At 44.2% G+C, this 57,671-nt stretch carries 56 protein-coding genes, 1 other RNA gene and 1 pseudogene (1 of these 58 running past the window's edge); 51 read left to right on the top strand and 7 right to left on the bottom strand.

Annotated features, from left to right (window positions below; genetic code table 11):
• Window positions 1-184 precede the first annotated feature (184 nt).
• On the top strand, window positions 185-901 hold the full coding sequence (locus ACHBGV_RS03700) for a YebC/PmpR family DNA-binding transcriptional regulator (RefSeq protein WP_004195244.1): 717 nt from the start codon (window positions 185-187) through the stop codon (window positions 899-901).
• A 358-nt stretch (window positions 902-1,259) separates the two neighbouring features.
• Here ACHBGV_RS03700 and ACHBGV_RS03705 read toward each other — a convergent pair whose 3' ends face one another.
• Window positions 1,260-1,799, bottom strand: a complete 540-nt coding sequence (locus ACHBGV_RS03705) for a Gx transporter family protein (protein WP_105160080.1) — start codon at window positions 1,797-1,799, stop codon at window positions 1,260-1,262.
• A 190-nt stretch (window positions 1,800-1,989) separates the two neighbouring features.
• Between ACHBGV_RS03705 and ACHBGV_RS03710 the strand changes: the two genes are divergently transcribed.
• From ACHBGV_RS03710 to ACHBGV_RS03760, 11 genes are all read left to right on the top strand, one after another.
• On the top strand, window positions 1,990-3,873 hold the full coding sequence (locus ACHBGV_RS03710; protein ID WP_394735660.1) for an NAD(P)/FAD-dependent oxidoreductase: 1,884 nt from the start codon (window positions 1,990-1,992) through the stop codon (window positions 3,871-3,873).
• A 17-nt stretch (window positions 3,874-3,890) separates the two neighbouring features.
• Window positions 3,891-4,880 (top strand): polyprenyl synthetase family protein, encoded by a 990-nt coding sequence (locus ACHBGV_RS03715; protein WP_172067989.1) that lies wholly within the window; start codon window positions 3,891-3,893, stop codon window positions 4,878-4,880.
• A gap of 73 nt (window positions 4,881-4,953) precedes the next feature.
• Window positions 4,954-5,454 (top strand): FMN-binding protein, encoded by a 501-nt coding sequence (locus ACHBGV_RS03720; protein WP_394735661.1) that lies wholly within the window; start codon window positions 4,954-4,956, stop codon window positions 5,452-5,454.
• A 73-nt stretch (window positions 5,455-5,527) separates the two neighbouring features.
• A complete protein-coding gene (locus ACHBGV_RS03725) occupies window positions 5,528-6,574 on the top strand; it encodes an FAD:protein FMN transferase (RefSeq protein ID WP_394735662.1) in 1,047 nt (348 codons plus the stop codon).
• Complete coding sequence (gene menA / locus ACHBGV_RS03730; RefSeq protein ID WP_394735663.1) at window positions 6,564-7,535, top strand: 1,4-dihydroxy-2-naphthoate polyprenyltransferase; 972 nt, start codon at window positions 6,564-6,566, stop codon at window positions 7,533-7,535. The genes ACHBGV_RS03725 and menA overlap by 11 nt, the downstream gene beginning before the upstream one ends.
• A gap of 78 nt (window positions 7,536-7,613) precedes the next feature.
• Window positions 7,614-8,375 (top strand): hypothetical protein, encoded by a 762-nt coding sequence (locus tag ACHBGV_RS03735; protein ID WP_105160107.1) that lies wholly within the window; start codon window positions 7,614-7,616, stop codon window positions 8,373-8,375.
• Window positions 8,365-8,634, top strand: coding sequence for a PspC domain-containing protein (locus tag ACHBGV_RS03740; protein WP_105111189.1), 270 nt, complete (start codon window positions 8,365-8,367; stop codon window positions 8,632-8,634). Before ACHBGV_RS03735 ends, ACHBGV_RS03740 begins: the two co-directional genes overlap by 11 nt.
• A 233-nt stretch (window positions 8,635-8,867) precedes the next feature.
• A complete protein-coding gene (gene hprK / locus ACHBGV_RS03745; RefSeq protein ID WP_105111190.1) occupies window positions 8,868-9,800 on the top strand; it encodes an HPr(Ser) kinase/phosphatase in 933 nt (310 codons plus the stop codon).
• A gap of 1 nt (window position 9,801) precedes the next feature.
• Complete coding sequence (gene lgt, locus ACHBGV_RS03750) at window positions 9,802-10,578, top strand: prolipoprotein diacylglyceryl transferase (RefSeq protein WP_105123424.1); 777 nt, start codon at window positions 9,802-9,804, stop codon at window positions 10,576-10,578.
• Window positions 10,579-10,590: 12 nt separating this feature from the next.
• Entirely contained in the window at window positions 10,591-11,004 is a 414-nt protein-coding gene (locus tag ACHBGV_RS03755; RefSeq protein WP_105111192.1) for a DUF948 domain-containing protein, read from the top strand.
• Window positions 10,988-11,449: a YtxH domain-containing protein gene (locus ACHBGV_RS03760; protein ID WP_105123425.1), complete on the top strand. Its 462-nt coding sequence runs from the start codon at window positions 10,988-10,990 to the stop codon at window positions 11,447-11,449. The genes ACHBGV_RS03755 and ACHBGV_RS03760 overlap by 17 nt, the downstream gene beginning before the upstream one ends.
• 106 nt (window positions 11,450-11,555) lie before the next feature.
• Here the strand turns inward: ACHBGV_RS03760 and ACHBGV_RS03765 are convergent, their stop codons facing one another.
• The gene (locus ACHBGV_RS03765) at window positions 11,556-12,266 is read right to left on the bottom strand and encodes a GntR family transcriptional regulator (protein ID WP_105111194.1); all 711 of its coding nucleotides are present in this window, start codon (window positions 12,264-12,266) and stop codon (window positions 11,556-11,558) included.
• 240 nt (window positions 12,267-12,506) lie between these two features.
• On the opposite strand from ACHBGV_RS03765, the gene ACHBGV_RS03770 reads away from it, so the two are divergent.
• The 22 genes and pseudogenes from ACHBGV_RS03770 (at window position 12,507) to ACHBGV_RS03875 (ending at window position 35,797) form a co-directional block, all read left to right on the top strand.
• The gene (locus ACHBGV_RS03770) at window positions 12,507-14,279 is read left to right on the top strand and encodes a beta-galactosidase (RefSeq protein WP_172059465.1); all 1,773 of its coding nucleotides are present in this window, start codon (window positions 12,507-12,509) and stop codon (window positions 14,277-14,279) included.
• 13 nt (window positions 14,280-14,292) lie between these two features.
• Window positions 14,293-14,778 (top strand): PTS sugar transporter subunit IIB, encoded by a 486-nt coding sequence (locus ACHBGV_RS03775; RefSeq protein ID WP_105123427.1) that lies wholly within the window; start codon window positions 14,293-14,295, stop codon window positions 14,776-14,778.
• A gap of 39 nt (window positions 14,779-14,817) precedes the next feature.
• On the top strand, window positions 14,818-15,714 hold the full coding sequence (locus ACHBGV_RS03780; RefSeq protein WP_172009500.1) for a PTS mannose/fructose/sorbose/N-acetylgalactosamine transporter subunit IIC: 897 nt from the start codon (window positions 14,818-14,820) through the stop codon (window positions 15,712-15,714).
• Window positions 15,701-16,522, top strand: coding sequence for a PTS system mannose/fructose/sorbose family transporter subunit IID (locus tag ACHBGV_RS03785; RefSeq protein WP_105111198.1), 822 nt, complete (start codon window positions 15,701-15,703; stop codon window positions 16,520-16,522). The genes ACHBGV_RS03780 and ACHBGV_RS03785 overlap by 14 nt, the downstream gene beginning before the upstream one ends.
• Before the next feature lies 1 nt (window position 16,523).
• Window positions 16,524-16,925: a PTS sugar transporter subunit IIA gene (locus ACHBGV_RS03790; protein WP_172009494.1), complete on the top strand. Its 402-nt coding sequence runs from the start codon at window positions 16,524-16,526 to the stop codon at window positions 16,923-16,925.
• Window positions 16,926-17,085: 160 nt separating this feature from the next.
• On the top strand, window positions 17,086-18,087 hold the full coding sequence (locus ACHBGV_RS03795) for an aldose epimerase family protein (protein WP_394735664.1): 1,002 nt from the start codon (window positions 17,086-17,088) through the stop codon (window positions 18,085-18,087).
• Window positions 18,088-18,194: 107 nt separating this feature from the next.
• On the top strand, window positions 18,195-18,449 hold the full coding sequence (locus ACHBGV_RS03800) for a DUF1912 family protein (RefSeq protein WP_105111201.1): 255 nt from the start codon (window positions 18,195-18,197) through the stop codon (window positions 18,447-18,449).
• Between the two features lie 16 nt (window positions 18,450-18,465).
• Window positions 18,466-18,873 carry a helix-hairpin-helix domain-containing protein gene (locus ACHBGV_RS03805; RefSeq protein WP_394735665.1) on the top strand — a complete coding sequence of 136 codons (408 nt, stop codon included), beginning with the start codon at window positions 18,466-18,468 and terminating at the stop codon, window positions 18,871-18,873.
• A gap of 58 nt (window positions 18,874-18,931) precedes the next feature.
• Window positions 18,932-19,984 carry a hypothetical protein gene (locus ACHBGV_RS03810; protein WP_394735666.1) on the top strand — a complete coding sequence of 351 codons (1,053 nt, stop codon included), beginning with the start codon at window positions 18,932-18,934 and terminating at the stop codon, window positions 19,982-19,984.
• 297 nt (window positions 19,985-20,281) lie between these two features.
• The gene (locus tag ACHBGV_RS03815; RefSeq protein ID WP_394735667.1) at window positions 20,282-20,770 is read left to right on the top strand and encodes a VOC family protein; all 489 of its coding nucleotides are present in this window, start codon (window positions 20,282-20,284) and stop codon (window positions 20,768-20,770) included.
• Window positions 20,770-21,678, top strand: a complete 909-nt coding sequence (locus tag ACHBGV_RS03820) for a DUF5655 domain-containing protein (protein ID WP_394732285.1) — start codon at window positions 20,770-20,772, stop codon at window positions 21,676-21,678. The genes ACHBGV_RS03815 and ACHBGV_RS03820 overlap by 1 nt, the downstream gene beginning before the upstream one ends.
• Before the next feature lie 18 nt (window positions 21,679-21,696).
• On the top strand, window positions 21,697-24,348 hold the full coding sequence (locus ACHBGV_RS03825; RefSeq protein WP_394735668.1) for a valine--tRNA ligase: 2,652 nt from the start codon (window positions 21,697-21,699) through the stop codon (window positions 24,346-24,348).
• 81 nt (window positions 24,349-24,429) lie between these two features.
• Entirely contained in the window at window positions 24,430-25,230 is an 801-nt protein-coding gene (locus tag ACHBGV_RS03830) for a Fic family protein (protein ID WP_394735669.1), read from the top strand.
• Window positions 25,231-25,313: 83 nt separating this feature from the next.
• A complete protein-coding gene (locus ACHBGV_RS03835; protein ID WP_172091516.1) occupies window positions 25,314-26,273 on the top strand; it encodes a hypothetical protein in 960 nt (319 codons plus the stop codon).
• A complete protein-coding gene (locus ACHBGV_RS03840; protein ID WP_172091517.1) occupies window positions 26,270-27,427 on the top strand; it encodes a hypothetical protein in 1,158 nt (385 codons plus the stop codon). Before ACHBGV_RS03835 ends, ACHBGV_RS03840 begins: the two co-directional genes overlap by 4 nt.
• A gap of 84 nt (window positions 27,428-27,511) precedes the next feature.
• The gene (locus tag ACHBGV_RS03845; RefSeq protein WP_105111207.1) at window positions 27,512-28,744 is read left to right on the top strand and encodes a DNA cytosine methyltransferase; all 1,233 of its coding nucleotides are present in this window, start codon (window positions 27,512-27,514) and stop codon (window positions 28,742-28,744) included.
• 67 nt (window positions 28,745-28,811) lie between these two features.
• Window positions 28,812-30,389 (top strand): hypothetical protein, encoded by a 1,578-nt coding sequence (locus ACHBGV_RS03850; RefSeq protein ID WP_172091518.1) that lies wholly within the window; start codon window positions 28,812-28,814, stop codon window positions 30,387-30,389.
• A gap of 12 nt (window positions 30,390-30,401) precedes the next feature.
• A complete protein-coding gene (locus ACHBGV_RS03855; RefSeq protein ID WP_394735670.1) occupies window positions 30,402-31,448 on the top strand; it encodes an MmcQ/YjbR family DNA-binding protein in 1,047 nt (348 codons plus the stop codon).
• A gap of 286 nt (window positions 31,449-31,734) precedes the next feature.
• Window positions 31,735-32,139: pseudogene (locus ACHBGV_RS03860) on the top strand (alpha-hydroxy-acid oxidizing protein); the annotation flags it as partial.
• Window positions 32,140-32,217: 78 nt separating this feature from the next.
• Window positions 32,218-32,826, top strand: coding sequence for a glutathione S-transferase family protein (locus tag ACHBGV_RS03865; RefSeq protein ID WP_105123437.1), 609 nt, complete (start codon window positions 32,218-32,220; stop codon window positions 32,824-32,826).
• 467 nt (window positions 32,827-33,293) lie between these two features.
• Window positions 33,294-34,967, top strand: coding sequence for an ABC transporter ATP-binding protein (locus ACHBGV_RS03870; protein ID WP_394735671.1), 1,674 nt, complete (start codon window positions 33,294-33,296; stop codon window positions 34,965-34,967).
• Window positions 34,964-35,797 (top strand): energy-coupling factor transporter transmembrane protein EcfT, encoded by an 834-nt coding sequence (locus ACHBGV_RS03875; RefSeq protein ID WP_105111212.1) that lies wholly within the window; start codon window positions 34,964-34,966, stop codon window positions 35,795-35,797. Before ACHBGV_RS03870 ends, ACHBGV_RS03875 begins: the two co-directional genes overlap by 4 nt.
• Window positions 35,798-35,903: 106 nt before the next feature.
• On the opposite strand, the gene rsmG is transcribed toward ACHBGV_RS03875, so the two are convergent.
• From rsmG to recU, 3 genes are all read right to left on the bottom strand, one after another.
• Window positions 35,904-36,617, bottom strand: coding sequence for a 16S rRNA (guanine(527)-N(7))-methyltransferase RsmG (rsmG, locus tag ACHBGV_RS03880; protein WP_172067951.1), 714 nt, complete (start codon window positions 36,615-36,617; stop codon window positions 35,904-35,906).
• Between the two features lie 72 nt (window positions 36,618-36,689).
• A complete protein-coding gene (gene pbp1a / locus ACHBGV_RS03885; protein ID WP_394735675.1) occupies window positions 36,690-38,807 on the bottom strand; it encodes a penicillin-binding protein PBP1A in 2,118 nt (705 codons plus the stop codon).
• A 31-nt stretch (window positions 38,808-38,838) separates the two neighbouring features.
• The gene (gene recU / locus ACHBGV_RS03890; protein ID WP_105111215.1) at window positions 38,839-39,459 is read right to left on the bottom strand and encodes a Holliday junction resolvase RecU; all 621 of its coding nucleotides are present in this window, start codon (window positions 39,457-39,459) and stop codon (window positions 38,839-38,841) included.
• Window positions 39,460-39,530: 71 nt separating this feature from the next.
• Here recU and ACHBGV_RS03895 point away from each other — a divergent pair, with 71 nt between their 5' ends.
• The 5 genes from ACHBGV_RS03895 (at window position 39,531) to ACHBGV_RS03915 (ending at window position 43,504) form a co-directional block, all read left to right on the top strand.
• On the top strand, window positions 39,531-40,067 hold the full coding sequence (locus ACHBGV_RS03895; RefSeq protein ID WP_172059504.1) for a DUF1273 domain-containing protein: 537 nt from the start codon (window positions 39,531-39,533) through the stop codon (window positions 40,065-40,067).
• Between the two features lie 71 nt (window positions 40,068-40,138).
• On the top strand, window positions 40,139-40,468 hold the full coding sequence (gpsB, locus tag ACHBGV_RS03900) for a cell division regulator GpsB (RefSeq protein ID WP_172022718.1): 330 nt from the start codon (window positions 40,139-40,141) through the stop codon (window positions 40,466-40,468).
• 16 nt (window positions 40,469-40,484) lie between these two features.
• Window positions 40,485-40,862: RNase P RNA component class B (gene rnpB / locus ACHBGV_RS03905), an RNA gene on the top strand.
• A gap of 51 nt (window positions 40,863-40,913) precedes the next feature.
• The gene (locus tag ACHBGV_RS03910; RefSeq protein ID WP_105123444.1) at window positions 40,914-42,062 is read left to right on the top strand and encodes a class I SAM-dependent RNA methyltransferase; all 1,149 of its coding nucleotides are present in this window, start codon (window positions 40,914-40,916) and stop codon (window positions 42,060-42,062) included.
• Window positions 42,063-42,079: 17 nt separating this feature from the next.
• Window positions 42,080-43,504 carry a cell division site-positioning protein MapZ family protein gene (locus ACHBGV_RS03915; protein ID WP_105111219.1) on the top strand — a complete coding sequence of 475 codons (1,425 nt, stop codon included), beginning with the start codon at window positions 42,080-42,082 and terminating at the stop codon, window positions 43,502-43,504.
• A gap of 37 nt (window positions 43,505-43,541) precedes the next feature.
• Here ACHBGV_RS03915 and ACHBGV_RS03920 read toward each other — a convergent pair whose 3' ends face one another.
• Both ACHBGV_RS03920 and ACHBGV_RS03925 read right to left on the bottom strand, forming a co-directional pair.
• Window positions 43,542-43,811: a hypothetical protein gene (locus ACHBGV_RS03920; RefSeq protein ID WP_125265384.1), complete on the bottom strand. Its 270-nt coding sequence runs from the start codon at window positions 43,809-43,811 to the stop codon at window positions 43,542-43,544.
• Between the two features lie 10 nt (window positions 43,812-43,821).
• Window positions 43,822-44,304, bottom strand: coding sequence for an S-ribosylhomocysteine lyase (locus tag ACHBGV_RS03925; protein WP_105111221.1), 483 nt, complete (start codon window positions 44,302-44,304; stop codon window positions 43,822-43,824).
• A 131-nt stretch (window positions 44,305-44,435) separates the two neighbouring features.
• Between ACHBGV_RS03925 and ACHBGV_RS03930 the strand changes: the two genes are divergently transcribed.
• The 12 genes from ACHBGV_RS03930 to ACHBGV_RS03985 all read left to right on the top strand — a co-directional run.
• On the top strand, window positions 44,436-46,049 hold the full coding sequence (locus ACHBGV_RS03930) for a ribonuclease Y (protein ID WP_105111222.1): 1,614 nt from the start codon (window positions 44,436-44,438) through the stop codon (window positions 46,047-46,049).
• Window positions 46,050-46,177: 128 nt separating this feature from the next.
• Window positions 46,178-46,792, top strand: a complete 615-nt coding sequence (gene gmk, locus ACHBGV_RS03935; protein WP_105137380.1) for a guanylate kinase — start codon at window positions 46,178-46,180, stop codon at window positions 46,790-46,792.
• Window positions 46,793-46,815: 23 nt separating this feature from the next.
• Window positions 46,816-47,130 (top strand): DNA-directed RNA polymerase subunit omega, encoded by a 315-nt coding sequence (gene rpoZ, locus ACHBGV_RS03940; RefSeq protein ID WP_105111224.1) that lies wholly within the window; start codon window positions 46,816-46,818, stop codon window positions 47,128-47,130.
• A 120-nt stretch (window positions 47,131-47,250) separates the two neighbouring features.
• Window positions 47,251-49,638 carry a primosomal protein N' gene (locus ACHBGV_RS03945; RefSeq protein WP_105161260.1) on the top strand — a complete coding sequence of 796 codons (2,388 nt, stop codon included), beginning with the start codon at window positions 47,251-47,253 and terminating at the stop codon, window positions 49,636-49,638.
• 162 nt (window positions 49,639-49,800) lie between these two features.
• Window positions 49,801-50,739 carry a methionyl-tRNA formyltransferase gene (gene fmt, locus ACHBGV_RS03950; RefSeq protein WP_394735672.1) on the top strand — a complete coding sequence of 313 codons (939 nt, stop codon included), beginning with the start codon at window positions 49,801-49,803 and terminating at the stop codon, window positions 50,737-50,739.
• The gene (gene rsmB, locus ACHBGV_RS03955) at window positions 50,720-52,036 is read left to right on the top strand and encodes a 16S rRNA (cytosine(967)-C(5))-methyltransferase RsmB (RefSeq protein ID WP_394735673.1); all 1,317 of its coding nucleotides are present in this window, start codon (window positions 50,720-50,722) and stop codon (window positions 52,034-52,036) included. Before fmt ends, rsmB begins: the two co-directional genes overlap by 20 nt.
• Window positions 52,037-52,069: 33 nt before the next feature.
• On the top strand, window positions 52,070-52,807 hold the full coding sequence (locus ACHBGV_RS03960; protein WP_105111228.1) for a Stp1/IreP family PP2C-type Ser/Thr phosphatase: 738 nt from the start codon (window positions 52,070-52,072) through the stop codon (window positions 52,805-52,807).
• Window positions 52,807-54,798 carry a Stk1 family PASTA domain-containing Ser/Thr kinase gene (pknB, locus tag ACHBGV_RS03965; protein WP_394735674.1) on the top strand — a complete coding sequence of 664 codons (1,992 nt, stop codon included), beginning with the start codon at window positions 52,807-52,809 and terminating at the stop codon, window positions 54,796-54,798. Before ACHBGV_RS03960 ends, pknB begins: the two co-directional genes overlap by 1 nt.
• A 95-nt stretch (window positions 54,799-54,893) precedes the next feature.
• Window positions 54,894-55,589, top strand: a complete 696-nt coding sequence (liaF, locus tag ACHBGV_RS03970; protein WP_105123453.1) for a cell wall-active antibiotics response protein LiaF — start codon at window positions 54,894-54,896, stop codon at window positions 55,587-55,589.
• Window positions 55,589-56,605 (top strand): sensor histidine kinase, encoded by a 1,017-nt coding sequence (locus ACHBGV_RS03975; protein ID WP_394735676.1) that lies wholly within the window; start codon window positions 55,589-55,591, stop codon window positions 56,603-56,605. The genes liaF and ACHBGV_RS03975 overlap by 1 nt, the downstream gene beginning before the upstream one ends.
• Window positions 56,577-57,218, top strand: coding sequence for a response regulator transcription factor (locus ACHBGV_RS03980; RefSeq protein ID WP_105111231.1), 642 nt, complete (start codon window positions 56,577-56,579; stop codon window positions 57,216-57,218). Before ACHBGV_RS03975 ends, ACHBGV_RS03980 begins: the two co-directional genes overlap by 29 nt.
• A 54-nt stretch (window positions 57,219-57,272) precedes the next feature.
• Window positions 57,273-57,671, top strand: partial view of a Cof-type HAD-IIB family hydrolase gene (locus ACHBGV_RS03985; protein WP_172063256.1) — the 5' end (the start) only. 1,002 nt of this gene lie beyond the right edge of the window; only the first 399 of its 1,401 coding nucleotides appear in the window; its start codon is at window positions 57,273-57,275; its stop codon lies off the right edge, out of view.

The raw sequence follows: 57,671 nt of genomic DNA on the forward strand, positions 1-57,671 counted from the left end.
TATCCCAAAAAATGTTTGGGCTACAAGTCACCGAGAGAATTTCTTATAGGTGGCTAACTCGGAATTGAAATTTGCCGATAAAAAGACAAGTTCATGCGAGCTTGTCTTTTGCTTTTAAAAATCTTCTCAATCCTTGCCATTTATGGTATAATAAAGCGATTTTATAAAATGTAGGAGGTTCCCCATGGGACGTAAATGGGCCAATATTGTAGCCAAGAAAACCGCAAAAGACGGTGCTAACTCAAAAGTTTACGCCAAATTTGGTGTTGAAATCTATGTAGCAGCGAAAAAGGGTGACCCAGATCCAGAAACAAACTCAGCGCTAAAATTCGTTATCGACCGTGCTAAGCAGGCACAGGTGCCAAAACACATCATTGATAAGGCCATTGACAAGGCAAAAGGAAACACAGACGAAACTTTCGTAGAAGGTCGTTACGAAGGCTTTGGACCAAATGGTTCTATGATTATTGTTGATACTTTGACATCAAACGTAAACCGTACGGCAGCTAACGTCCGCTCTGCTTTTGGAAAAAACGGCGGTAACATGGGTGCATCTGGTTCCGTATCATTTATGTTTGATAAAAAAGGTGTGGTTGTCTTTGCTGGTGATGATGCAGATGCCATCTTCGAATTGCTCCTTGAAGCAGATGTCGAAGTGGATGACGTAGAAGCAGAAGACGGCACAATCACTGTCTATACAGCCCCAACTGATCTGCACAAGGCAATCGTGGCACTTAAAGAATCAGGAATCCAAGAGTTCAACGTCACTGAACTTGAAATGATCCCACAATCAGAAGTGTCACTTGACGGCGATGACCTCGCAACATTTGAAAAACTCTACGACGCCCTCGAAGACGACGAAGACGTACAGAAAATTTACACGAATGTAGATGGCTTTTAATAAAAATGACTGTCCGGGGGACAGTCATTTTTATTAAAAGGTTGGAGATTGGAACTGCCGGCAGGCAGTTTTCTTTACACTCAAATGTCCGGGGGACATATAAAATGACTAGAAAGTTGGAGATGAGAACCGCTGGTAGGCGGTTTTCTTTGTAGCTATTAGAATGTCCAGGGGAAGTTATTTTTATTAGAAGGTTGGAGATGCGAACCGCTGACAAGCGGTTTTCTTTGTCACTTCATAGTCCGGGGACAGTCATTTTTTGTTAAAAGGTTAGAAATTGAAATTGTCTAGAGGCAGTTCTTTTTCTGCCCTTGTTTTTTCAAAAAGAAAATCCCACCTTCTTAGAAATAAGGCATGCCTATTTCCATTGGGCCAGGATTTGTTTGTGGTAATGGTGGAGCGGTCCGACCTTTTCTAGTAGGTAGGTCGCAGCAAGGCCGACCAGTAGACCAGACAGGATGCCGGTAATTGATAAAATCGGCAGGTAGTTTAAAACGTAGAAGGAACGAGCGATGCTGGCAAAGACAAGCAGTTGTCCCAGATTGTGGAGCATACCCCCCAGTATGGAGATGCCGATAGGGCTGACCCGTTTAGGTCCCAGTTGCTTTGAGGCGAGCATACCAAGATAGCTTAGGGTGACTCCAGCAAAACTGTAGAGAAAGGTAGAAAAAGTGCCGCCTAGAAAGGTAGCAATCAGCAGGCGAAGGCCCACAACCTTTAAGCTGTCTTTGGTAGGAAGGGTGAAAATGGCAATCAGGCTAATGAGATTTCCCAGCCCTAGCTTGGCACCCGGCGCAAAGGCAAAAGGAGGTGTGATCAAGCGCTCAATGAGCGAAATGACCACAGCCTGAGCTGCCAGCATGGTGATAAAATTTAAGGTTTGTTGTTTCCGGTTCACCAGTTCTCGCCTCCTTTCAACCGATTGACTCGTGTCTATTCTTATCATTCTATCTTACTTTTTTTTTCTCAATCTGGCAAGCTTCCTCATAGATATTACTAGTTATTGAAATAGGGGCTTGAATTTTCTTCTATAAAAATATATAATAATCTCATGTAAATCGTTTCTATTTTCACAAGGAGGACACACTGTGACGAAAAATATTGTGATTGTTGGTGCTGGTTATGCAGGGATTGCAGCAGCACGTTTGCTCGGAAAGACATTTAAAAAGGACTCGGATGTAACCGTTACCCTGATTGATAAGAATTCCTTCCATACCTATATGACAGAGCTCCATGAGGTGGCTGCTGGTCGTGTAGAACCTAATGCGATTAAGTATGATTTACAACGCATTTTTGCCAAGTATCCTAAGGTTGACTTGGTAACTGATAAGGTTTTGGAAATCGACTATGATAAGAAACAGGTCATTGCTGAGCACCAGACCTTGGACTTTGACTATCTCTTGCTGGCTATGGGGGGCGAGGCCAATGACTTCGGTGTTAAAGGTGTTAAAGAGCATGGATTCACCCTCTGGTCAATTGAAGCGGCAGAGTGCTTGCACGATCACATGGTGGATGCCTGCTACCGTGCCATGCGTGAGCATGATGAGGCAAAACGTCGCGCCCTCTTGACCTTCACTGTTATCGGTGCAGGTTTCACTGGTATTGAAATGATTGGTGAGCTTATTGACTGGGTACCAATCCTGGCCCGTGAGTTCAAGCTTGATCCAAAAGAATTCTCGCTCAAGGTTGTTGAGGCAATGCCAAATATCTTGGCCATGGTGACTGAGAAAGAACAAGTTAAGGCTAAGAAATACCTTGAGAAAAAAGGTGTTGAATTGGTTCTCGGTGACGGTGTTGCTAGCGTACAAGAAGACAGCCTGACCCTGTCATCAGGTCGCCAAATTCCGACCTACACCTCTATCTGGACAGCCGGTGTTCAAGCCAACACAGACGCTGCAGAGTTCGGAATTGAACGTGCGCGTGCAGGACGTCTGGTTGCCAACGAGTACATGGAAGCAAAAGGCCGTGAGAACGTCTATGTTGCCGGTGACTTGGTTTACTTTGAAGAAAGCGAAGGCAAGCCAACACCGCAAATCGTACAGGCTGCTGAGCAGACAGGTCACACAGCTGCAAGCAATATCGTTGCAGCCATTAAGGGTGGCGAAAAACATGCCTACAAAGGCAAATACGACGGCTTCATGGTATCTATCGGTGCTCGTTATGGCGTAGCCTTCTTGATGGACAAGTACCACATGTCAGGTTTCCTGGCTATGGCTGTCAAACACATGGTCAACTTGCTCTACTTCTTTACCATCCGTAGCTTCTTCTACATGGGTGCCTATGTTCGCCATGAATTCTTTGATATTCAGAACAAGCGTAATATCTTCGGTGGCCATACTTCTGGTAAGGGCAATCTCCTTTGGTCTCTACCAATGCGCCTGCTCTACGGTTCAGTTTGGCTTTATGAGGGTGTGAAAAAGGCCTTTGGTCTTTTCGGTACGACTTCATGGTTCGGTGACCAAGTTGTCTTCCCATTCCCATGGTTGGCAGATCCTGTTTCTGGAGCATCGGCTGCAGAAGCTGTATCTGGAGCATCTGAGGCAGTAGCAGAAATGGCAGATCCAATCTTTGGTCTCAGCTATGCTTATGGTGAAACGCCGATGACGGTCTTGGAATCAATGCCAGATTGGTTTGCGTCAATTATGGAATTTATGATGCCTAACCAAGAAGTTGCTCTCTTCATGCAGAAATTCATGACCATCACCGAAATCGGTATCGGTTTGGCTTTGATTGGTGGTGCCTTTGTATGGTTGGTATCTGCCATCACAGTTATGTTCGTTATCATGTTTAGCTTGTCTGGTATGTTCTACTGGGTTAACATCTGGTTCATCCCGGCGGCAATCTCGCTCATGAATGGTGCCGGTCGTGCCTTTGGTTTGGACTACTGGATTATGCCATGGTTGGGTCGCTTCCTTGATAAGCTCGTCTATGGTAGACCCAAGCATATTTATCGTAAGAATGACAAAAAATAAAGGACAAATAAGAACTAGTGGTACATGAAATTTGGAAGGCCTATCCTGAGGTTGAAGCTGGATTAGAGCAGGTCAAGGCTATCATCAAATCTGAGATGGTAGTCTTGCACCCTGATGTAAAAGAGAAAATTGATCAGTACATCGATGCTCCTGGTAAATACCTCAGGGCAGGTCTTTGCCTTTTTTTAGCCAGGGAGACAGAAGGCCAGATAGTTCCTGCCAAGCTCTATTTTGCTGCTCATCTGGAGGTTCTGCATTTGGCGACCCTCATTCATGATGATGTGATTGACCAGGCTGACTACCGTAGAGGTATCCAGGCTGCCCACATTCAATTTTCCAATCGTATTGCTATTTATGCAGGAGATTATCTCTTGGCCTATGCCGGTCGTCTCTTGGCCCAGGGGCTCCGGCAATTGGACCTTGAAGAAAAAGACGTTCACCTGGCTCACCATAAAATCGTCGAATGGATTTTGAGGGGGGAGCTGGAGCAACTCCTGAATGCCTATAATGTGAACATGACGCCAAGGGCTTATTTAAAGCAAATTCAAGGGAAAACGGCTAGTTTATTTGGCTATGCCTATCAATTGGGCCTCTTCTATCCTGGACAGTCCTTGCGTCATGCGCGCCAGGCCTATCGAGCAGGCCGTGATTTGGGAATGGCCTTTCAAATTCGTGATGATTTGATAGACTACAAACTAGATTTGTCAGAGTCTGGCAAGCCAGGCTTGCAGGATGTCCAAAATGGTATTTATACCCTTCCCCTGTTGCTAGCTTTACAAGACAATGAAGACCTGTCTGCTGATTTCGAGGAGTTGGTCAATGAATCTAGTCCTGAAAAGTTGACAGACTTACACCAAAAAATTCTAGCTACGTCTGCTCTTGAGCGGACGGAGATAATCCTAAACCAGTATCTGGACAGGTCCTCTAGGCATTTGAGAAAGCTTTCCCCACAGGCTGCAGACTCGGTAAACGCTTTTTTGGGTGATTTCTTTCACAAATATTTCTAAAAACACTAGACATTTTTGAAAAAAAGTTATATCATAATATAAGAAAAACAAATAATTCCAAAGGAGTATTTATATGAAATCAACAAAATGGATGTTGAAAAGTGTCTTGGTTCTTGGTGCAGCTCTTACTTTGGTAGCATGTGGTGCTAAAGAAGAAGCAGCAACAACAGCTTCTTCTGCTGAAACTGCAGCTTCTGAAGCAACTGCAACAGCAACTTGGAAAGATGGTACTTACAAAGCTGAGTCAGGCAAAGACGATTACGGCTACAAAATCGTTCACACTTTGACAGTTAAAGATGGCAAAATTACAGAGTCTAAATTTGATTACGAAGCAGAAGATGGTAGCTTGAAGTCTACGAACGAAGAATACAACAAAAACATGAAGGACAAAGCAGGAGTTTCTGCTGGTGAAGCAATTGAACAATTGAATGCTGCTTTGGTTGATACGCAAGATATCTCAGCTGTTGAAGTTGTTTCAGGTGCGACTAATACTTCAGAAGACTTCAAGAAGTCTACAGAGGCTCTTCTTGCTGTAGCTGCCGAAGGAAATACAGAAACTGTAACTCTTGACTAATTTAGTCAATACCGATAAGACACAGGAGCATCAAGTCGCAACTGTGTCTTCTTGTTTATATGAGGGAAAACTATTGAAAAAATTGATTCGACTACTTGGGCTGGTACTGGTCACAGTATGGTTGGTAGCTTGTGGACAATCAAAATCAGCAAGTTTACCAGTTGTGAAGACGCCCTTGACACGTAGTGAAAGTCTGCTCCACACCGTGGTCCAGCTCAGTATCTACCATGAAGGTCAGGAAGAGGTCATGGATCGGGCTGTTGCCTATATCAAGGAAATGGAAGGTCTACTATCGACCAACCTTGAGGGATCAGATGTCTACCGTATCAATCAAGCGGCTGGGAAAGAGCCGGTTGTCGTTGATGAGAGGACCTTTGAGGTTCTGGAAACTGCTCTTGAGATGGGCAAGGAAAGCGACGGCCTCTTTGATGTATCTATTGGTGCCGTCAGCAATCTCTGGAAAATCGGAGATCCAGATGCCCGCAAGCCTTCGGACGAGGAAATCAAAGCAGCTCTGCCATTTATTGACTATAAAAAGATCCAGCTAGACAAGGAGAAAAAGACAGTCTTTATTGAGGAGGGGATGACCCTGGAGCTGGGGGCTATTTCCAAGGGCTATATCGCCGATAAAGTACGGGAACTCTTTGCCAGCAAAGCTATCACGACGGCTATCATCAATCTGGGTGGCAACGTAGTGGTTATGGGGGATTCCCCTTCTAGTCAAGATGGCTGGAATGTCGGCGTGCAAGACCCTGATGAAGTGCGTGGAGCTACCGTGGGCTCTGTCCCTGGCACTCACGATTCTGTCGTGACGTCCGGTATCTATGAGCGCTATGTCGAGGTGGATGGGGTCAAATATCACCATATCCTTGATCCCAAGACCGGTTATCCTGTGGAAAATGATATCTCTGGTGTTACAGTCTTTTCGCAATCGTCTATGCAGGGTGATGCCCTATCGACAACCCTCTTCCTTTTAGGAGTGGAAAAGGGGCTTGATTTTATCAATCAACAGGAAGGTGTCGAGGCTGTTTTCATTGATAAAGACCAGGGAGTTCATGTCAGTGATGGTTTAAAAGATTCATTTGAACTAAGCAACGAGGAGTATCATCTTGTCGACTAATAGTAAAAAAGGGCTAACCTTGCCCGTATTCCTAGAATTTGTAGAGCTCAAAACCAAGGTTGCCAGTGTCTTTCCTATGACCATCGGCATTCTTTGGGCTTTCTACCGCTACCAAACCTTCAATTGGCTCAACACCCTGCTCTTTGTCCTGGCTGTCCTTAGCTTTGACATGTGCACAACTGCTATTAACAACAGCATGGATTTTCACAAGGCCAAGGACGAGGTCTATCGTCAAGAGAGCAATGTTATCGGAAAGTTTGCCCTTGATTTCAAGCAGATGATTGGCATCGTCCTCGGTCTGCTGGTCTTTTCAAGCCTGGTTTCCCTTATCTTAGTTTGGCAGACCAGCTGGTTGCTCTTGCCTATGGGGGCTGTTTGTTTTTTGATTGGGATTTTCTACACCTTCGGTCCCATTCCGCTTTCCCGCATGCCACTGGGCGAGGTGTTTTCTGGAGTGACCATGGGGTTGGGGATTTTCTTCCTAGCTGTCTTTATCCAGGCGCCTGACAGTCTTCTACTTGCTCGTTTGGATGGGCAATGGCTGAGCTTGCAAGTTGATTGGATTAAGGTTTTGGAAATTCTCTTCATGTCCTTGCCCTTGGTGACCTTGATTGCCAATATCATGCTGGCCAATAACACCTGCGACCTGGAAGAGGATATCCGTAACCACCGCTATACCTTGGTCTATTACATCGGAAAGAAACCTGCGCTCCAACTTTATTTTACTCTTGCTAGTCTGCCCTGGTTGCTCTGGTTGATTTATTGCCTGACAGGATTTTTGCCAATCTGGGCCTTGCTCGGTCTACTTGGAATTATTCCTGCCTACAAGAGTTTGAAGAGATTCCTGAAAAAGCAGGTTAAGGGAGAAACCTTTATCGAAGCTGTGAAAAGCTTTGTCCTCTTTGCAGCTATCTATGTCTTGTTTTTAGTAGTAGCCATTATCTTTTGGAGCTGGAAATAGTAAATGATAGAATCAGTCTTCGGGCTGATTCTTTTCTGCTTTTATATGCTATACTAGAAGAGAATTGAGGTGGATGGAATGTCACGAACACAAGAAGAACGCTTGATAGAACTATATGAAAAGGGAGTGCTAACCAAGGCAGAAGCACGGGCTCTGTTTCTGGAATTAGACCAACAGCCGGAATTTCTCTTGGAGGATGAAAAAGCTAAATTGAGCTTTAGTCTGCCCAATCTCAAGGTGTTTTCTTCCAATAAGCGCAAGCAAGAATATAGCTTTGACGGAATCGAATCTCTTTTTCTCAATATCCTAGCAGGGCGTTTGACCGTGACCCAATCCAAGACGGACCAGGTGGGCCTTGAGATTATCTATCAAGAAAATGCACCTGAGGAAAAACTCCCCCAGCTCTATGTGGAGAAAAAGGGTCTCTATTTTTCTAGTAGTCTGCCCTGCAAACTGACTATTAGCTTGCCTCAGCGCTGGATGTCGGTCTTTGACCTGGACCTGGGTCAAGCAGATGCCCGCTTGGATTACCTGCCTTTTGAAGACATCTCCATCCGAAGTTCGAAGGATAAAAAACAACAGGATATCCGTTTGAACACATGTGGTGGTTATGCCCAACATCTCTATGTCCAGCTGGATCAAGCACCCTTGATATTGCAGGCTGGAAAGGGGCAAGGAATTCAAGGAAAAATTGAATCGGAGACTGGACAAATTCGAGTCAATCGCCGGAAAAAAATCAGTCCCTACCGATTTGAGAAATCAGGCGATGATGTGCTCTATATCCGTGCTCAGACTGGTCAAAGTGCCTTTTATGTGAAAGGAATAAAAGATGTCGATTGAATTATATAAATGCAAACAGGGAAAAGTCTTAGCTGGTGTACTGGCTGGCCTAGCCCACAAGCTGGGCTGGGAAGTCTGGCTGGTTCGTGGCTTATTCTTAGCCAGTCTATTGATCGGTAGAGCTTCCTTGCTAACCTTGGTCCTCTATATAGCAGGTGCCTATTTTCTTCCCTACAAGGAAGAGCAGGATGCTGAGCGTTATGGAATGGGCCCACGAAAAATCAAGGATGCTGAAAAAATTCGGAAAAACTGGTTTTAAGAACAGGGTTTGGGAGCTTTCTTCCAAACTTTTTCTTATTTGTTACCAATTAGTGTTGCTTATGGTATAATATACTGAGAACCGTATTCACAGCTCGGTACCTGAGATAAGGATTGTTTTTCTCGAAATACAGTCAGTATTGTAGCAAAAACGGCTTTGATGTGAAAAAACGATTTCTTATTTAAAGGTACCGTACTTGTGGATACAATTTCAGAGCGAAAGAGAGGGATTGCATGACAGTATATGTAAAAGATTTGGTGGATAATCTGCGGATTGAGCCTGCGTATAGTACAGAAGAGTTGTTGCGCAAGGAAATTACAACAGCTGATATTACGCGTCCAGGCTTGGAGATGACGGGCTATTTTGACTATTACGCTCCAGAGCGGATTCAGCTCATGGGGATGAAAGAGTGGTCTTATATGATGGCCATGACAGCCCATAACCGCTATCAGGTCCTATCGCAGATGTTTCAGCCGGAAACGCCGGTGATTATCGTAGCCCGTGATTTGGAAATTCCTGAGGAGATGTACAAGGCGGCCAAGGAAAAGAAAATTGCGATCTGCCGTAGCAAGACAGCGACCAGTCGTTTGTCTGGGGAATTATCTTCTTTCCTAGATAGTCGTTTGGCCCAACGGACCAGTGTTCACGGAGTTCTCATGGATATTTATGGCATGGGTGTTCTCATCCAGGGAGATTCTGGTATCGGTAAGAGTGAAACTGGTTTGGAATTGGTTAAGCGTGGTCATCGCCTGGTAGCGGATGACCGTGTGGATATTTTTGCTAAGGATGATGTGACTCTGTGGGGTGAGCCAGCAGAAATTCTGCGCCACCTATTGGAAATCCGTGGGGTCGGTATCATTGATATCATGAGTCTCTATGGTGCGAGTGCCGTTAAGGATTCATCAGAGGTTCAGTTGGCGGTTTATCTGGAAAATTATGAAACAGGCAAGGTCTTTGACCGTCTGGGCAATTCAGGCGACACCATCGAGATTGCAGGTGTTGAAATTCCGCAAATCCGTATCCCTGTCAAAACTGGTCGAAACATCTCTGTCGTGATTGAAGCAGCTGCTATGAACTACCGTGCCAAGCAGATGGGCTTTGATGCGACCAAGATGTTTGAAGAACGCTTGACCAACTTGATCGAAACAAACAAGGAAGAGGTCTAGTATGGGGCCAATTGCTATTCAATTAGGGCCTCTGGAGATCCGCTGGTATGCAATCTGTATTTTGACAGGCTTGATTCTAGGTGTGTATTTGGCATCGAAAGAGGCACCTAGAAAGAAAATTTCTTCAGATGATATCCTGGATTTTATCCTCTGGGCTTTTCCTATTTCAATCATCGGGGCTCGCATTTACTATGTCGTTTTTTCCTGGGACCAGTATAAGGACAACCTGCTGGATGTCTTTGCCATTTGGAATGGTGGGATTGCTATCTATGGTGGTCTGATAACTGGTGCCTTGGTCCTCTATTTCTTTACCAGATACCGGTTTATCGAGACCCTGGACTTCCTGGATGTGGTAGCACCATCGGTTATGCTGGCACAGGCTATTGGCCGCTGGGGCAATTTCTTTAACCAGGAGGCCTATGGTGCAGAGGTAGCCAACTTGGACTACCTACCAAGCTTTATCCGAGACCAGATGTTTATCGATGGTGCCTATCGCCAGCCGACCTTCCTCTTTGAATCTGTCTGGAATATCCTTGGTTTTGCTCTCATCTGTGTCTTGCGCAGAAGACCGAAATTCCTCAAGCAGGGAGAAATCACCGCCTTTTACCTGATTTGGTATGGCTGCGGTCGTCTCTTGATTGAAGGCATGCGGACAGATAGTCTCATGTTCTTTGGCATTCGAGTGTCCCAATGGCTGTCGGGACTACTTATCCTAGTCGGTATCAGCATGGTCCTGGTGCGGAGAAGAAAATCCACAGTTCCCTATTATCAATCCTAAAAAGGAGAATATATGTTAATCGAAATTTCAGTATTGATCATTGCCTTGTCCATTGCGGCAGTGGCTATCTACCTGGTCCTGCTCCTGCAAAAAGTCGGCAAGGTGACAGATGAGGCCCAGCAAACCATTAAGGTCTTGACCAGTGATGTCAATGTGACCCTCTTTCAGGCCAATGAAATCCTAGCCAAGACCAATGTCCTGGTCGACGATGTCAATGGCAAGGTGTCAACTCTCGACCCGCTCTTTGTGGCAGTGGCAGACTTGTCGACTTCAGTGTCCGACCTCAATGCCTCGGCGCGTGATTTGACAGTCAAGGCCAAGTCAGCGGGCAAATCAACGGCTAAAGCAGGCGGAGCCCTCTCTGCCCTTACAACAGTATCATCTCTCTTAGGAAAGAAAGGAGCAAAAAATGGTAAAAAAATCTAGTATCGTCACAAGCCTCTTGCTGGGTGCAGCAGGTGGAGCGGCAGCAGCAGCTTTTCTGGCCACCAAAACAGGGAAGGCAGTAAAGGATAAGGTGATTTCTTTTGCTAATGACTACAAGGAAAACCATGAAGAAATCAATGCCGACATAGTCTCTAAGGCTCAGGATTTGGGCAAGCAAGCTACGGATAAATTTACAGAGGTCAAGTCTCAACTGGAAACAGGTGAATTGACGGTCGAGGACCTGGTGCAGACAGGCAAAGAGAAGTCTAAGGATTTGTTTGAATCAATCAAGTCTAAGACAGTCCATGCGCCAACAGTTGATGAAGAAGATGTCGAAGATGCAGTGATTGTGTCTGAAGATATTGAAATGGACATTGCGGACGTCGTAATAGAATCAGTTGTCGAAGCAGTTGAAGAAGACCAGACTTCGGAAACAGAACTCTAATCATAACATGAAAAATTGGGTAGAGCAGTCTATCCAATTTTTTTGTATAGGTTGAAGCATCAGAGTAGACAAAAACACCATGGTTTTCCATGGTGTTTGTCGATTTTTAGCGCTTATTGGCAGAAATTTCGATCTTATAGTATTTCCAGTGTTTATAAGTCTCTACATATTCAATTACTTCATTGCTGCCACTCTTATGTGTAGTGCGGATTTGAAGAATGCTTGGTTCTTTTGCCTGAAGCTTCAACTGTTCCTTGACATCCTTAGGTGAAGGGAAAACAATTTCATTGGTTTCCACATAAGGTTCCTCAGACATGTGGATATTGAAGTCTAGCTTAAATCGTTGATAGAGCGATTGGAAATGCGAGAGATCTGCTTGAGGCTGTTGAATATATCGAGCAGGGATGTAAGACTGGTGGTAAATATAAGGTTGACCATCTGTTGTACGCACGCGAGAAATCTTGTAATAGAAGTCATTGCTATCCAATTGAAGCTTTTCAAGAATATGAGCTTCATTTCCTTTTTCACAACCCAGCACTGTGACAGTGTCGTTGCCGATAGGGAAAATCTCGATATCAGAAAACTCAACAAGCTTTCCTTTGCGAGAACGAGAAACGAAGGTTCCTTTACCCTGTTGGCGAACGAGGTAGCCGTCCTTAACCAATTCATTGACTGCACGGATAACAGTGATAGAACTTACGTTAAATAGCTTGGTTAACTCAGCTTCGGTGTAAAACTTATCGCCATTCTCAAATTTTCCTGAAATAATTTGCTGACGAAGATCGTTTTGAACTAATTGATACTTAGGTACTTTCATAGTAGGTTTCCTTTCTTTTTCCTAATACTTCCCTTTAACTTTCATTATACTAAATATCTTTAAAATTGAAAACTGGAAATGCTCAAAATTGCTCAAAAATGCACAAATTTCTTTCAAAAATAGGCTTTGAAAAAAATTTAAAAAATTTTACATTTTTTCAAAAAAACTACTGGACATAACCAGTAATTTGTGTTAATATATTGATAACAAAGGGATGCAGTGACATCGGAGGCAAAATAAATGCAGAAATTTGAAATAAAGGATCAGTTCTATTTGGATCAGAAGTCTTTCAAAATTCTTTCTGGTGCAATTCATTATTTTCGGGTTCACCCTGATGATTGGTATCACTCTTTGTACAATTTAAAGGCCCTGGGTTTTAATACAGTTGAAACCTACGTCCCCTGGAACTTGCACGAGCCTCAGAAAGGTCAGTTCAACTACGAAGGAATCTTAGACATCGAACGATTTCTAAGCATTGCTCAGGATTTAGGACTATATGCTATTGTTCGTCCTTCCCCCTATATTTGTGCAGAGTGGGAATGGGGAGGTCTCCCCGCTTGGTTGATGACGGAGGAGCTTCGGATACGTTCGCACGATGCAACTTATCTGAGGCATTTAGATGAATATTACGCTTCTCTTCTTCCGAAATTGGCCAAGCACCAACTCTCACAAGGTGGAAACATTCTCATGTTCCAAGTGGAAAATGAATATGGTTCCTACGGTGAGGACAAGGAATACCTGAGAGCAGTAGCAGATTTGATGAGAAAGCATGGCCTGACAGCTCCCTTTTTCACATCGGATGGTCCATGGAGAGCCACTCTGAGAGCTGGTACCCTGATAGACGATGATGTTTTGGTCACAGGAAACTTTGGTTCCAAGGCTGCAGAAAACTTTGCTATGATGCAAGATTTCTTCGATGAATACGATAAGAAGTGGCCACTCATGTGTATGGAATTTTGGGATGGATGGTTCAATCGCTGGGGAGATGAGATTATTCGCCGGGATCCAGATGAGCTTGCCCAGTCTGTCATGGATTGTATCCAGCTTGGGTCTATCAATCTTTACATGTTCCATGGAGGGACTAACTTCGGCTTTATGAACGGCTGTTCGGCCCGGGGTCAGATTGATTTACCACAGGTAACTTCCTATGACTACGATGCCATCTTGGATGAGGCGGGGAATCCTACTAAGAAATTCTATGCTATTCAATCCTTGATGAAGGAAGCCTATCCAGAATTGAACTATGCTGAACCACTCATTAAAGCAGCCAAAGCCTACCCATCGGTGGAATTAGAGGCAAAAGTTAGTCTCTTTGGGACACTAGAAAATGTAAGCGGTTCCCTATCTAGCTTCTATCCACAAAATATGGAAGAGTTGGGTCAGAATACAGGCTACATTCTCTACCAGACTACCATTGAAAAGGATAAGGATGAGGCGGAACGGTTTAGAGTGATTGATGCGCGTGACAGGATACAGGTCTATGCAGATGGCCATCTGGTCACAACTCAGTATCAGACGGAAATCGGTGAGGATATTGAGCTGGATTTGCAGAATCAGCACACCGACATTTCAATCCTGGTCGAAAATATGGGACGTGTCAATTATGGCCACAAGCTAACCGCACCAACCCAGTCCAAAGGTATTGGTCGGGGCGCGATAGCTGATCTTCACTTTATCGGCAATTGGCAAACCTATCCTCTCCCCCTAGAATCTGTGGAAACGGTAGATTTTACCAAGGAGTGGAAGGAAGGGCAACCAGCCTTTTACCGCTACCGATTTGAAGTGGATGAACTGGCAGACACCTACCTGGACATGACAGGATTTGGTAAGGGTGTAGTATTTGTAAACAATGTTAATATTGGTCGGTTTTGGGAAAAAGGCCCAATCCTCTATCTCTATCTTCCGAAAGGATACTTAAAGAAAGGAGAGAATGAGATTATCGTCTTCGAGACGGAAGGAAGATATAGAGAGAAGATAAGCTTTTCACAAGAACCCATCTATAAAGAAATCTAAAAGGAGAACTAGTATGGCAATTATTGCTACACGTATTGATGGTCGTTTGATCCACGGTCAGGTTGCTAACCTATGGACTACCAAATTAAATATCGGTCGTATCATGGTTATTGACGATGCTGTTGCTCAAAACGACATTGAAAAACAAGGATTGAAATTAGCTTGCCCACCTGGTGTAAAATTATCCATTTTACCTATCGAAAAAGCAGCTAACAACATCAAGGAAGGTAAGTACGATAGCCAACGTCTCTTGATTGTGGCACGTCGCCCTGAAAACTTCCTGCGCTTGGTTGAATATGGTGTAGAAATTCCTGAATTGAACGTAGGGAACATGTCTCAAACACCTGAAACGCGTTCAGTGACTCGTTCTATCAACGTGGTTGATAAGGATATCGCTGATTTTGATGCCTTGGTTGCCAAGGGAGTAAAATTGATTGCTCAAATGGTACCAGGTGATACACCTAAAGACTTTATGCCTTTGTTGGATAAAGTTCGTTAACATTCGGATATTTTTGAAAAATTTTAAAGGAGGAACACTATTATGCAATTCTGGCAAATAGTACTTTTAACGCTCTACTCTGCTTATCAGATTTGTGATGAGTTGACTATCGTATCGTCAGCAGGTTCACCAGTCTTTGCAGGGTTCATCTCAGGCTTGATCATGGGTGATATGGCCACTGGTCTTGCTATCGGTGCATCTCTTCAATTGATGGTACTCGGTGTTGGTACCTTCGGTGGTGCATCTCGTATCGACGCAACTTCAGGTGCGGTTCTTGCGACAGCTTTCTCTGTTTCACAAGGTATCGATCCAGAACTTGCGGTATCAACTATCGCGGTACCAGTAGCGGCACTTCTTGTTTATACTGATATTGCAGGTCGTTTCTCAACTACTTACTTCGCACACCGTGTGGATGCTGCGGTAGAAAAATTTGACTATGCAGCAATCGAACGCAACTACCTTCTTGGTGCGATTCCATGGGCACTCTCTCGTGCACTTCCAGTCTTCTTGGCTCTCACTTTCGGTGGTGGCTTCGTTGAATCAATGGTTAACACTATCCAACAATACCAATGGGTTGCTGATGGTTTGACTCTCGCTGCTCGTATGCTTCCAGGTCTTGGATTTGCAATCTTGCTCCACTACCTTCCACTTAAACGTAACCTTCACTACTTGGCAATCGGTTTTGCCCTTACAGCTATGTTGACTGTTCTTTACGGTAACGTATCTGCATTGGGTGGTGCTGTTGCAGGCATCGTTGGAACTCTTCCAGAAGATGCAGGTGTATCATTTGTAAACAACTTCAAAGGTTTGTCAATGATCGGTATTGCGATTATCGGTGCATTCCTTTCAGTATTGCACTACATCAATAGCCAAAAAGTAGCAGTGGTTGCTCCATCAAATTCAGAAAGTGGGGAAATTGACGATGACGAAATCTAATTACAAATTAACAAAAGAAGATTTTAATCAAATCAACAAACGTAGCTTGTTCACTTATCAATTGGGTTGGAACTACGAGCGGATGCAGGGTTCTGGTTACCTCTACATGATTTTGCCTCAATTGCGTAAAATGTATGGAGATGGAACTCCTGAATTGAAAGAAATGATGCAATTGCATACGCAATTCTTCAATACTTCTCCATTCTTCCACACCATCATCACTGGGATTGACCTTGCCCTCGAAGAAAGCGACGGTGTTGCTTCTAAAGACGCGGTTAATGGTATCAAGACTGGTTTGATGGGACCATTTGCCCCTATCGGTGACTCTATCTTTGGTTCCTTGGTACCAGCTATCATGGGTACAATTGCAGCGACTTTTGCAGCTGATGGGAACCCACTCGGTATCTTCCTCTGGGTTGCTGTAGCAGTTGTCTACGACATCTTCCGTTGGAAACAGTTGGAAGTTGCTTACAAAGAAGGTACTAAACTAATCACAACAATGCGCGATCGTTTGACTGCCCTTGTTGATGCAGCATCTGTAATGGGTGTCTTCATGATGGGTGCCTTGATTGCAACTATGATCAACTTTGAAGTATCTTGGACTCCAGCAATCGGTGAGAAAACAATTGATATCCAAGACTTGTTGAACTCAATCTTCCCACGTTTGGTTCCTGCAATCTTCACAGGCTTTGTCTTCTGGTTGTTGGGCCGCAAGGGTATGACTTCAACTAAGGCTATCTTGATTATCATTGTATTGGCACTTGCCTTCTCAGCGCTTGGTCGCTTCGCATTTGGTATGGGCGCTTAATATGACAAAGAGCTTAGTGTTAGTAAGTCATGGAACATTCTGCCAGGAACTCAAAAAATCCACTGAGATGATTATGGGGCCACAGGACAATATCTTTACTGTGGCACTCCTTCCTGAAGAAGGTCCAGAAGACTTCCAGAAAAAATTTGAAGAAACAATTGCAGATTTAGACGACTTTGTTGTCTTCGCAGATTTACTTGGTGGAACACCTGCTAACGTGGTTTCTCGTAAATTGATTGACGGTGCGCAGTTTGACCTCTATGCAGGTATGAACATGCCGATGGTCATCGGTTTCTTGAATGGTGTTCTCCTTGGAGAGGACGTTGACTACGTCGAATTTGGTTCAACCAATATTCAACACATCAACAAACTCCTCACATCTAGCGATGATGAGGATGAGTGAAAAACTCCAGTGGAGTTTTTCAGCCCGAGCCTGAAAATACGAAAGCGAGGGTTATTCCAAAGTATTATGGCAAGCTAATACTAGCTTTAAATAGGCTTTAAGTATCCTGAGGGGAAGCAAGTTGATTGCCTCCCCTCATTTGATTTTGTGAGGAAAAGCGATGATTGAAGTAAAAGATTTTGGTGCACAAGCGAAGCTTTATTACATGAAAAATAAGAATGGTATGCAGGTCACTCTGACTGATTTTGGTGCCAGAGTGGTGGAAGTGCTCTTGCCAGTAGAGGAAAATGGTGGTTTACGCAATGTCAGTTTGGCTGCTGAGTCGGATGATGATTACCGTAAGACAGACTTGTACCCTGGTTCAACTATTGTCCCAGTAGCGGGGCGTATTTCAGGAGCTCAGGCTGAGATAAAGGGAACCAGTTATCAGTTCACAGAAAATGAGCCAGGTCGCACCTTGCATGGTGGGATTGACACGGCAAATGAACAGTACTGGGATGTTGCTCTTGACCACGAAAAAAATCAAGTTACCTTTGGGATTGTCCTAAAAGATGGTTTCAATGGTTTTCCAGGAGATGTGAGGGTTGAGGCTATTTATGGTCTAACAGACCAGAATGAGTTGACGGTAGATTATCGGGCGGTGTCTAGCAAAGATACTATTTTCAATCCGACCAATCACATCTATTTCAACTTAACGGGGGATTTTCAGCAGTCAGTAGCTGAGCATAAGATTCGGATTGCGGCCAATCGCTATGCTCCGCTTGGTGAGGATAATATGCCGACCGGTGTCTTAGAGGATGTGACAGGAACACCGTTTGATTTTAGAGCAGGAGCAAGGTTCGCTCAGGGTTTTGACAGCAAGCACCCTCAGAATATCCTTGTGAAAGGTTACGACCATCCATGGCTTTTGGAGCAAGTGGAGGTTCCGGTTGAGGTTGTCAGCCCAGATGGGCAGATTACACTTGCTGTTCGAACCAATCAGCCATCAGTGGTCATCTACACCTACAATTATCCTGTTGAAGCTTTGGCTACCTACCATGGTGCCTTTAGCTTAGAATGCCAGGCTCTGCCAAATGCTTGTAACTTAGATGGTTTTGGCTCTATTTTGCTAGAAAAAGATGAGGAATTCTTGTCTGAAACAGTTTATCAATTTACTTGGTAAGAAGGAGAGGCTCTACCTGCTATACAGATAGGGCTTCTTGTCTTTTTTGGAAAATGTGGTATAATAAATCGGTGTGTTTCAAACGAAGCAGACGAAAGAGGAAAATAATGACGAAAGAACAAGAATTTTTAAAAGAATTTGAGGCCTGGGTCAATACACAGGTTATGGTAAATGAGATGGCGGTAGAAGAAAGCCGTCGTGTATTGGAAGAGGATAAGGATGAGCGTGCTGCAGATGCCTACATCCGTTACGAAAGTAAGCTAGATGCTTATCGCTTTATCCAAGGAAAATTTGCTAACTATCATGCTGGCAAGAGCTTCCATGATTTACCAGATGGCTTATTTGGCCAAAAACATTATTAAAGAGAGGACAAAAATCTTGGCAAAGAAAAATGTAAATCGTAAAAAATTATTGAAAAAACAACTAGCAGACTTGAGACGAGCAGGGCGTGTCGGTCTTGACACTGCTCGCGGAGCTGTTGAGACAGTCGCACATCAGGCTGAAACTGTAGTTGAAAAAGCTGAAACTGCGGTAGAGAAGGCTGTAGAACAAGTGAAAGAAGTTGTAGCAGAGGTGACTTCTTCAGCGGCTTCATTGGATGACTTTTTGGCACTTCCTGAGTTGGAAGGCATTGCAGCAGCACGTTTGGAAACCTTCTACCAAGCAGGCATTCAATCTGTGGCTGATTTTGCAAACCACACAGAAAAAGAGCTCTTGGCTCTTAAAGGCATCGGTCCTGCAACTATCAAGCAGTTGAAGGAAAAAGCGATTGAATTGAAAGCTTAAGAAGCACCGTCCCTGGAATCACGTAACAATAATCTACAGGGTAATTAATAAATAAGACATGAATCAAAAAAATTTTATCAAACAATTTAAAAAAGTTCATGGGCGCAATCCCTCTCCAGTTGAATTGCATCAAGCGATTCAAGAGGGACGTGTGAGAGTAACATCTCGTACACCATTTTCTAAACGCCTTTTTTTAGTACTTGGGATAGCTGTTTTAGGAGTAGGTGGCTATTGTTTGAAACTGGCTTTGCAAGATACTGAGCAAGTAAAGGATGTCAAAGTAATTCCTTCTAAACAGAAAGAAGCAACAAGTGCCTCAAAAACCATATCCACTAGCTCCACTTCAAGCTCAAGCTCTACATCAACATCCGCTAATACCACAGAGACGACCTCCAATAAAATGGATATAGAAGCGCTTTATAAGAGAGATTTAAGGAGTGTCCAGGGGGAGTGGACTAATGGTCAAGAAACCCTGAAGTTGACGGACAAGCTGATGGGGGATGTGGAGGTGATGCAGCATGAAGATGGTTATGTTGAATACATCGTAACAGAAACTGGTGTGAGAACAAGCCGCATAGCTTACTTCTTTTTTCCTGCTGGCACTCCAACCATTGATTTAACTGGTGCACTGATTTCAAATCAGGATGATACAACTAAGGATCGTGTGCTTGTGATGTTTGAAATGTACGGTTCATTTTATTACAGGGCTGATGAAAAAAGCGACAAGCAAGATGCATCAGTAGAAGATGTGCAGGCTCAGATAGTAGAGCGAGTAAATCAGTACCGTAAGGATATCAATCGCTCATTGGTAACACGTACAGATGCGATTGCTGAAAATTTTGTAACGGGATCTGAAAGTCATCGTATTACAGTTGATTGGGTAGTCAATCATTCGGAAAATGAGGGGATAGCGCGCTATGACTCAACAACTGATAGCATTTCCAATATCCAAGTATCAGGAAATACTGTCACTTGCGATATTTCCTATACCACTATCACTTCCTATACTGATGGTCGTTCACCAGCAACAGGTCACTCAAATCGACATTACGTTTTTGAAAAAACTGCAACAGGCTTGTTGATAAAGGATTTTGGTGGTTTGATAGAGTAAGGATTAACAGATTGGTGTAAAGTAGGTTAGAGAGATTGAGAAATCCAGTAAATTTCTTGCACTTGTCTGTCTTATTTGCTACAATAATAGCATTCAGAGGTGTTTTGAGCCCCATTTGTCACAGGAAGCGGTGGTACTGAGAAATCCGCACAAATGTCAAAACTGGTTGCTGAGGATGTGAATCGAATAAGCAAAGTGCAGATAGTTATAGTCTATCTGAACAAGGGTGGTACCGCGGAATAACTTCGTCCCTGTCTAGCAAGTCTAGGCAGGGATTTTCATTTGGAAAGGAGAAATATGCTACATCATGTTGAAATTTACGTTTCAAATCTTGAAACCTCGCGTACATTTTACGACTTTCTCCTGACCAAGCTGGGCTACTCGCTCTATCAGGAGTGGGAAGGGGGATTTTCTATGGCTCTTTATGACTCCAAGTCGCTAGCGACGAAGGAGAGTTTAGAGCCATTGATGCAGTTTGAGCAAAGCGAAAACAGTAATCCTATGTCAAGACCAGAGCAGTACCTGGTCTTTGTCCAAACGCCAGAGGATTTCCTAGAGCCAGGTTATCACCGTTGCCGTACAGGTCTCAATCATCTAGCCTTTCATGCGGGAACACCAGATGAGATTGACCAATGGCGGAAGGAATTTTTGACCAGACGAGTCAAATTGCTCTACGACGACCGCTATCCCCACGCAGGAGGGCCAGATCACTATGCCCTCTATTTAGAAGATCCAGATGGGATTAAGATTGAGTTGGTGGGGGAATTTGAAAGGAGAGGTTTGTGATGAATCTATTTAAGTTAAATGGGAATGAATTGTATCATTTAAAAGATCAAGCATTTAAGCTAGAGCGCGATTTACAACGCTTATTTGAGCGTCACCTAACTCAGTTAACTGGCTTAGAATTTATTGCTTCGGAGTTTTCTATTCAGAATCAGCGCTTAGATACACTTGCCTTTGATCAAGAAACAAATGCCTTTGTTATTATTGAGTACAAGCGTAGCGCCAACCAAAGCGTTTTAGATCAAGGTGTGTCTTATTTGAATACTTTGTTGAAATACAAGGCAGATTTCATTTTGGAGTATCAAGAACGAACAGGGAAGTTGCTAAATAAATCACAGGTAGACTGGTCCCAAAGTAAGGTGGCTTTTGTTTCTCCTAATTTTACTTCCTTTCAAAAACAGGCTGTTGACTTCAAAGATTTGAATATCGAGCTTTGGGAAGTTAGGAAATTTGAAAATGATGTACTATTTGTGAATGGTATTAAAAAATCGAAGAATGCCCCGAGTATTAAGACATCAGTTTCTAAAGAGCAATCGGATCTGTCCCTTGTTGCCCAGGAGCTCAAAACCTATTCGGAGGAAGATTTACTACTCAAAAAATCGGACGATATTGTAGAGTTGTATGACAGCTTTAAACAAGCTATTTTTCAATTGATACCGGATTGTGAGTTAATTCCTACTAAATTGTATGTCGCTTTTAAGAAGGATGGTCATAATATTGTTGATATTGAAATTCAAAACAAGCAGTTAAAACTGTTCATAAATGCACGAATTGGTCAATTGGATGATCCAAAACAATTAACCAGAGATGTTTCCAATATCGGCCATTTTGGTAATGGAGATTATGAGTTGAAGGTCAAGACGACAGACAATTTAGAGTATATCATGAGTTTGATTAAGCAAGTTTTATAAATGTGGAAAGGACAAAATATGTCAAAAGAATTATCACCAAAATACAATCCAGCCGAGGTTGAGGCTGGTCGTTACCAAACTTGGTTGGACCAAGATGTCTTTAAGCCGTCAGGCGATGCGGAGGCTAAGCCTTATTCTATCGTCATTCCGCCGCCAAACGTAACAGGTAAGTTACACTTGGGACACGCTTGGGATACCACCCTTCAAGATATTATCATCCGTCAGAAGCGGATGCAGGGATTTGATACCCTCTGGCTTCCAGGTATGGACCACGCGGGGATTGCCACACAGGCTAAGGTTGAGGAACGCTTGCGGGAGCAAGGCGTGACCCGTTATGACTTGGGCCGTGAAAAATTCCTTGACAAAGTCTGGGAATGGAAGGATGAGTACGCAGCGACCATTCGTGAGCAATGGGGCAAGTTGGGTCTATCTTTGGACTACCAACGTGACCGCTTCACGCTGGACGAAGGCTTGTCGAAAGCCGTTCGCAAGGTCTTTGTAGAACTCTACAAAAAAGGCTGGATCTACCGTGGCGAATTTATCATCAACTGGGATCCAGCAGCTCGCACAGCCCTTTCTGACATCGAGGTTATTCACAAAGATGTCGAAGGTGCCTTCTACCACATGACCTATATGCTGGAAGACGGCTCTCGTGCCCTTCAAGTTGCGACAACTCGTCCTGAAACCATGTTTGGTGACGTTGCAGTAGCAGTTAACCCAGAAGACTCACGTTACAAGGACTTGATTGGCAAAAATGTCATCCTGCCAATTGTCAACAAGCCTATTCCAATCGTTGCGGATGAACATGCAGATCCTGAATTTGGTACAGGGGTTGTGAAAATCACACCGGCCCACGATCCAAATGACTTCCTTGTCGGTCAACGCCACAATCTGCCACAAGTCAATGTCATGAACGATGACGGTACTATGAATGAGTTGGCAGGTGAATTTGCAGGCATGGACCGCTTTGAAGCCCGTAAGGCAACGGTTGCTAAGTTGCAAGAACTAGGTGCCCTTGTAGAAATCGAAAACCGTGTGCATTCTGTTGGTCACTCGGAGCGTACAGGTGTAGTAGTCGAGCCACGCTTGTCAACCCAATGGTTTGTTAAGATGGACCAGTTGGCTAAGAATGCCATTGCCAACCAAGACACAGCCGATAAGGTAGAATTTTACCCACCACGTTTCAACGATACCTTCCTACAATGGATGGAAAATGTACACGACTGGGTTATCTCTCGTCAGCTTTGGTGGGGTCATCAGATTCCAGCATGGTATAACGAATCTGGCGAAATGTACGTCGGAGAAGAGGCACCAGCAGGTGACGGATGGGTACAGGATGAGGATGTCCTAGATACCTGGTTCAGCTCTGCCCTTTGGCCATTCTCAACCATGGGCTGGCCTGACGAAAATGCAGCTGACTTCCAGCGTTACTTCCCAACTTCAACCTTGGTAACGGGCTACGACATCATCTTCTTCTGGGTGTCGCGGATGATTTTCCAATCGCTTGAGTTCACTGGTCGTCAGCCATTCAAGAACGTGCTAATTCACGGTTTAATCCGTGATGAAGAAGGTCGCAAGATGTCCAAGTCGCTCGGAAACGGGATCGACCCAATGGATGTCATCGAGAAATACGGTGCGGACGCTTTGCGTTGGTTCCTGTCAAACGGCTCTGCCCCTGGTCAAGATGTTCGCTTCTCTTATGAGAAGATGGACGCGTCTTGGAACTTTATCAACAAGATTTGGAATATTTCCCGCTACATTCTCATGAACAACGAAGGCTTGACCTTGGATGCGGCGCGTGAAAATGTCGCCAAAGTCGCAGCTGGTGAGGCTGGTAACGTGACGGACCGCTGGATTCTCCACAACCTCAACGAAACCATTGCCAAAGTCACAGAAAACTTCGACAAGTTCGAGTTTGGTGTGGCTGGTCACATCCTCTATAACTTCATCTGGGAAGAGTTCGCCAACTGGTATGTCGAGCTGACCAAGGAAGTACTTTACAGCGACAACGAGGCCGAGAAAGTCATGACCCGCTCTGTCCTTCTCTACACGTTGGATCAAATCCTTCGCCTCCTCCACCCTATCATGCCGTTCGTGACGGAAGAGATCTTCGCTCAGTATGCAGAGGGATCTATCGTTGTGGCAGCTTACCCTGTTGTCAACCCAGCCTTTGAAAATGCTGAAGCTCACAAGGGAGTGGAAAGCCTTAAGGATTTGATTCGTTCGGTGCGAAATAGCAGAGCAGAAGTGAATGTTGCTCCATCTAAGCCGATTACCATCTTGATTAAGACAGCGGATGCTGAGCTTGAAACCTTCTTCAAGGCAAATGAAAACTACATCCGCCGCTTCACAAATCCAGAATATCTGGAAATCAGCTCAAGTATTGCTGCACCAGAACTAGCTATGTCAGCCGTTATCACCGGTGCTGAAATCTTCTTGCCACTAGCCGACCTCCTCAACGTCGAAGAAGAGTTGGCTCGTCTGGACAAAGAACTTGCTAAATGGCAAAAAGAACTAGACATGGTCGGCAAAAAACTCAGTAACGAACGCTTCATCGCCAATGCCAAACCAGAAGTCGTTGAAAAAGAAAAAGAAAAACAAGCCGACTACCAAGCTAAGTATGACGCGACACAAGAGCGTATCGCAGAAATGAAAAAACTGGTTAAGTAGGTAGAATACGATAAAAAGCCCAGCCTAAGAAGGCTGGGTTTTGTGGTATAATAAAGCTAGAAATTCAAACAGGAGGAGTCTATGCAACCAACTTACAACATTGATAATCCCAATCTTTCCTACGAAGCCAAGCAAGAACTCTGGGAAACGGGTTTTGGTCTTCAAAAAGTGGATGGGTTGACTCCGTCTGTTTATATGGAAGAGTTGGCTGATAGGCAAGCTCGTGGAGAGTACACCTATGAGCAGGTGTATGAGGAAATTACGAAATTCCACCAGTTAACTGATGACAGTACGCAAGAGGCAGATATTGTCTCTCTCCGAATTGTTGAAATGCTCTCTCAAAATGGTTTTAGCCTCCGACCAACCACTCTCTTACATATCCACAAAGAACTCTTTCAGGATATTTTTGATAGCAGTATTCCAATTGGAGAGTATCGAACGGTTAACATTACAAAAAATGAGTCAGTTTTAAATGGTGATACTATGATTTATTCAGATTTTCCCTTGACTGTCACCACTTTGGACTACGATTTCCAGCAAGAAAGGGATTTTTCTTATGCTGGCTTAGATAAACAAGCCATTGTTGCTCATATCCAATCCTTTATCTCAGGCATCTGGCAAATACATCCATTCCGAGAAGGAAACACTCGAACAATCACTGTATTTCTTATCAAATACCTTCGCTCACTTGGATTCGACATTGACAAGGAGCCTTTCCAAAAACATGCCAAATATTTCCGCGATGCTCTTGTACTTGACAATGCTAAGTTAGTCAATAAACGCTCAGACTTTTTAACCGCCTTCTTTGAAAATCTCCTCTTGAATGGTCAGAATGATTTATCGAGTGAGAGGATGTATGAAGAGTTGGGGATTGTTGAATAACGGGAAAATAAGTGTATGTACCCAGCCTAAATAGGTTTGGTCTATGGTATAAATAAAGAAAATTATATTAAGAGGTTTATGGAATGACAATAAAAGTATACGCTATTGATAAAGTAGTTGAGGAACGAGTTCTTGACGCCAAACAAATAGATAACATTAGGAAGTTATTTAATTTTTTGATTGGAGAAAATCGCTCACATCTATCTGTCCAATGTATTTTACCGTCTGAAAATCAGACAAGAGATTCAATATTATTTGAATTTAAAAACTTTAATCCTAAGGATGAATTTAACTTTCGTAAATTTGCTGATAAATTGTTAGGGGCAGAAACAAATGAAGATGGAAAACGAAACGAAACAATTCGTACAGGTTTTCTTTTCCTTGAACAAATTGGTAGTAGTATCAAGTTAATTAAATTAGAATCTACTACAGCTATTGATCCAGAGACCTTTGCAATACGGCATGATTTGGGACTAGATAATAGTTATTACAAGATTTGTATTTTTAAGAATGATTTTAACAATGTGACAATCATTGATAAAAGTAATACAGCAGCTAAATTTTGGTATAACAAATTTTTAGGCTTAAAACTGTTTAAAGATAGTGATAGTAATACAGATACGCTTATTAAATTAATTAATAATAATTTATTATTTTCTACAGAAGTTAGAAATCAAGAAAACTACGAAGAAGTTAAAGATTTGTCTTTGGAGTATGTTTTTGAAAGTAGCTCTTTCGATAAGATAGATTTGATGAATAAATTAGTTCAAGCAAATTTGTTAGATACGAATGATGAGAATATGATTTATTCTGAAAAATCATTGGATTTAGATTCAGAATTTGACATATCTAAGAAAATGATTGTTAAACATTTTAAGAAAACACTTCAAATATCAGATATAACAAGCATCTATACGAATAACATTATTGAGATGAGAGAAAGACAAGAGGTAGAATATAATAGAGATACAGGGAAATTAGAACTTGATATTGAAGAACGATACCGTCCACAAGTTTTACAGAATCTTGGTATAGATGAATGAGTAATATTATAAAAAAATGGCAGAATACATCAGCAATTATAAATTCTACTTCGGCTCTCATAGAAGTCTTTAGTAAAAAGGATATTATAACCGTAAAGAAGGATGGTTATTACATATTTAATAAGGAGAATTACTGGCTTTTTGAAGAGGAATTTATCGATGATAAGAGACATACTTTACAACAAATATTTGATAAATTAAGTTATAAAAATTATGATAAAATACAATATTTTGACGATGATATTCGTGACTTTGTTGAATATAAGGGTAACGATGTCAAACTATATTTAAAAATTCTCCATTCAAACCTAATTGATGGTGTGGCTATTAATAAATTAAAAACTTCTCTAGACCTTCTATCCCGTGGTGGTTATGAGACTAAAAGTGAAAGAGTACAGCATCTGATAGACATATATATTTTGTTGTTGTTATCCAATCGAACTAAGAGACAACAGAATAAATTAGAATTTACTTTTGAGGGAGAGTTAGACTTCTTTTCATATAAAACTGAATTTGGGAATAGAAACTTTGAAAGTGGTTTATTGGAAATATTTAATTGGATTATTCATGATCAAGAATATAGTGAAGCGTATAAGGTAAAATTACAAATTGTCAGGACCTTAATCGTAAAACAAAGACATTTGAAGGAATTACAATTACTCAAAAATCAATCTGAATCTATTTTTAATAGAATAATTAGTGGAAAGACGGATCGATATTTTGAACTTCAGAATAGTCTAAAAGATGATTTTATTAAAATTTCTACAGAAGTTAAAAACTATAATTCAAGTTTAAATACTAAGCTGTTTGGTTGGTTGACAGCTTTTTCACTAATAATTTTTGACTTTATCAAAGAGAATGGAGGCCCAGGATTATTCCATAGGATTATTTTTTCAAATTCTGAAAAGACACGATTATTATTGCTTCTTCTATTTGGTGCATTGATTATTATAATGACAATGTTTAATTTAGATATCAAAACTATTAGAAAACAATATCTATCTCTAAAAGATTTCTATGTTAATCAAATGTTAGTATCAGAAGATGAATTTAATAAATTTATCAACAAGCCAATGTATTGCAATTTCTATAATTTATTATTATTTTTTCTATTAATTGCCCTCTGTATTCGTTTTTGGATAACTTTAAAATGAATATTTATATTCTAGAAAAGTAATTATTTTGTAAAAATGTTATACTATCCTAGTTAAATAATTTTCTAGAAAGCAGGTGCTTACATGACAAATTCTGTAAGTTCACGCCAGCAGGGGAAGTTTGCTATTGCAGCGTTCTTCTCTGGTGTTGGTGGAATTGAGTTGGGCTTTGAGCAGACCAACGAGTTCAGAGTGGTGTATGCCAACGAGTTTGATAAGTATGCCAGACAGACTTATCAGTTGAATTACCCAGATACTTATCTGGACGGGCGTGATATTCACGCCGTATTGCCAGAGGAAATCCCTTCGGAAACAGTCGATGTGATTGTAGGAGGTTTTCCTTGTCAGGCTTTTAGTATCGCCGGCTACCGCAAGGGCTTTGAAGATGACCGAGGCGACCTTTTCTTTGAGTTGCTTCGTATGATTGAAGCCAAGAAACCCAAGGCGATTTTTGTCGAGAATGTGAAGAACATGGTTTCACATGACCACGGCAATACCTTCAAGGTTATCCGTGAAGCCTTGACCGAGAACAATTACTTTATCAAGTGGAAGGTCTTGAACGGCAAGGATTACGGCAATATCCCGCAAAATCGTGAGCGGATCTACATTGTTGGTTTTGATAACAAGGAAGCCTACGATAAATTCGAGTTTCCAGAGGAAATCAAGCTGACCACTGGGCTTCAAGATGTTATTGATTTTGGGGCAAAACCAGAGGAGAATTACTATTATCGCCAAGGGAAACAGCCTTTCTTTGAGGAGTTAAAGCACGCTGTTACCAGTCAAGATACAGTTTACCAGTGGCGACGCCAGTATGTTAGGGAAAATAAAAATGGTGTCGTGCCAACCCTGACGGCTAACATGGGAACAGGTGGGCATAATGTTCCCCTCATCTTAACTGATACTGGAGAAATTCGTAAGCTAACGCCAAAAGAAACTTTTAACGTTCAAGGTTATCCAAAGACCTTCAAAATTCCAGAAGGTGTGTCCAACGGGCAGCTCTACAAACAGGCTGGCAACAGCGTTGTTGTACCAGTTATCAAGCGGATTGCGGATAAGATTGCCGAAGCGTTGAAAACGTCCTCCGGACCGTCACAGTTGGAACGAACTGGAAATGTCGCTATCATCTATACCAAGATGAATGGTCAGTTTGAAGGGCAGTCTTATGTGAAAGACTTTGTTTCGACTTATGACGAAGCGATTGCTAAGTTAGATAGCTATAATGACGGTTTAGGAATTTTGTCGGACGAAGACTATCTACGCTTGGTCAAAAAAGGTGGTCATTTGGAATTTTATAGCATCGCTATTACGAATAATTAAATTAGAGGACTAGTGAAAATCTAGTCTTCTTTTGCTATACTATGATTAGAAAAAAGAGGTAGAGTCTATGTGGGAAAAATTAAAAGCAGAGCAAAAAGAAAAATATCGAACCTTAATCACTAATTTTGCAAGTCTTAGTGAGGCTTTTTCACAAAAGTCTGAATCAGATGAGGAAAATGAAACCTTTAATTATGTAGCTCCGATTATCAATTCCAAGTTCCAAGAAACAGTCTTTCAGAGGGCCTTTCAAGCTGTAGGTGAAGATATTGCCAACACTTCCTTTGATGCCTCGGTTATGGTGGACAATCAGTATAAATATCTAGTCGGAATCAAGTCTTTCGGCATTCAGTCAGGTGACCAAAAAGTTGCCCAATTCAAGAAAGATTCGCAGAGTTGGACGGAAATTCTGCAAGAAATCAAGTTTAATGCGATGATTGCTCCAGATAAAGAAACGGCCAATAAAAATAATCATTCACTTTACTTGAAATTGGCCAAGGAAATTTCCCTGCTACGTAACCAACGGATTGAGTCATCAAAGGCACAAATTCGTGGTTTTGCTTCTGATTCAACGGTGGAATCTGTTTACCATGTTTTAATGCCAACGGCAAAGGGAGCTAAGCCACAAATTTTTGTAGGGGAAACTAGCTACCTTCCAATTGATGTTGAAAATTTGCAGATTAAGGGAGCGACCAGTCTAAAGACACCGACAAATTTTGCCTTTACAGATGGCCAACATGATTACAAATATACCGCAGCAGATAGTCAACTTCACATGACATTCCATAACAAAGAGATAGTTGTAGATACATGGGATGTGGACTATGTGGAAGATCCATTTTATATTTTTGAAAATCTCCACACTTTATCTGCGGATGAGAAAGAAAAACAAGTTCTTGATACAGTGTCATGGGTTATCACAGATAAGCATGGTCATGTTGAAGAAAATTCAGGCTTTAATGCCTTTAATGGTGGAGCTAAGTTAGCTAAAAAAGATAGATTATCACGCATTCAGCGAATCCAAGAGGAATTTTTGGATCAGCTCAGCTCGGAAGAACTTGCGTTTGTAACTTATTCTTTGGAAGAAATTTTATTGAAAAAGTGGTCCTCTAAAGAAGAAAAAGCTGAAATGAAAAAAATTCGGACTGCCTTGATAAACTTTGCTCAGGAGTCGGGAATTGAAAAGCTATCTGAAAAACTGGAGAAATTGGTTTACCGTCCAGTTAGTGAAGTTTACATCCCACTGCCTGATTCTAAGAAGTTTCATGATGCTCGACCAGACTTTTTCGGTCACAATGTTGGGACATTTGATGAAACAGGCAAAAAATTGGCACTGTCGAAAGAAGAACGAACTTTTACGCTTCGTTTTCTATCATCAGGAGATGCTATTGAAGCCTACATCAATCAAGAATCAGGCAAGGCTATTCAGTCAGTGGATAGGCAAGATATTCTTGGTGAATGGTTGCTGAGAGGTGTTTTTCAATTGGCTGAGCGTGAAGTACTGACAGGGAAAAAATTAGAATCTCTGGAAATAAATGGTATTCGATTAACCAAATTCAAAAATGGTGAAATCGGTATTGAATTTATCTGGATTGATACGGAAAATCCACCAGCAGATGCGATTGGCTGGGTTAGTAGGAGAAATTAAGGAAGTTTATTCATGAATAATAAGTATAAAGCTAACCTCCCCTCCCTCCTCCCTTTCGGTTTCATCTTCTCCGATGGTCGCTACACCTACCGTGAGGTCTTCATGGAGGGGCAGTTTGAGGCGGTAGTGGAAGTCGATGAGGCTGGTCAGCTGTCGTCCTATATCTGGGATTGCGAGATGGAGGAGACTTACACTGCTCATCTGGTGACCGCACCCGCAGGAGCCTTTGTCAGCCAGGTCAAAGAGGCTTATGAGGCCATTCTTCTGCGTGTGACCGAAGCCTGCTCTATCGCTCTGCCATTTTCTAAAGACCAAAGCAACCGCATAGCCCAGCTTATCAAGGAGCAGTGGGGCGACCTTCCTGATTATCCCTTTGCCAAGTTGCCGACCTATGGGGCTTTTCGCCATCCCTCCAATAATAAGTGGTATGTCCTAGTCAGTCAGATTCCGAGGGACAAGCTGGATGGGAGCGGCTCTCAAGAAGAGGTGGAGATTGTCAATCTCAAGGTTGACGGTCGGGAAATAGCAGAGCTGCTGAGTCAGTCAGGCATCTTCCCTGCCTACCATATGTCGAAGAAGAACTGGGTGTCAGTCTTACTCGATGATACTGTGGAGGACCAGACGGTGTTTGCCCTCCTTGAGAAAAGTCGGTATTTGGTAGGACCAAAATCCTACAAGGCAGAGCAGGGACCAGATTATTGGGTTATTCCAGCCAATCCCAAGGTCTATGATATCGATACCGAATTTGCGGAAAATAAGGTAGTCTATTGGCCACAAAAATCAACCATTCAAGCCGGGGACATCGTTGCCATTTATGTCACGGCACCAGTACAGGCCATTCGTTATGTTTGTCGAGTCTTGGGGGCGAACCTAGAAAATCACAGGGAATCAGATATTCCGACAGAAAAGAAACTCATGCAGGTCGAGTTGATTGCACAGTTGTCGGATGAGGTGTTACCGAGATCACGCATAATGGACTTGGGAGTCAAGGCGGTACGTGGACCTAGACGGTTGACCAAGAAGGCTATTGAGTACTTGAAATGTCAGTTGAAAGAGTGAAGTGGGTTTGATAGCAGTTTTAAAATTAGGAGGTCTCTAAGTCTTTCTACATTGAAAAATCAAGGGGCAGGGTGCTAGGCATCTTGCTCGTTTTCCTTATTATGCTAGCTAAAAATTCTTGAATTTGTTGCAATATCAGGGGGCTCAAGAGCATTTTCTCATCAGCGACCAGCGGTAGTCAACCTACTTTGAGCAAGAAAAAATTAGGTTGACTACGGCTGAGAAACTGGAGCTCTATTTTTCTCTCTTCAAGGGACGGAGGGATGTTTATGCCCGGTCCTATCTTGCTGAAATTGCTATCCAAGCTGGCTCAGCAGGTATTTGGGTCTCCAATCATGGTGGTCGCCAATTAAACGGCGGTCCTGCTTCCTTTGATGTCTTGCGTGCCATCACCGATAGGGTCAATAAACGTGTGCCAATCGTATTTGATAGCGGTGTTCGCCGTGGGTCTCATGTCTTTAAAGCCTTGGCTAACGGTGCCGATATTGTGGCGCTCGGTCGTCCCATTGTCTATGGTATTGCGCTAGGCGGTGCTCAAGGAACACAAAGTGTTGTCGAACATTTGAACAAAGAGCTCAAGATTGTTATGCAACTTGCAGGTACTCAAACCATAGAGGACATCAAGCGTGCGCCTCTCATTTGTCAGAACCCAATCAATGATTCTTTTTTGGTTGAAGAGAATGGAAAATAATTTCTGGAGAGTTTTTCTCAAACAGAAGTGCCATAATAGAGCTAGAATACTACTTAGCTAAGCGAAGGAGGAATGTTTATGAAACTGTATTATGCACCGGGTACTTGTGCTCTTGCCTGTTGGATTTCCTTGGAGTGGTCCGGTTTAGATTATGAGGTTGAGCGAGTTAAGCTGGGTTCGGAAGAGTATCTGAAAGTCAATCCTTTGGGAATGGTGCCGGCCTTGGACGTACCAGATTATAAGATTGTGACTCAGGCCAATGCTGTTTTGAATTATATTGCTGCAAGCAGTCCAGAAAGTCAGTTGGGACCAGATGCAGACCTGCAATCTCAGACAGAATTTAATGAAATTATGGCCTTCTTGACAGGAGATTTTCATCCATCCTTCTGGCCGATTTTCAGTCCCAACCGCTACACGGTTTCTAAAAAAGCAGATGAACTTGACGCTGTTGTCCAAGCAGCCTATCAACGGGTTGACCGTGTCATGACCTTCCTTGATGGCTTAATTGGCGATACAGACCATGTGTATCGCAACCAACGTACTGTTGCTGACCCCTATGCCTTTGTTATGGCGACTTGGTCGGTCAAAACACCAAAACCGTGGACAGAATACCCAAATCTGGCTCGTTTCATGAAAGCAATGAAAGAGGATGAAGCAGTAGCCAAGGTTTTACAACTATCAAAATAAGTAGATGTGTAAGGGGATCTCAAATTCCCTTATGAGTTTGTAGACAAAGCCTCTTTTAGGACTTTCCTGAGGTGATGCCGGACGGTAGTAAATTTTCTTGTTTCTGGGTTTACTCCTCAAACAGTCTTCCAGACTGTTTGAGCTACCTACGGAATTCCATACCTAGCCATTGAGCCTAAGGTCTCAATAGCTCCGAATGCTTGAGACGACAACGTCTCAAGCATTTTCATCACAGCGGAAAGTCTCGGTGTAGGCCCGCTTCGCTCGCAAAATGAGACTAATTTTTTAATTTTTCTAGCAGAGCTACTCAGTTTATTTTTCCAAAGTATAGTCTGTCTACATTCTGGTAAGGGAAAATAAAATTATTCCCTTATTTTTATCCCTAAGTTGTTAAAAAAATCAGAACATTCAGAAGTTTTTAGTAATTCTAGCCGATTTTCAGTCATCTTTTTGGTATAATAGGTACTATGGAAAAACTCATTGAATTCAAGGATTTTAGCTTTCAATACAAGGCCCAGCAGGAGCCGACACTGAGGGATATCAACTTAAGTATATATAAAGGTGAGAAAGTCTTGATTGTTGGACCTTCGGGCTCTGGTAAGTCAACACTGGGTCAATGTCTTAACGGCATTATTCCCAATATTTACCAAGGTAGTCATAGTGGCCAGCTCTTTATAGATGGTCAGGAGGCTTTTGACCTGTCTATTTATGAAAAATCCCTGCTAGTATCGACTGTTTTGCAGGATACGGACGGTCAGTTTATCGGTCTGTCTGTGGCAGAGGATTTGGCCTTTGCCTTGGAAAATGACATGGAAAGTCAAGAACTGATGCAGCAAAAAGTGGCTGATTGGTCCAATCGTTTGGAATTAAACCAGCTTCTCAACCACCGTCCCCAGGACCTGTCTGGTGGACAGAAGCAACGGGTCAGTCTGGCAGGTGTCCTGATTGATGAAAGTCCGATTTTGCTCTTTGATGAACCTCTGGCCAATCTGGATCCCAAGTCTGGACAGGACACCATTGACTTGATTGATCGCCTGCACCAGCAGGAGGGAGCGACCACCATTATCATCGAGCATCGCTTGGAAGATGTTCTTTATAGACAGGTGGACCGCATCGTTCTCATCAATGAGGGACAAATCCTATTCAACGGTCAGCCGGATCAACTCTTGCAGACCAAGCTCTTGGTGGAAAATGGCATCCGCGAGCCACTCTATTTGGCAACCCTACGGGCTATGGGCTACTCTCTGGAGCAGGCAAATTCTTTATCAAGCCTGTCTGGTCTTGATTTGACAGGACTTCAATCAGTGGATTTGCTCTTAGACCGAGAAGAGGTCCTTGCCAAGCCGAGCTTGCTAGAGGTTAAAAACCTGAACTTCTCCTATCCGCAGAAACAGGCCCTCAAGGACATCCATTTCACCCTCTACAAGGGGGAACGTCTGGCTATCGTCGGGAAAAATGGAGCCGGAAAATCGACCCTAGCCAAGGCTCTCTGTGGTTTTCTGGATGTGGAAGGAGACTTTATCTGGCAGGGGCAATCTATCAAGGACGATTCGGTCAAAGAACGGGCCGAGCGGGTTGGCTATGTCCTGCAAAATCCCAATCAAATGATCAGCCAGAACATGATTTTTGATGAAGTGGCCCTCGGTTTGAGAATGCGTGGAGTGGGTCAAGAAGAAATCGAAAAGCGAGTACACAAGGCTCTGGAAGTTTGTGGTCTCTATTCATTCCGTAAGTGGCCGATTTCAGCCCTATCCTACGGTCAGAAGAAGCGGGTGACCATTGCCTCCATTTTGGTGCTGGAGCCGGAAATTATTCTGCTGGATGAGCCAACAGCTGGGCAGGATGAGCGTCATTACCGTGAGATGATGGATTTCTTAGACGAGCTCAATCGACAAGGTCATACCATTGTCATGATTACCCATGATATGCAGCTGATGCTGGATTATTCGGACCGGGCCCTGGTTGTGGTGGATGGTCAGATTATTGCGGACCAGTCTCCAGCGGAAATCCTTTCGGATGCCGCTATCATTGACAAGGCTAATTTGAAAGAGACTTCTATTTTCCATTTGGCTCAGAGAATGGGAGTGGACCCTCTGGCCTTGACCAACTACTACATGCAGGAAGAAAGGAGAAAGCTATGAGCCAGCAAGCACTTATCGGCTACCAGCAGGGACGGGGCTTTATTTATGAACTATCTGCTGTCAGCAAGCTCCTCTTTTTCTTGATTGTGTCCATCTTGGCCATGATTACCTATGATACGCGTCTGATTATTTTCATCGCCCTCTTTTCCCTCAGTCTTTTCAAGCTATCGGGTATTGATTATAGGAAGGTGTCTTTCGTTCTGATTTTCACGACCATTTTTGCCCTCCTGAATGCGACCATGGTGTATGTCTTTGCGCCTAAGTATGGGGTCGAACTCTATGGGGCGGAGACTGTCCTTTTCAAAGGTTTGGGGCAATACTCCGTGACTAGCCAGCAATTGTTTTACTTGCTGAATTTGTTGCTCAAATACTTTTGCACAGTTCCTCTGGCCATTATCTTTTTGATGACAACCCACCCTAGTCAATTTGCCTCCAGCTTGAATACAATCGGGGTGCCCTATAAGGTTGCCTACGCTGTTAGTCTGACCATGCGCTACATACCAGATATTCAGGAAGAATTTTATGCCATTCGCATGTCTCAAGAGGCGCGTGGCCTGGAATTGTCCAAGAAAGCCAAATTGATGGACCGGATCAAGGGCAATCTGGCCTTGGTTATCCCTTTGATTTTCAGCTCACTTGGTCGGATTGATACCATTTCAACTGCCATGGAATTGCGCCGTTTCGGAAAAAATAAAAAGCGGACCTGGTACACCTACCAGCCCCTGAAAAAAATGGACTATCTGGTCCTATCCATCATCGCTCTACTGGTTCTAGTAACGATTAGCCTATTCTTTATCAATGATGGTAGGTTTTACAACCCTTGGGCATAAGATAAGAAAAAACGAGTTTCGATTGCGAAACTCGTTTTTGAAATTGTATTCACAAGTAAGGTACATGTAGATAAGTGCTCAGGCACCGAGCTGTGAATACCGGTTCTTATAGTGGTCGTTTATTGGGCATGCCTGCCTTGCGTGGAAACTTGTTCGGGGTTTCCTTTTTCTTTTCGACAATGGTCAGGGTACGCGGGTCGCCATTGGGCAGCTCATAATCATGATTCTCCAAGACCTTTGCGAACAAGAGGTTGAGAGCATTTTTGGCCTGGGCTAATTCGTCCTCGGCACTGGATGCTTTGAGGGCAATCAGCTTGCCATTGAGCTTGAGATAGGGGATGGTCAATTCTGATAGGATTTGCATGCGGGCTACTGCGCGAGCGGTCACGATATCAAATTGGGCACGGAATTGCTTGTCCTGGGCAAAATCCTCTGCTCGTCCATGGTAGAAATGGACCTTGTCCAAGCCCAGCTCCTCAGCCAGAAGATGCAGGAAATTGATTCGTTTGTTGAGGGAATCAATGATGGTCACGTCCAGCTCAGGATAGATAATCTTCATGGGCAGGCTAGGAAAACCTGCACCAGCCCCGATGTCCAAGAGTTTGAGTGCTTGATTTTGGATATGACCCTGCAGGATTGGTGCAATAGAATCATAAAAGTGCTTGAGATAAACGTCCTCTTCCTGGGTAATAGCTGTCAGGTTGATTTTTTCGTTCCATTCTACTAGGAGTTCAAAGTAGCGGTGGAATTGGTTTTTCTGCTGTTCTGTTAATTGAATTCCTTGGTCTGCCAAGGTCTTGTAAAATACTTCGGGTTTCATAGTCCTATCTTATCATAATTTTCAACAAAAGAAAAACCTTGGAAGGCGATAGTTGCCTTTCAAGGTTGAGTCTTACTGACCTTGTGAGTCAGCAGATGGAGTGGTTGGTTGTTCAGAAGAATTGCCTGTTTCGGAACCAGTTTCTGTTGATTGAGCATCGCTAGAATTTTCAGTACTCGTATCCTCACTAGTTGTAGGTTCCGTTGAGGACTCTTCGCTCGTCTCACTGGTTGTCCTGCTATAGCTATAGTAGTTATAAACTGGACCAGTATAGCCGTTTATGTAGACGTTGTTTCCATAACGGTAGAGACCGTCAGGTATTTCCCAATCTGCAGTTCCAACAGGATTTAGATAAGTCATCATATTCCGATAGACATCGGTTGCGACACGCATGCCACTATCCAATACTGGAATCTTACGATTGCTGTATCCTGTCCAGACAGCCATAGAGTATTTAGTAGAGAAGCCAACGAAGTTCTCGTCAGGAACAACTATACTACTATAACTTGCTCCAGGAGTAGAGGCAATGATTTCCTTCATCTCATCGTCTGGGTAGTTGGAAGTACCGGTTTTACCAGCTTGAGGAATGCCATAGATGGCAGCATTAGTACCTGGGCCAGATGTCAATACGCTCTTCAACATATCGACCATCATGTAGGCTGTTTCAGGGCTCATTGCACGACTGCCTTCAGGTTCAAACTCAGTAGTTGTTCCGTCGGTGTAGACAATCTTGTTGACATACTGTGGTTTGTAGTAGGTACCACCGTTAGCAAAGGCAGCATAGGCTGCGGCCATTTTTTCACTACTAGCACCGTATTTTTTATCAGGATTGGTTGTGTTGCTGGAAATAGCATTAGAATAGAACATTTCTGGGTAGTCGATACCGAGCTTGTTCAAGAATTTTAATGAATTTTCTAAACCAACAGCCTGTAGTGCCTTGATGGCAGTGGTATTACGAGAAGATTGGATGGCTGTTTTGAGGGTCACATTGCCGAAGTAAGCATTATCCCAGTTATTGACTGGAGTGGTAGTGCCGGGATAATTATAAGGCGCATCCAATATAGTGTCAGCAGTCGATTTATAAATACCCTCTTCAATAGCAGGTGCGTAGTCTGTAATTGGCTTCATAGTAGAACCAAAGTCGCGGTTGGTTTCAACGGCTTGGTTGGTACCGAATGAAGAATTACTGTTTTGATTACGCCCGCCGAGCTGGGCAACGACGTGTCCGTTGGTAACATCGATAACAGTTGAAGCTACCTGGAAGGTTGGATCTGGATAGGCCACGTACATGTCTGTGTTATAGATATTCCAGAGCTGTTGTTGGGCAGCTGAGTCAACGTTGGTGTAGACCTCCATACCTGTGGTTAAGAGATTGTAGCCGGTTTTTTCTTCGACTTCATTGATAACCTCTTTCAGGTAGTTGTCCATGTAGGCTGGATAGGCGGGTGCATTTGACAGGGGCTGGAGACCGTCTGTCACCGGTGATAGGACTGCCTGCTCGTGCTGTTCAGCCGTAATGTATTTTTCTTCTAACATTTCTCCTAGAACCAAGTCCCGACGTGCTTTTGCAGTTTCTGGCTGAGTGTAGGGGTCGTATTGGTTAGGAGCCTGGGGCATACCTGCCAGTAGAGCCAATTGAGGAAGGGTCAATTGATTGAGTTCTTTTCCGTAGAAGGTCTTGGCAGCCGTCTTCATACCATAGTTTCCGTTTGACATATACACTTTATTGATGTAGTACGTCAAAATTTCCTGCTTGGTATTTCGTCTTTCCAACTGTAGAGCCATCCAGGCTTCTTGGATTTTCCGCTTAATATTTTGGTCCTGGGCAGATGTTGAGAAGTAGGTCAACTTAATCAACTGCTGATCCAGTGTCGACCCCCCTTGAAGACGTCCTCCTCGTAGATTATTGAGGAAGGAGCCAGCGATACGAATGACGTCTACACCGCGGTGGTTGAAGTAACGCTGGTCTTCAATGGCTATGATAGCGTTGACCAAGTCGGTCGGAATTTCAGCAGTAGTAGCATTGGAACGTTTTTCTGCCCCCAAGTCCGCAATTAGAGCCCCGTCCTTGTCATAAATCTTACTCGACACGGTCGCAGTAAGAGAGTCTTCTGTCAGTTTAGGAGCTGTAAAGATAAAGAATAGGGTCACAAGACCACCGATAATTACCGTTGTTAAGAATGCGATAATTCCGACGTTTGTGATAAGCAAGAGTGCTTTCTTAAGGGTTGGATTTTTCAACTGAGTCACCACCTAATAGTTTTTCTTCGACAATGGTCAGATAGGGGACGCTGGGATGGGTCCCTAACTGAAAGGCATAGCCATGCTCGCGAACATAGTGCAAGGGCATGGATTTATTGCCCTGAACAGCTTGATAGTAATCTATCAGCTCTTTTGCCGGGAGTAAGTAAGATTCTTTTAATTCTGAAAAGTGTAGAAGGACAAAGCAGATACCGCCTTGCTTGACAACTTCCTGCATATGTTCCAACTGGTGGGCATGAAAGTTTTTCATGGGCATGGAGGTCTTCTGACGGGTTTCCTTGGCTTCAAAGTCAATGTAATGTCCCTTGAAAACGCCGGAATAGTCCGTTGTTGAGGCCTGTCTGAAATAAGCTTCGACAATTTTGGCCCGACTTCGTTTTGGGTAGTCTACCTTGACAATCTGGACAGGGGTCGGTTTCTTATGGATGACCGCAATTCCATGGGAAAGGTAGTAAGCATTGCTCTCATTGATAGCAGCTTCAAAGGACATCCCACGATTGGCAAAATTAACCGTTTCCTTTGCAGAATCTTTTTTTGTTCTAGTGATTTTCCTATTTATCTGATGAGGATAATTGACCATAGAACTCCTTACTGATAAAATAATATCAGCATATTATACCATAATTAGGGAAAAGAGTACAAGAAATGCACATCAAGAGCCTTTTAGTAACAGGCTATCGTCATACTGATTTGGGAATTTTTTCAGATAAGGATACAAAATTAGTCATCATCAAAGAGGCTATTCGCAGAGACCTGATCAAGTTTTTAGAAAATGATGGGGTAGAGTGGTTTATTCTGACTGGAAATCTGGGCTTTGAGTATTGGTGTTTGGAAGTTTTGTTGGATTTGAGGCAGGAAGGCTATGACTTTCAGATAGCTACCATTTTTTCCTTTGAAAGCCATGGAGAGAATTGGAACGAAGCTAACCAAGTCAAGCTAGCCCGATTTAAGCAGGTCGATTTTGTTAAATACCTCTATGTTTGCTATGAAAATCCTGGGCAATTTAAGCTGATTAACCAGTTCTTGTTGGACCATACGGAGGGAGCCTATTTATTCTATGATCCTGAAAATGAAACAAACTTGAAATATCTCTATACTTCAATCGTAAACAAAGAAGATTATACTGTTAAGGTACTGAGTTTTGATGATTTAAATGAAGTAGCGGAAAATTTTTCTAATTCTGAGTGATTTGGCTTGATTTTTCCTTATTTTTTTTAATATAATAGAAGTAGTGATGTTTAAAGAAAAGGATGAGACAGATGGCGAGTATTAAGTTGACGACAAAGGATATCTTTGAGCAGGATTTTAAGATTGGTTTTCGTGGTTATGATCAAGACGAGGTCAATGATTTTCTTGATGAAATCATGAAGGATTACGATGCCTATGAAGCCATTGTAAAGGAATTGAAGGGCGAGATCGCTAGGCTTAAAGCCCAGCTGGCAAATACTTCTCGTCAACCAGCCCCTGTTGCAGAGGAGCCAGAAGCTTTCCGTGCAGAGCGGATGAGTTCAGCCACAAACTTTGATATTCTCCGTCGCATCAATCGTCTGGAGAAAGAAGTCTTTGGTAAACAGATTGCCCAAGAGTAGTAGATAGACATGTGTAATTTTCGGATAATCGCGTGGTAGTAATCTACCATGAGGAAAGTCCATGCTAGCACCAGCTGCAATGCTGGTAGTGTTTGTGCTAGGCGAACCAATAAGCCTAGGGACGTCTTTGACGTTACGGCGGTTAAAATGGCTACGTCCTTGGATATGCCAGAGTAGGCCTGAAAGTGCCACAGTGACGAAGTTTTTATGGAAACGTAAAAAATGGAACGCGGTAAACCCCTCAAGCTAGCAACCCAAACTTTGGTCGGGGCATGGGATGGATGGAACGGTACTCCCAGAGTAGAACAGAAATCCTGACTGCGTAAGCGGTAGACAGATGATTATCGAAGGTGGTAGGACCTAGTACCACTGGAACAAAACATGGCTTATAGAAAATTGCATAATAGGTGGCTAGCTTTGCTAGCTTTTATTATAGAGGAAAAAGATGAAAAAACAATTTGAATTGATTGCGACAGCGGCGGCTGGTTTAGAGGCGGTCGTTGGTCGTGAAATTCGAGAACTGGGCTACGACTGTCAGGTTGAAAATGGGCGCGTGCGTTTCCAAGGTGATGTCAAATCTATCATTGAAACCAACCTTTGGTTGCGTTCGGCAGACCGGATTAAAATTATCGTGGGGAGTTTTCCCGCACGCACCTTTGAGGAACTCTTCCAGGGGGTCTTTGCCTTGGACTGGGAAAACTATCTACCCTTGGGCAGTAAATTTCCTATTTCAAAAGCCAAATGTGTCAAATCCAAGCTCCACAATGAGCCGAGTGTACAGGCCATTTCTAAAAAGGCTGTCGTGAAAAAGTTGCAAAAGCATTTTTCGCGTCCAGAAGGCGTTCCCTTGCAGGAAGTTGGGGCAGAGTTTAAGATTGAAGTCTCCATCCTGAAAGATGTGGCCACGGTATTGATTGACACGACGGGTTCCAGCCTCTTCAAACGTGGCTACCGCGTTGAAAAAGGTGGCGCACCCATTAAGGAAAATATGGCGGCAGCCATTTTACAGCTGTCTAACTGGTACCCAGACAAGCCTTTGATTGATCCGACTTGTGGTTCGGGCACTTTCTGTATTGAGGCGGCCATGTTGGCTAAGAATATGGCTCCGGGGCTCAAACGCAGTTTTGCCTTTGAAGAATGGCCTTGGGTTGATGAGGAGCTGGTTGCACAAGCTCGCAAAAATGCGCAGGCAGCGGTTAAATCTGACCTAGTCTTGGACATTGCCGGTTCAGACATCGATGCCCGTATGGTTGAAATGGCCAAGAAAAATGCCTTTGCGGCCGAAGTAGACCAAGATATTGTCTTTAAGCAAATGCGCCTGCAGGACTTGCATACAGACAAGATAAATGGTGTTATTATTTCAAACCCACCTTACGGTGAGCGTTTGTTGGATGATGAGGCCATTATCAAGCTCTACCAAGAAATGGGGCAAACCTTTGAGCCTTTGAAAACATGGTCTAAATTTATCTTGACCAGCGACGAGCAATTTGAGCAGCGGTTTGGAAAACAAGCAGATAAAAAACGGAAATTATACAATGGTACGCTGAAGGTTGACTTGTATCAATTCTTTGGTCAACGAGTAAAACGTTCATAAAATAAAGTGAGGTAGATATGTCAAAGAAACATGAGAAGGCACAAGCAGAGCCAGTTAAGGACGAGCAGATTCTGGACTTTGAAGCAGCAAAAGATATGACCATCGGTCAGGCAGCACAAAAACAGCAGGAAATTGAGGCTGGCATTACCGATACGGATGGCCTTTTAGACCGCTACATCAAGCAACACCGAGATGAGATTGAATCTCAAAAATTTGAGACAAGAACAATCCCTGTCATCAAGGATTCGACTGTTATTCCGGTGGTTGAATCAGCTAGCTTGACTTCGGATGAGTTGGAAACGGCAGCTGCAGCTGTGGCAGCACATTCACAAGAAGAACCGAAGCCAGTTGAGTCAAGCCCTGTTGTTGAGCCTCTAAAAACTCCTGCAGAAGAAGTCGCTTATTTTGATTTGACAGATGGATCCGAAGAAAAGCCCAAGAAAAAAGGATTCTGGATTTTTGGAACCCTCTTGGCGGCATTGATTGCTATTTTGGCTTCCCTCTTTTTCTGGATGAACCAAAATAATGCAGGTCAGACAGCTTCTAGCACTTCGTCATCAAGTTCGACCAAACAGTCTTCTAGTACAACCTCATCAAGCTCAACTCCATCCGAGTTTACAGACTTTACCAAGCTGTACGAGAGCTTCTTTACGGATTCGAGCTTGTCTAAATTGAAGAATTCAGAATTTGGTAAATTAGAGGAATTAAAGGCACTCTTGGACAAGATTGATCCAGACAGTGATGCTTATAAGGAAGCCAAGGCCAACTATGATAAATTAGAAAAAGCTATCGCAGCTGTCAACGGCATCAATGAACAATTTGATAAGCCGATTCTTGTTGATGGCGAATTGGATACCACGGCGACTGTTAAGGCTGGAGCAACTCTAGAAGCGGTTGCGACTGGAATCAGCGGTGTTGATGCGACGATCACTTCAGCTGTAAACTTTGCTCGATCACAAGAGGAAAACCAACAGGCTGTTGCTGGAGCGGTCGCACCGGCTGAACAAGCAGCGCCAGCTGCCCAGGCTGGAACCCCAGCACCAGCTCCTGCAGAATCAAGTGCAGCATCAGCGCTTGCCAGCGCGTCAACAAGTCCTGCCGAAGTGCAAAATGCAGCATCCCAATTCGGGATTCCAGTTCCTCCTGGTGTGACCTTGCAACGTCACTTGAGCCGCGTGCCTTATAACCAAGCCATGATTGATGACGTTAACAATCCTGCTTGGACCTTTAACCCAGGTATTTTGGAAAAAATTGTCGAAACATCTCAAAAACGTGGCTATATCACAGGTAATCAGTATATCTTGGAGAAGGTCAATATCATCAACGGTAATGGCTACTACAATATGTTTAAACCAGATGGCACCTATCTCTTTTCTATCAATGCTAAGACCGGTTACTTTGTCGGAAATGCGCGTGGAAATGCGGATGCCTTAGATTATTAGGAACATCAAAAAAAGCGGGAGACCGCTTTTTTTGATGTTATGGTGTGGTTTCAATTTCATCTACAGACAAAACTGCCTGGCTGGAATGGACGAGATAGGTCGTTCCGTCTTCAAAGCGAATTTGCAATTGGTCGCCATCGCTGTAATCAGTCCACTCTTTGACCTTACCAGTCTTGACGCTTCCATCGGGAAGTTTGACCTGGGCGTAATTGAAGGTGTAGTTGGTGTCAAAAACTGTCTTGTTACCGCAAGCTGACAGCATCATCAGGCTAGCCAGTGCCAGAGCAACAAGAAGGATTTTCTTCATACCAAGCTCCTTAAATGGGTTTTCGTTCAAAGGCATCTATCGAAATGCCCTGAGAAAGGATTAGTTTGGCCCATTCTTTGGCAGAATGGAGGCTGTGGTCCTTGTAGTTACCACAAGACTCGATGGTTGTCCCAGGAACATCTTCCCAGCTAATGCCGTCTGCGATTTCTTCCAAACTAGATTTAATGACTTCAGCGATTTGGACAGAATCTTGCTTGCCCCACATAATCATGTGAAAACCGGTTCGGCAACCGAAAGGTGAGCAGTCGATGAGTCCGTCAATCCGTTGGCGAATCAGCTTAGCCAGCAGGTGTTCAATGGTGTGCAACCCCGCTGTATCCATGGCATTTTCATTGGGTTGGATGAGGCGAATATCAAAGTTGGTGATGACATCTCCCTTTGGTCCAATCTCCTCAGAAATCAAGCGGATATACGGGGCTTTGACGATAGTGTGGTCCAGTTCAAAACTTTCTACAATAACTTCTTTGGTCATAATTTCCTCCATTTGGGTTGATGAAAACATTATACCATATTTGTCAATTTGCAATTGTGAAATCGTTTAAATTATGGTAAAATAGATTCAGATTTTGTGTAATGCAAAATAAAATTGAAAGAGGTAGGAAGATGGATATCATTACACTTGTAGTGACCTTGATTTCTGCTCTCATTGGTTTAGTAATTGGTTACTTTGCCATTTCTTTGAAGATGAAAGCTGCAAAAGAAACTGCAGAATTGACACTTTTGAATGCTGAACAAGAAGCAAGTAATGTTCGTGGTCGTGCGGAAGATCAAGCTGAAGCTATTTTAAAAACAGCTGAGCGTGATCGCCAAACCTTGAAAAAAGAATTACTCTTGGAGGCCAAGGAAGAGGCTCGTAAATATCGAGAAGAAGTAGCAAATGAATTTAAATCAGAACGACAAGAATTAAAGCAAATTGAGTCACGATTGACTGAACGTGCGAGTAGCTTAGATCGTAAAGATGATAATTTAACAAACAAAGAGAAGGCTTTGGAGCAAAAAGAACAAAGCCTGACGGATAAAACTAAACATATTGATGAGCGTGAGCAAGAAGTCGCGAAATTAGAAGAGCAGAAAGCTCTTGAGTTGGAACGTGTTGCTTCGCTGAGCCAGGAAGAAGCCAAAGAGCAGATTCTTGCAGCGACTCGTGATAAATTGACCCACGAGATTGCAACCCGTATCAAGGAGGCTGAGCGAGAGGTCAAAGAGCGGTCTGATAAGATGGCCAAAGACCTTCTAGCGCAGGCCATGCAGCGAATTTCGGGTGAATATGTTGCGGAACAAACTATTACCTCGGTTCATCTGCCGGATGATGCCATGAAGGGCCGAATTATCGGTCGCGAAGGTCGCAACATCCGTACCTTTGAAAGCTTGACAGGGATTGACGTTATCATTGATGATACGCCTGAGGTAGTTGTCCTTTCCGGTTTTGACCCGATTCGCCGGGAGATCGCGCGGATGACCATGGAGACCCTGCTTCAGGACGGTCGTATCCACCCGGCTCGTATCGAGGAGTTGGTGGAGAAATACCGTGTTGAGATGGATAACCGCATCCGTGAATATGGTGAAGCGGCTGCCTATGAAGTAGGCGCTCCTAACCTGCATCCTGACTTGATTAAGATTATGGGACGTCTGCATTTCCGTACCTCCTACGGTCAGAATGTGCTCCGTCACTCGATTGAGGTGGCCAAGTTGTCAGGTATTTTGGCTGCAGAGTTGGGTGAGAATGTTAATTTGGCCCGCCGTGCTGGATTCTTGCATGACGTCGGTAAGGCGATTGACCGCGAGGTGGACGGTAGCCACGTTGAGATTGGTACAGAATTGACCAAGAAATACAAGGAAAATCCAGTGGTTGTCAATACGGTTGCCAGCCACCACGGTGATGTGGAAGCAACTAGCACTATTGCTGTGATTGTTGCAGCAGCGGATGCCTTGAGTGCAGCTCGTCCAGGTTCACGTCGTGAATCGATGGAGGCCTATATCAAGCGTCTCCAAGACCTGGAAGAAATTGCTAATAGCTTTGACGGCATCAAGCAGGCTTATGCTATCCAGGCAGGTCGTGAGATTCGGATTATCGTTCATCCAAATAGAATCAGTGATGATAAGATTACGATTCTGGCTCATGATGTCCGTGAGAAAATTGAAAATAATCTGGATTATCCAGGAAATATCAAGATTACGGTCATCCGTGAAACACGAGCAACTGACATTGCAAAATAAGACAGAAGGAGCTTCGGCTCTTTTTGTTGTTCTTCAAGAGCCGGAAAAATCTGGTTTCCAGATTTAAAATCAGTTGATATTTGCTGAGAATTTTGCTACACTAGAATGAAAGATTTAAAGGAGATAACATGCAGGAAAGAGGCTTACTCATCGTATTTTCCGGTCCTTCTGGTGTAGGGAAAGGAACAGTTCGGCAGGAAATTTTTAGCCATCCAGGTAATAAATTTGAGTATTCGGTGTCTATGACGACCCGGGCTCAGCGTCCAGGTGAGGTGGACGGGGTTGATTATCATTTCCGGAGCCGAGAGGAGTTTGAGGAGTTGATTCGTCAGGGACAAATGCTGGAATACGCTGAGTATGTTGGCAACTACTACGGTACACCCTTGACCTATGTCAATGAAACCCTGGATAAGGGAATCGATGTCTTTCTTGAGATTGAGGTTCAGGGTGCCCTCCAGGTCAAGAAAAAAGTGCCAGATGCAGTTTTTATTTTCCTAACTCCGCCAGATTTGGAAGAGCTCAAAGACCGTTTGGTCGGTCGTGGGACAGACTCGGAAGAGGTTATTGCCCAGCGGATTGAGCGTGCCAAGGAAGAGATTGCTCTCATGCGTGAGTATGACTATGCCATTGTCAATGATGAGGTGCCAAAGGCAGCGGAATTGGTCAAGCGCGTGATTGAGGCGGAACATTTCCGTGTGGACCGTGTGATTGGCAAGTACAACGATATGATTAAAAATATTTAAGTTTAGAAAAGAGAATAAGTTCTATGATGTTAAAACCGTCTATTGATACCTTGTTGGACAAGGTACCATCTAAGTATTCATTGGTTATTTTAGAGGCTAAGCGTGCTCACGAATTGGAGGCAGGCGCTAAGCCAACGCAAGAATTTACTTCTGTAAAATCAACCCTCCGTGCCTTGGAAGAAATCGAGGCAGGCAATGTGGTCATCCATCCAGACCCAGAAGCGAAACGTGAGGCTGTTCGTCGCAAGGCTGAAGAAGCAAAACGCTTGGCTGAAGAAGAAGAGCGCAAAATCAAAGAACAAATCGCCAAAGAAAAAGAAGACGGCGAGAAAATCTAAATTCAAAACTCGGCTGGGGGACCATCCGGGTTTCTTTTCCATTTGACAGTCTTTTGAAGTATTTATTGAACCATTGATAAGAGAGTAAAACCTCTCCAAACCATCACGAAAGGAGGACCTATGTACGCACAGATTATCGTAGACGTGCCGCTAATGCAGACGGATCAAGCCTATACCTATCTAGTGTCTGAAGAATTTGAGGCGGGAATTGTACCTGGTATCCGAGTCCATGTGCCCTTTGGAAAGGGTAATCGGCTGATTCAGGGCATCGTGGTCGGCTTGACTGAGGAATTGCCAGAGGGGACCCAGGACATCAAGCCCATTGTGGAAGTGCTGGACTATTCGCCAGTCCTCAACAAGGAGCAATTTTGGCTGGCAGACCAGATGCGCAAGACGGTATTCGCCTACAAAATCACCCTGCTCAAGGCCATGCTACCCAGCCTCCTCAACTCAACCTATGACAAAATTCTCCGTCCTGGGCTTGGTTTGGAAATAGCAGAGCAGGAAAGCCTGTTTGGCGGTAGGGACCAGGTCCGTTTTTCAGACCTGGATGTGTCTGAGCAGGCCCGCATCATGCGGCTTGCCCAGGCAGGCAAAATCTTGGTCGACTATGTGGCCAAGGACAAAAAGCAAATCAAGACTGAAAAATGGTACCGGGTAAATCGGGACCAGCTCATGCAAGCAGAGATACCCGCCCGTGCCAAGAAACGGCTGGCTTTGAAGGCCTACTTACTGGAACATTCTGATGAACAGCCTCTAGCCAGCTTGAAAAAGGACTTTTCAGCTGATACGCTCCGCTATTTCCAAGAAAATGCCTATATAGAAGTCTGGGAGGAGGAGGTCTCGCGGACCCAAGCTCTCTTTGATAAGGTAGGGGTCAGCCAGGCGCTTTCCCTCAATCCAGAGCAGGCCATAGCGGTCAAGGAAATCCTGTCCAAGGTCGGCCAGGAGAGCCAGACCTATCTGCTGCAGGGGGTGACAGGCTCTGGCAAGACAGAGGTCTATCTGCAGGTCATTGACCAGGTCCTCAAGATGGGTAAGACGGCTATCATGCTGGTGCCGGAGATTTCGCTGACGCCCCAGATGACCAATCGTTTTATCGCGCGTTTCGGCCAGCAGGTGGCCATCCTGCACTCAGGCCTGTCAGACGGGGAGAAGTACGACGAGTGGCGTAAGATTGAGCGGGGGGAGGCCCAGGTGGTGGTCGGTGCCAGGTCGGCGATTTTTGCTCCCTTAAAAAATCTAGGAGCCATTATCATCGATGAGGAGCATGAGGCGACCTATAAGCAGGACTCCAATCCTCGCTACCATGCCAGAGACGTGGCAAAGCTGCGGGCGGACTACAACCAGGCTGTCCTGGTTTTGGGGTCGGCTACGCCAAGCCTAGAAACTCGTGCCCGTGCCAGTCGCGGTCTTTACGGTAGGCTGGTCCTCAATCAGCGGGCCAATCCGCAGGCCAGGATACCAGAGGTCCAGGTCATTGATTTCAGAGATTATATCGGCCAGCATGAGGCTAGTAATTTTACGCCGGTTTTGATAGAAAAAATCCAGGAAAAGCTGGCTCGTAAGGAGCAGGTGGTCCTCATGCTCAATCGCCGTGGCTATTCTTCCTTTGTCATGTGTCGGGATTGTGGGACGGTGGACCAGTGTCCAAACTGTGATATTTCTTTGACCCTGCACATGGACAGCCGGTCTATGAATTGCCACTATTGCAATTTTCAAAAGCCCATTCCCCAGGTCTGTCCTAACTGTCAGAGTCGGGCCATTCGCTACTACGGTACGGGGACCCAGAAGGCCTATGATGAGTTGCAGGAATTGCTGCCGAATGCTCGTATCCTTCGGATGGATGTGGACACGACCAAGAAAAAAGGTGCCCATGAGGCCCTTTTGGAGAAATTTGGTCGACAGGAGGCAGATATCTTGCTGGGGACCCAGATGATTGCCAAGGGACTGGACTTTCCAAATGTGACCTTGGTAGGGGTGCTCAATGCGGATACGGCGCTGAATTTGCCAGACTTCAGGTCATCCGAGCGGACCTTCCAATTATTGACCCAGGTGGCTGGTCGAGCAGGTCGGGCAGACAAGGAGGGGGAGGTCATTATCCAGACCTACAATCCCAATCATTATGCCATTGCCTTTGCCAAGAACCAGGACTACGAGGGCTTCTATCAGTATGAGATGAGCATTCGGAAAAGTCTGGGCTATCCACCTTACTATTTCACGGTGGGCTTGACCTTTTCTCATAAGTCGGAGGATCTTGTCATCAAAAAGGCCTATGAGACGGTGCAGCTCTTGCGGGAGAACTTGACGGAGCAGATTCAGATTTTGGGGCCGACGCCCAAGCCTATCGCCCGTACCCATAATCTTTACCATTATCAAATCATTCTCAAGTACCGGCGGGAGGAGCAGCTGGAGCAGGTCCTCAATCGGATTTTGGACTGGACCCAGGAGCGGGACAACCAGGACTTGCGCCTGGTGATTGATAATGAACCGCAAAATATGATGTGATACTCTTTGAACATTGACAGTATCTGTTCTTGAGGTACAATATATGAGGTTGGACAGGTGTGTCCAGCCTTTTTGCTATCTAGATTTCAAGTCCCAGTTAAGGCAATTATCCATAAAAATGGTATAATTAAGGGATACTAAATAGAGGATGAAGGAGCAGAGATGACAAAATTGATTTTTATGGGAACGCCTGAGTTTTCAGCGACTGTTTTGAAAGGTATTTTGGCAGAGGGCTCCTATGAGGTTTTGGCGGTGGTGACCCAGCCTGACCGAGCGGTTGGGCGCAAGAAAACCATCCAAATGACACCGGTCAAGCAGGTGGCCTTGGAGTACGACTTGCCTGTTTACCAGCCGGAAAAATTATCAGGCAGCCAGGAAATGGCGGACATTATGGAATTGGGAGCGGACGGAATTGTGACAGCGGCCTTTGGTCAATTTTTACCGACCAAGCTGCTGGATTCTGTTGACTTTGCGGTCAATGTCCATGCCTCGCTCTTGCCCAAGTACCGCGGTGGCGCGCCCATTCATTATGCCCTTATCAACGGAGATGAGCGTGTCGGAGTGACTATTATGGAAATGGTCAAGGAAATGGATGCGGGCGACATGATTTCAAGCGACAGCATTACCATTGAAGAGACAGATAATGTCGGCACCCTTTTTGAAAAACTAGCGGTGGTCGGTCGTGACCTGCTTTTGAAAACCTTGCCGGGTTATATGGCTGGCGACATCAAGCCGGTGGCACAAGACCTTGCACATGTGACCTTCTCGCCCAATATTCAGCCTGAGGAGGAAGTTTTGGACTGGGCCAAGTCTGCACGCCAGATTTTTAATCAGATTCGTGGTATGTATCCTTGGCCGGTTGCCCATACCTATTGGCAGGGAGGGCGCTTTAAAATTCAGGAGGCTTTGGAAGTGGAAGGGGCTGGCAGACCAGGTCAGGTCATTGAAAAGACTAAGAAAACACTGGTCATCGCCTGTGGCAGCTCTGCTATTTCCCTAAAAACCGTTCAGCCAGCGGGCAAGCCCAAGATGACGATTGCGGACTTTTTGAATGGGGCTGGCCGTGAGATTGAGGTAGGAGATGTCTTTGGTGAACAGTAAGCAAACAGCGCGTGGACTGGCTCTGGCGGTCTTGACAGAGGTCTTTGAACAGAGAGCCTACTCCAATATCGCCCTCAACAAGGCCTTGGAAGGAACCAACCTGTCAGCCCAGGACAAGGGGCTGGCTACGGAATTGGTCTATGGTACGGTGTCACGAAAAATTACGCTGGAATGGTATCTGGCCCACTTTATCGATGACCGGGACAAGCTGGACAACTGGGTTTATTACTTGCTCATGCTGAGCTTGTACCAGCTGCTTTACTTGGACAAATTGCCTGTCCATGCCGTGGTCAATGAGGCGGTGGAGTTAGCCAAGCGTAGCAAGGGAACGGACAAATTTGTCAATGCCATCTTGCGGAAAATCAGCCAGGCGGACCTGCCTGACCCAGCTAGTATTAAGCGGAAGAACAAGCGTTTGTCAGTTCAATATTCTGTCCCAGTCTGGCTGGTTCAGACCTTGGTTGCGGAATATGGTGATGAGAGGGCGGAGAAGATTTTTGCTAGCCTGCACCAGCGTAATAAGGCTAGTGTCCGTGTAACAGATACTAGCTGTCTGGATGATTTGCAGGCAGCATTGGGAGCGGAGCGGTCGCACTTGTCTCCTGTTGGCCTAGTCAAGTCCCATGGACATTTTGCTGGGACGGAGGCTTTCAAGTCCGGTCTTTTGACCATTCAGGACGAGACCAGCCAGCTGGTGGCTCCGACCTTGCAACTTGAGGGCCATGAAGTCGTACTGGATGCTTGTGCGGCACCTGGTGGTAAGACCTGCCACATGGCGTCTTACCTGGATAGTGGGAAAGTGGTGGCCTTGGATCTATATGACCACAAGCTGGCTCTTATCCAGGAAAATGCGGACCGCCTGGGCCTTTCCGATAAGATTGAAACTCAAAAATTGGATGCCAGTCGGGTGCATGAAGTCTTTGGTCCAGATAGTTTTGACAAGATTTTGGTGGATGCTCCCTGCTCCGGCATCGGGCTTATCCGTCGTAAGCCAGATATTCGCTATAATAAGGCTGGTCAGGATTTTGAAGCATTGAAAAAAATCCAGTTGCAGATACTGGACAGCGTTTGCCAAACCATTAAAAAAGGTGGTATAATAACCTATAGCACATGTACCATTATTGCAAAAGAAAATCAGGAAGTTCTTCGAGAATTTTTAGACAGTCATCCTGATTTTGAACAAGTTGCATTAACACATCCAGAATCATCAATTGTGACAGAAGGAATGATACTGATTACCCCTGAACTTTTTCAGACAGATGGCTTTTTCATTGGTCAGCTGAGAAGACGATTCTAGAAAAGGAGGCTGTTGCTTAGCAACAAGAAACTTATGGAAATTGCATTACTTACAGATGTTGGACAAAAACGATCAAATAACCAGGATTATGTCAATCGTTATGTCAACCGAGCAGGAATTGACTTGATTATTCTAGCAGATGGACTAGGAGGTCATCGAGCAGGCCATATTGCTAGTGAAATGACAGCCACAGACCTTGGTGCTGCCTGGGTAGATACTCAAATTATGACCCTCAACGAAGTCCGTGAATGGATGGTTGACATCATTGAGCAGGAAAATCAAAAGATTTATCAATTGGGTCAGACTGAAGAATACAAGGGCATGGGAACAACCTTAGAAGCGGTTGTGGTTATTGACAATCAGATGATTTATGCCCATATCGGGGACTCTAGAATCGGTATCGTTCATAATGAAGAATATGAACGCTTGACCAGTGACCATTCCTTGGTTGGAGCTCTTATGCGAGCGGGTCAATTGACAGAAGAAGAGGCGCAGAACCATCCTCAGAAGAATATTGTGACCCAGTCCATTGGTCAGGCGGACCCGGTTGAACCAGATATTGCCTTGAAGACCTTGGAAGTTGGGGATTACGTGTTAATCAACAGTGATGGCTTGACCAATATGGTCTCGACAGAGGATATTCGCGATATCCTCTTGAGTGATGTTTCGCTGGAAAGCAAGGCAGAGACCCTGGTTCGTTTTGCTAATAATGCTGGTGGTTTGGACAATATCACGGTTGCCATCCTTCATATCACGGAGGAGGCTAACTAATGATCCAAATCGGTAAGATTTTTGCCGGTCGGTATCGGGTCATTCGGCAGATAGGCCGAGGAGGAATGGCTGATGTCTACCTGGCAAAGGATCTGATTTTGGATGGTGAGGAGGTTGCTGTAAAAGTTCTCCGGACCAATTACCAGACAGATCAAATTGCTGTTCAACGTTTTCAGCGTGAAGCCAGAGCCATGGCTGATCTCAATCACCCAAATATCGTACGGATTACGGATATTGGTGAGGAAGATGGTCAGCAATACCTGGCCATGGAATATGTCAATGGCCTGGACTTGAAGCGCTATATCCAGGAAAATTCACCCTTGGATAATGATGATGCGGTCCGTATCATGGGGCAAATCTTGCTAGCTATACGTATGGCTCACACCCGCGGTATTATCCATAGGGATTTGAAACCTCAGAACGTCCTTCTAACGCAAGATGGCGTGGCCAAGGTAACGGATTTCGGGATTGCGGTTGCCTTTGCAGAGACCAGTTTGACCCAGACAAATTCGATGCTGGGCTCGGTTCACTATCTCTCGCCAGAACAGGCGCGGGGATCCAAGGCTACAGTGCAAAGTGATATATATGCCATGGGGGTCATTCTCTTTGAGATGTTGACAGGACGAATTCCTTTTGATGGCGATAGCGCTGTAACCATTGCTCTCCAGCATTTCCAAAAGCCCATGCCATCTGTCCGCGAGGCCAATCCAAACGTACCGCAGGCTCTGGAAAATGTTGTCTTAAAAGCAACAGCCAAGAAATTGACAGACCGCTACAAGTCCATTGCGGAAATGTACACGGATATGGCTTCAGCCTTGTCCTACAATCGCCGCAATGAGCAGCGGGTGGTGTTGGATGAAAACAAGGTGGATTCAAAAACCCTGCCTAAATTATCCCAGGTTGCTTCAGAGAAAAAAGTAGATACACCAGTGGAGTCTTCACCAGCTCCAGCAGCAGTTGCTCCAAAAACTAAGCCGACGTCATCAGCCAAGAAGCCCAAGGCAAAAAAGAGGATTCGTACCCGCTATAAGGTGTTGATGATTGCTATTGGCCTTCTCTTGGCGGCCTTCTTCGCCATTCTTTTTAACACTCCAGCCACAGTGACAGTGCCGAATGTTGTGGGGCAAACCTTGGAAGTTGCGACGGAGGAGATTGAGACAGCCGGATTGCGCGTGGGTACGGTGACCAATGAAGCTTCGACGGAAGTCGCAGAAGGTCAAGTTATTCGGACAACACCTGCTGCTAATTCCAAGCGCAAAGAAGGTTCCCGTGTCAATATTGTCATTGCCATGGAAGAAGGTGTCAACATTCCTGATTTGTCTGGTGATGAATTGGCAAAAGCCCAGGAAAAACTAGAGGCCCTTGGCTTCAAAGTGGAAGTGGAAGAAGAGTATAGCGAGAAGGTCAAACAGGGCCGGGTGATTCGGACCAAGCCAGAATGGGAGACCAGTCAGCCAAAAGGTTCAACCGTTGTCTTGGTTGTTTCCAGAGGGGCTGAGCCAGTTGATGTACCGGATGTATCTGGACGTAGTGTGAATGATGCTACCCATGCCCTAGAAGCTGTCGGTTTGAAGGTTTCTTCGACCAAGGAAGAATACAGCGACTACTTAGAAGCTGGTCAGGTAATCGGAACAGACCCTGCAGCCAATACCAGTGTTTCTAAGGGTTCTAGCCTGGTTCTCATTGTTTCAAAAGGTCAACGACCACTCATGCCAGATTTTGGTATCTTGACGACTTCCTACTCAGATGCTAGAAAACAGCTGGAAGCTTTGGGAATTAAAAGTATTGAGCGCGTGGAAGATTCGAGTTATTCGACTAGTGAGCGAAATCTGGTCGTAGGACAAAGTCCTCTGCCAGGTCAACCTATTACTGACTCTGTCACAATTTATGTATCCATTCCTACGGTGACACCAGAGTCCAGCAGTAGTAGCACTAGCTCGACAGAAGAATCAACGACGACTAGTACGTCTTCATCAAATAATTCAGACTAAGAGGGGCTTTGTCCTCTCTTTTTTCTTAAAATTCCTACCCGGGTAGGAGACAAATCCTGCTAAAATCTGTTAGAATATTGGGAGAGGATCCTTACATGAAAAAAATCCAATTTTTTATACTGATAGAGAGTATTTTATTTACGCTGGCCTTTTTTGATACCCTGGCCAGTGAGACGGCACGGACTCTTCTCCTAATCGCAGTGATACTAATTCTATTCTGGTATATCACAGGTAGAAAGGGGCTTAATGCCCTACTAACAACGGCCCTTTCTCTCATATTTTTAGTCTTTTTCCTCAATATTTATTTCATTATCGGTGTTTTGCTGATGGTGGTCTATATTTTGGTTAATTTCTTTTCACGCTATGAGAAGCAGTACCAGTATTCCCAGATAGTTCTGGGGGACCAGCATATTCAATCCCAGCATCAAAAGTCCCAGTGGTTTGGTCATAAAGATCATTCCCAGGACCAGTATGGTTTTGAGGATATCAATATTATCCGCCTGTTTGGCAATGACGTTGTTGACCTGGATCAGACGGTTCTAATTGGTCGGGATAATGTGGTTGTTATCCGTAAGACTTTTGGTAAGACTAAAATTATCATTCCTATTGATGTCGAGCTATCCCTGTCTGCCTCTAGTCTGTATGGACGTGTCTATTTTTTAGGCGATGCACATTGGGATTTGCGAAATGAGAGTTTTTCGATTGCGACCCCTGACTATTCTTCTGCCAATAAGCGGGTCAAGGTTGTTATCAATAGCCTCTATGGCGATGTGGAGGTCGTGCGGGTATGATGAAGAAAGGAACGCTATTTTTTCTCATTTGGTATGCCGGGCTGATTGTTATCGTCATCCTTGCCTCAGTCCTTCCCTTGTTGGGCTATTCCTTATTTGACATGTCCTTTTGGACGGCCAATGACCAGCTCTATGTGACCTTGATTTCGCTCCTGGTACTCTTGACAATCTTTCTATCTATCTTGGTTCAGACGGTCAGTTTCCTATCCACGCAGACCATGAGAATGAAGATTAAGCAAATCAGCAATCACCAGCCCATTAGGGTTGATAGCGACGAGGACCAATTGCTCCTACACCTATCTGAGAAAATGCGCAGTTTGACCAGGCAGGTCCAATTGATTGACAACCAGGACCTAGTCAAACGGGAAGAAATTGTCGAGGGGGAGCGCAAGCGAATTGCCCGTGACCTGCATGATACGGTCAGCCAGGAACTCTTTGCGACCAGCATGATTTTATCAGGTCTGGCATCAAATCTATCCACCATACCGAAAGAAAACCTGCAAGAGCAGCTGGTCTTGGTCAAGGACATGATTGAGTCGGCCCAGCGGGATTTGCGGATTTTGCTCCTGCACTTACGACCTAGTGAGCTGGAAGGTAAGACCCTGGTTGAAGGTTTTGATGTGATTCTGCGGGAAGTCAGCGACAAGAGTAGTATCCAGGTCCACTTCCAGCATGAAGTAGAAGAATTGCCTAAGCTGATAGAAGAGCACCTCTTCCGCATTGCCCAGGAGATTATTTCCAATACCTTGCGCCATGCCAAGGCCAAGCAACTGGATGTCTACTTGATTCAGAAGGAGACAGAATTACAGCTCAAAATGACAGATGATGGCATTGGTTTCCAGCAGGAAGATGATGGGGAGCTCAGCTATGGCCTCCAAAACATCCGCGAGCGGGTGGAAGATATGGCAGGGACTATCAAGATTCGGACGGCTCCCAACAAAGGGGTTGCCATTGACATTCGTATCCCACTACTGAAAGGAAAAGAAGATGAAGACGATTCGAGTGATGCTGGTTGATGACCACGAGATGGTCCGACTAGGATTGAAAAGTTATTTGAATTTACAGGCTGATGTGGAGGTTGTCGCAGAAGCCAGCGATGGCGAGGAAGGCTTGGCTAAGGCACTGGATTTGCGTCCAGATGTGGTTGTTATGGACCTGGTCATGCCCAAGATGACAGGGGTAGAGGCGACTCTGGCCCTCTTGAAGGAATGGTCGGATGTCAAGATTGTGATTTTGACTTCTTATTTGGACAATGAAAAAATCTATCCAGTTCTTGAGGCTGGTGCAAAGGGCTATATGCTCAAAACCTCTAGTGCCGACGAGATTCTCTCTGCCATTCGCAAGGTGGCGCGTGGGGAATTTGCCATTGAAACAGAAGTGGAGAAGAAGGTCGAGCACCACAAGCGTTATCCAGACCTGCATGATGATTTGACCGTACGTGAACGGGAGATTTTAGCCCTGCTTGCCAAGGGTTATGATAACCAGCGGATTGCAGATGAATCCTTCATTTCCCTCAAAACGGTGAAAACCCATGTTTCCAATATTCTGTCTAAACTAGCTGTCAGCGACCGGACCCAGGCTGTTGTCTATGCCTTTCAACATGGACTGGTGGCACAGGATGAAGATTAGTGATATAATGGTAGGCAGTCATACTCAATGAAAAACAAAAGTGGGGGAGAATAGATGGACGCAAAATTAAAATACAAGGCCAAGAAGATTAAGTTGGTATTTTTCGATATTGATGATACCTTGCGCTTGGTGGAGACTGGATTTATTCCGGACACTATTCCGACGGTCTTTGCATCACTGAAAGCAAAAGGCATCTTGACAGGGATTGCCTCTGGTCGGGCCAAATATGGTGTTGTGCCAGAAATCCAGGCCTTGCAGCCGGATTACTTTGCTATGATAAACGGCTCTTATGTAGAAGATGCCAAAGGCAATGTCATTCGTAAGGCTCCGATTGCACCGGATTTGATTGAGAAATATATTGCTTGGACCAAGCAAGTGGGGATTGACTATGGGGTTATGAGCGCTGAAAAAGCCACTCTGTCCTTCCGTGACCAGCGGATTAGTCAGGCCATT

Origin of the sequence: Streptococcus sp. A34 (assembly GCF_043674115.1) — a bacterium.
Lineage (GTDB): Bacteria > Bacillota > Bacilli > Lactobacillales > Streptococcaceae > Streptococcus > Streptococcus suis_V.

Coding starts and splice junctions, on each gene's coding strand:
- ACHBGV_RS03700 (WP_004195244.1), top strand. CDS start 185: ATGGGACGTAAATGGGCCAATATTGTAGCCAAGAAAACCGCAAAAGAC.
- ACHBGV_RS03720 (WP_394735661.1), top strand. CDS start 4,954: ATGAAATCAACAAAATGGATGTTGAAAAGTGTCTTGGTTCTTGGTGCA.
- ACHBGV_RS03735 (WP_105160107.1), top strand. CDS start 7,614: ATGTCACGAACACAAGAAGAACGCTTGATAGAACTATATGAAAAGGGA.
- ACHBGV_RS03740 (WP_105111189.1), top strand. CDS start 8,365: ATGTCGATTGAATTATATAAATGCAAACAGGGAAAAGTCTTAGCTGGT.
- hprK (WP_105111190.1), top strand. CDS start 8,868: ATGACAGTATATGTAAAAGATTTGGTGGATAATCTGCGGATTGAGCCT.
- lgt (WP_105123424.1), top strand. CDS start 9,802: ATGGGGCCAATTGCTATTCAATTAGGGCCTCTGGAGATCCGCTGGTAT.
- ACHBGV_RS03755 (WP_105111192.1), top strand. CDS start 10,591: ATGTTAATCGAAATTTCAGTATTGATCATTGCCTTGTCCATTGCGGCA.
- ACHBGV_RS03760 (WP_105123425.1), top strand. CDS start 10,988: ATGGTAAAAAAATCTAGTATCGTCACAAGCCTCTTGCTGGGTGCAGCA.
- ACHBGV_RS03765 (WP_105111194.1), bottom strand. CDS start 12,266: ATGAAAGTACCTAAGTATCAATTAGTTCAAAACGATCTTCGTCAGCAA.
- ACHBGV_RS03770 (WP_172059465.1), top strand. CDS start 12,507: ATGCAGAAATTTGAAATAAAGGATCAGTTCTATTTGGATCAGAAGTCT.
- ACHBGV_RS03775 (WP_105123427.1), top strand. CDS start 14,293: ATGGCAATTATTGCTACACGTATTGATGGTCGTTTGATCCACGGTCAG.
- ACHBGV_RS03785 (WP_105111198.1), top strand. CDS start 15,701: ATGACGAAATCTAATTACAAATTAACAAAAGAAGATTTTAATCAAATC.
- ACHBGV_RS03790 (WP_172009494.1), top strand. CDS start 16,524: ATGACAAAGAGCTTAGTGTTAGTAAGTCATGGAACATTCTGCCAGGAA.
- ACHBGV_RS03795 (WP_394735664.1), top strand. CDS start 17,086: ATGATTGAAGTAAAAGATTTTGGTGCACAAGCGAAGCTTTATTACATG.
- ACHBGV_RS03800 (WP_105111201.1), top strand. CDS start 18,195: ATGACGAAAGAACAAGAATTTTTAAAAGAATTTGAGGCCTGGGTCAAT.
- ACHBGV_RS03810 (WP_394735666.1), top strand. CDS start 18,932: ATGAATCAAAAAAATTTTATCAAACAATTTAAAAAAGTTCATGGGCGC.
- ACHBGV_RS03815 (WP_394735667.1), top strand. CDS start 20,282: ATGCTACATCATGTTGAAATTTACGTTTCAAATCTTGAAACCTCGCGT.
- ACHBGV_RS03820 (WP_394732285.1), top strand. CDS start 20,770: ATGAATCTATTTAAGTTAAATGGGAATGAATTGTATCATTTAAAAGAT.
- ACHBGV_RS03825 (WP_394735668.1), top strand. CDS start 21,697: ATGTCAAAAGAATTATCACCAAAATACAATCCAGCCGAGGTTGAGGCT.
- ACHBGV_RS03830 (WP_394735669.1), top strand. CDS start 24,430: ATGCAACCAACTTACAACATTGATAATCCCAATCTTTCCTACGAAGCC.
- ACHBGV_RS03835 (WP_172091516.1), top strand. CDS start 25,314: ATGACAATAAAAGTATACGCTATTGATAAAGTAGTTGAGGAACGAGTT.
- ACHBGV_RS03840 (WP_172091517.1), top strand. CDS start 26,270: ATGAGTAATATTATAAAAAAATGGCAGAATACATCAGCAATTATAAAT.
- ACHBGV_RS03845 (WP_105111207.1), top strand. CDS start 27,512: ATGACAAATTCTGTAAGTTCACGCCAGCAGGGGAAGTTTGCTATTGCA.
- ACHBGV_RS03850 (WP_172091518.1), top strand. CDS start 28,812: ATGTGGGAAAAATTAAAAGCAGAGCAAAAAGAAAAATATCGAACCTTA.
- ACHBGV_RS03855 (WP_394735670.1), top strand. CDS start 30,402: ATGAATAATAAGTATAAAGCTAACCTCCCCTCCCTCCTCCCTTTCGGT.
- ACHBGV_RS03865 (WP_105123437.1), top strand. CDS start 32,218: ATGAAACTGTATTATGCACCGGGTACTTGTGCTCTTGCCTGTTGGATT.
- ACHBGV_RS03870 (WP_394735671.1), top strand. CDS start 33,294: ATGGAAAAACTCATTGAATTCAAGGATTTTAGCTTTCAATACAAGGCC.
- ACHBGV_RS03875 (WP_105111212.1), top strand. CDS start 34,964: ATGAGCCAGCAAGCACTTATCGGCTACCAGCAGGGACGGGGCTTTATT.
- rsmG (WP_172067951.1), bottom strand. CDS start 36,617: ATGAAACCCGAAGTATTTTACAAGACCTTGGCAGACCAAGGAATTCAA.
- recU (WP_105111215.1), bottom strand. CDS start 39,459: ATGGTCAATTATCCTCATCAGATAAATAGGAAAATCACTAGAACAAAA.
- gpsB (WP_172022718.1), top strand. CDS start 40,139: ATGGCGAGTATTAAGTTGACGACAAAGGATATCTTTGAGCAGGATTTT.
- ACHBGV_RS03910 (WP_105123444.1), top strand. CDS start 40,914: ATGAAAAAACAATTTGAATTGATTGCGACAGCGGCGGCTGGTTTAGAG.
- ACHBGV_RS03915 (WP_105111219.1), top strand. CDS start 42,080: ATGTCAAAGAAACATGAGAAGGCACAAGCAGAGCCAGTTAAGGACGAG.
- ACHBGV_RS03920 (WP_125265384.1), bottom strand. CDS start 43,811: ATGAAGAAAATCCTTCTTGTTGCTCTGGCACTGGCTAGCCTGATGATG.
- ACHBGV_RS03925 (WP_105111221.1), bottom strand. CDS start 44,304: ATGACCAAAGAAGTTATTGTAGAAAGTTTTGAACTGGACCACACTATC.
- ACHBGV_RS03930 (WP_105111222.1), top strand. CDS start 44,436: ATGGATATCATTACACTTGTAGTGACCTTGATTTCTGCTCTCATTGGT.
- gmk (WP_105137380.1), top strand. CDS start 46,178: ATGCAGGAAAGAGGCTTACTCATCGTATTTTCCGGTCCTTCTGGTGTA.
- rpoZ (WP_105111224.1), top strand. CDS start 46,816: ATGATGTTAAAACCGTCTATTGATACCTTGTTGGACAAGGTACCATCT.
- ACHBGV_RS03945 (WP_105161260.1), top strand. CDS start 47,251: ATGTACGCACAGATTATCGTAGACGTGCCGCTAATGCAGACGGATCAA.
- fmt (WP_394735672.1), top strand. CDS start 49,801: ATGACAAAATTGATTTTTATGGGAACGCCTGAGTTTTCAGCGACTGTT.
- rsmB (WP_394735673.1), top strand. CDS start 50,720: ATGTCTTTGGTGAACAGTAAGCAAACAGCGCGTGGACTGGCTCTGGCG.
- ACHBGV_RS03960 (WP_105111228.1), top strand. CDS start 52,070: ATGGAAATTGCATTACTTACAGATGTTGGACAAAAACGATCAAATAAC.
- pknB (WP_394735674.1), top strand. CDS start 52,807: ATGATCCAAATCGGTAAGATTTTTGCCGGTCGGTATCGGGTCATTCGG.
- liaF (WP_105123453.1), top strand. CDS start 54,894: ATGAAAAAAATCCAATTTTTTATACTGATAGAGAGTATTTTATTTACG.
- ACHBGV_RS03975 (WP_394735676.1), top strand. CDS start 55,589: ATGAAGAAAGGAACGCTATTTTTTCTCATTTGGTATGCCGGGCTGATT.
- ACHBGV_RS03980 (WP_105111231.1), top strand. CDS start 56,577: ATGAAGACGATTCGAGTGATGCTGGTTGATGACCACGAGATGGTCCGA.